Below are 57126 nucleotides of genomic sequence, written 5' to 3'. Positions count from 1 at the left end.
ACGAGCACACCGGGCCTGAGCACCGGCTCGACTGGCGTTTCCTCGACGTGCGCAAGCGGGAGACCGCACAGCTGGTCTTCGCCGTGCAGACGACCCTGGAGCAGGGGCTGCGCGAGTACGCCATGGAGCACGGCTGCACCGAGATGCACACCCCGAAGCTGATGGGGACAGCCTCGGAGTCCGGGGCGGAGGTGTTCAAGCTCGGGTACTTCGACCGGTCGGCGTACCTGGCGCAGTCGCCGCAGTTCTACAAGCAGATGGCGGTGGCGGCCGGCATCGACCGGGTCTTCGAGATCGGGCCGGTCTTCCGGGCCGAGCCGTCGTTCGCCTCCCGGCACGCGACCGAGTTCACCGGTGTGGACGTGGAGCTGTCGTGGATCGACGACGTCGAGGACGTGATGGCCTTCGAGGAGCAGATGCTCGCCCACGCCATCGCCAAGGTCGCTGAGATCCACGGTGAGCGGATCCGCGAGGTCTTCGAGGTCGAGGTCGCGGTGCCGGAGTCCCCGTTCCCGCGGATCACGATGGCCAAGGCGCAGGAGGTCCTGCGGGCCGGCGGCTGGGACCCAGAGGGGGTGAAGGAGGACCTGGACCCGGACGGTGAGCGTCGGATCGCCGCGCACATGAAGGAGCAGACCGGGCACGAGTTCGCGCTCATCACGTACTACCCGGCGAGCATCCGGCCCTTCTACCACATGCGCCCTGCGGACCGGCCGGACCTGACCCTCAGCTTCGACCTGCTGTGGAAGGGCCTGGAGGTCACCACCGGCGCCCAGCGCGAGCACCGCTCCGACGTCCTGCTGAAGCAGGCCGAGGAGAAGGGCATGAGCACCGAGCCGATGCAGGACTACATGAACATCTTCCGCTTCGGCTGCCCGCCCCACGGCGGCCTCGGCGCCGGCCTCGGACGGATCCTCATGGTCATGCTCGGCCTGGACTCCATCCGCGAGGCGTCCTTCCTCTTCCGCGGACCAAACCGTCTCACTCCCTGACCGCGCCGTGCGCACTGCTGCCCTCACTGCGGCTCTTGGCGGTGAGGTTCCAGACGAGGGTCGAGCAGGAACAGGTGTGCGCGGATCCCCACAGGGTCCCTTCGCTGGACTCACACCTCTCTGGATCGGTCTGATTCGGTCAGATCCGCGCACGACTTCAACGAGCCATCTCCGCAAGACATAGGATGATGCGTCTGGGAGATCTTCGTCCCAGCCAATGGCTGTGGGACGCTGAGGCAGCTCGTGGCTGACCCTCGGTGCAAGGGAACGGAGCGGCTGAGAACGGTGCACATGCACAGCTTCACCGTGTGTGGATTCCGATCCCTAGAGGATGTACGCGACATCCCCGTGAGCACACCGACCATCCTCGCCGGGCAGAACGACGGCGGTAAGAGTGCCGTGCTCGCCGCTCTCGCATTCCTTGTGGGGAACGAACAGCTGGCCGAGGACGACCGCACGTACGCGCTTACTCCTTCTGCCGATGCGGAGGACGTGGCATCCCTGTCACGATGCTCGACTACCTGGGTGGAAGGGCTGTTCACTCTCGACGCATGGGAGCAAGAAGAGTTCGGCCTTCCCACGGAGCTGCGTGTACGGAGGCGTTCTGCTGCTGACGAGGCCCCCGTCCTGGAATGCTGGGCGCCGCTGGCGGACGATGATCGACTGCGCGACACCTCCAAGCTGTCCCTCGCCGAGGTCAGGACGCTGGCCAAGGAGGTCCTACCCGAGCTGACTTCAATCAAGCGCGGCGACATCGAGCCGGCGTTGCGCAAGTACGGCATGGCGCACGCCTCGACGGCGGCGTGGGTGCCCGCTCCGAAGGGTATGGACCGCAGGCTTCCCCGGCTTATGCCATTCGATGGGAAGACGGCTGATCCTGATGGTGCCGTCAAAACGGCACTGATGGGGCGCTTTCAGGCCCACATGGCCGACCCCACGCTGCAGGGAAGTCTGCAGACGATTGAAGACGGCATCAAGGATCGACTCCAGAACGACGCCAAGTCCCTGTGCGAGCACATTCAGAGCCGCTGTGATGACTTGGCTGAGGTGTACGTCGAGCCCGAGGTCTCCTTCACCCATAGCCTCCGGGGCACTCCGTTGCGCATCGCGCGCACCAAGGGTGAAGCCGTCGGCCTCAACCGCTCTGGTCTAGGTAGCGGTCGCCGCATCTCTCTTGCGATCTGGGAGTGGAACAGCCGGCTACTCGCGCAAGAGGAGCTCGGCGACCTGAACCACACGGCCGAGCCGGACTCTGCCGAGGATGCCCCACCGCCGGTGCAAACGATCGTGATCTACGACGAGCCGGACACACACCTCGACTACGGCCACCAGCGCAAGATCATGCAACTGATCAGGGACCAGAGTGCCCTGCCTCACGTCAACGTCATCGTGGCCACCCACTCTATGAATCTGATCGACGGCGTCGACATCGCCGATGTCGTCCACCTGCGGTTGGAGGACGGGCGAACCCGGATAGAGCGGCTGGGGACTGACGCCCACGACGAGATTGACGGCCACCTGGGGCGTATCGCAGCAGCCGTGGGCTTGCGCAACTCCGTACTCCTGCATGAGCGCTGCTTCTTGGCCGTCGAAGGCGAGACCGAGCAACGGGTGATCCCCATGTTGTTCGGGCTGTCCGAGGGCCAGTCACTGCAGTCGGCTGGCATCGCTCTATGGGCGTGTTTCAACAACGAGGGGGCACTCCATCTGGCCCGCTATCTGGTCGAGCACGAGCGCTCCGTGATGCTCATGGTGGATGCCGACAGCCGCAACTTGCCGAAGGGACTCTTCAAGGCGGCTCGTCTCCAACAGTTCTTCGGCAACGCCGTTGACGATGTGGTCCGCTTCGTCGGTGAACCGGAGTCGTTCAACGAGTTGGAGGAACTGTTCTCGGACGACGTGTGGGCCACAGCCGCGAACGATCTCTGGCCGAAGGACGAGCCCTGGACAGCGAGCGACTTCGCAGCTCAACGCCCCGGTCAGAAGTTCAGCAAAGAGGTGCTGAACATGCTTCGCCAGGGAAGCCTCAATGGGCCCAGCGGAAAGCCCGACATGATGTTCGAGCTGGTGACTACGCTGACCAGCCCTGATCAGGTCCCTACACAGCTGCGAGAGATCTTTAGCGAGGTCAGAAAGCTGGCCGCAGGCTAAAGGCGCGTAACGCCGCCCTAGCCTCGCCAGTCTTCCGCTTCCGCCGCGCGAGCATGCGCTCCTTCCGCTGCTCCAACGTCGGAGGCTCCCACTTGTGCCACCCCACCGGCGGCTTCCATCGCTGTGCATGCTCCCGCGCCTCTATCCCGCACCAGCGGCAGCCACCCGGAGCAGGAATGCGCTGGTCAGAGGCATTTCGCTCGTCAGTCATCAGTCTCCCTCCCCGCAAGAGATTCTTCCCTATGGCACTGACATCACCCCTGCTTCCAGGCGGGCCATTTCACCCTAAATCGAATGAAATGCGCTAGCCACTCACGGGCTCTGGGCGTGGCCCCATGTGCGCTGCATCATTGCGGCCTGAGTCCCGCACGAGGGGTCTGTTGCACGTACCGCGTCGGCCTTGTCGCAGTGCGCCATCGTCTAGCGCTCAGGAGCGGGGTCGTCTCCTACCGGCCGCTGCGCTGATCACCGAGGGGCTCCGTGAGTGCGATGGGGCGCTGCCAACAGCCGTGAAAGGACACTCGCGCTGTGCACTAAAAACCCTCCCGAACGCTGGGAAGCACGGCCTCCGGGACCGATGCCCCGGCCGGGTTTGACCGCGCCATCGGGCTGCACAAAGCTGCCGCTCTCTTGGTGGGCGGCAAGAGTCTCCGGAGCGCGAATGCGGTCAGGAGCGTGCTTCTGGCGGCTCCCCGTGCTGCAGGTAGACAGTCAGGCCGTTCACTCGGGCCTCGTTGCCTGCCGCGATTCGGCGTGTAAGCCGGGGGATGGTGAGTTCCGGCACCCGGTCGGCGTCGTGGAAGTCGAAGCCGCGAATCTCGTCCGCATGCAGGGCGATCTGCCGGCGGTTGCCTGCGCTCAGGCGACCGCCGTCGTAGCGGTAGAGGACGTTGTCTCCCTCTCCAGGGTTCGGCGCCCAGTCCACGACGAGGAGGCGGCCGATGTGCGGTGCGATGCCAAGTTCCTCCTGGACCTCACGCACACATGCTTGCCGGGACGACTCCCCCTCCTCGACGTAGCCCCCGGGGATGTCGCGGTAGTCCTTGTAGGACGGCTCGACAAGGAGGACTCGATCGGCTTCGTCGAAAAAGAGAGCGCCGGCCGCCATGCGGGGGTGGGCCATCCTCGCTTCGTGCTCGTTCTCGCTCACGGATCGGACTCTAACTGTCCGCGGGGATACTCAGCCTGCGGGCCAGATCAGCCACGGCATTCGATTGCAGGTGTTGGCTGGCTTCAGTCGTTGAGGCCGAGGATCTCCAGGTGGCCCGCGAAGCTGTCGGCCAAGCTGGCCAGTACGGCCTTGCCTTTGTGCGCGGTCGCGTGGGACGGGAAGCCGATGACACCGGTTTCGGTGTACGCACTCATGCCCTGGACCAGCAGGAAGGGACGGCTGCCGCCATCGTGGTCGGCATCGGCGAACCCGTCCCGCACCAGCTCGGGCGCCGCGTGAAGAAGGACGGACGTCTCGATCTCGCCGGCGTGCATGTCGGCGTGGCGGTCGGAGACGAGGCCGGCGTTGTCGCGGGCTCGATCCCAGTCGGTTCCGAGGGGGAAGAGGGAGACCGCGGGCCCGTCGACGTTGGCCTCTTGGACGACGTTGGACAGGACGTAGTTCCCACCGTGGCCGTTGACGATCACCAGCTTGTGGATACCGGAGCGGGCGAGGGAAGCGCGGATGTCGTCGATCACGGCGTAGAGGGTCTTCGCGCTGATGCTGACCGTGCCGGGGAAGGCGGCGTGCTCGTGGCTGCACGACATGGTGATGGGCGGCAGGAGATGCACTGGGTAGGTGCTGGCGATCTCCTGGCTGATGATGCAGGCGATCGCTGTGTCGGTGATCAGAGGAAGGTAGCAGCCGTGCTGCTCGAAAGAGCCGATGGGTAGGACAGCCACGCGCGGTTGCTGTTCCTGGACGTCGGTGCTCGTGGCGGTCGGCAGCAGAGTCACGACACTCCCTCTGATCGGTTTACAGGGCGGCGCTCCTCATTGTGTCCAGCTCCCTGTTGAACTCCGAAACTTCCACCAGCTTCTGCCACCTTGCAAGACGGGGTTGCAGGCGGAATAGCTCGTTCAGGATGCGTGCCGAGCCTGTCCGTTGGGCGATGGCCATTGCTTCCTCGCCAGCCTGATAGGCCCCTTCCACATCCTCGAGAAGGGCGTTGGCCGTGGCGAGGCGAGCGAGGCAAAGGCCGCGGTCCCGTTCCTGCACGGTCGGCCAGTGGCTGAGGCTCTCCCGGTAGATCTCCGCAGCCTCGCCCGGGCGTTCCAGGAGCACGTTGCAGTTCCGCCGCTGCGAGGGCCTGGCCGATCGCGCGGTCGGTCTCGATGTCCTCGCCGAGCCCGGCCTTGCTGTTGGCCAGCTGGCGGAGCACGACCGCGTGGACTCTCGGTGAGAGCTGTGCGGCGTAGCGCAGGGCGGCGCTGGCGAGGCCGGCTCCGTGGCCTGCGTGCCCTGCTTCGGTGTCGATGTTGCTGCGTCGCTGGAACAGGTAGGCGATCAGTGTCGGGTCGCCGAGCTCCTGGGCGTACTCCATCGCCGTGCTGGTCCAGCGCATGGCTTCGTCCGCGTGCCCGGTGTCCTGGTGTAGCCATCCGAGGAACTCTGCGTACCGAGCGCTGATACGCAGGACGTCTCCGCGTAAGGGCCCGTAGGCGTCTCGGCACATCTGCTCGATCAAGGGCATCTGGCTCTGGACGGGTGCCACCAGGAACTGCGGGCCGACGAGAGGCTCGGCTTGGGCGTGCTGATCGAGGAGGGAGGTCAGGTACCCGAGCATCTCCGGGCTGATCGGGATGGGGATTTTGGTCCGGAGTGACGGCGCCGACGGGCGAGGGGCTCGGACGTCCAACAGGATTCCCAGCTCCGGGAAGCCGAGTTCCTCGTTCGTTGCCTGGTACGCCTCACGGAACAGCGGTTGGTGATCCGCGCTCACCGGTCGGCGACCGTTCTCGTACATGGAGATGAGCGTCTTCCAGCTCGCGGGGGAGGGCGCTTCGACACGGAGGCGCTGGGCAGCGGCGACGAGGGCGTCGATCAGGTCGCCCTGCTTCCATCCGCGGCTGAGCCGCGCTTCCTGGAGCCTGCTCTTGGCCTTCATCGCTCCCCCGAACACGTCGTGGCCCGCCACCCCACTATGCGCCCAAGGCGGCGTCTGACGTGGGGAGTTAACAGTTAACGGGCGGCCTTGTTAACCCCGTCCACTGCTGGATGGCGAGGAGTCGGGCTTACTTGGCGCAAGCACGGCGGCCAGGCGAACAACCTCACTGAGGTCCCGCGCATGTGGAGTCGAAAGGCTGGGGTGGAATGGTGCTCAGCACTGAGATGGCGGAGGCCGAGTTCGAACTCGGTCCGTTCGGGCCGGAGGCTGTCAAGCCGTACTCCAGGACTTGGCACGCGCTGGACGGCTCTGCGCTGCTGAAGGTCTACGTCGGGGTCGATCCGGAAGGCCGGCGGCGGCGCGAGGCTGAGACGGTCGAGCAAGCCGTCCGTCGAGGTCTCTCCACCCCGGCGGTTCTTGCCACGGGTAGGTGTGTGGCTGGGTCTTGGACCGCTTTCCGCATGTTATCTGGGATGCCCTGCTCGATCGGATCGCACCAGGCGATCGAGGACTACGTCGGCCACATCCTCGATGTGACTGGCAGGCTGCATCAGCCTGCCATTGGCCTCGGCCCCGGATCAGGCTGGGATGGGAGGCAAGCCGACCCTGACTCCCAGCACCTGTTCTTGCTGGATCAGCTGTCGCCCCGCTGTCGGCTGCGGCCGTGGTGGAAGGTGCTGGGACGGGCCCTCCAGTCACTCGACGCGGAGCCGGTCGTCCGCCTGCACGGTGACCTCAAGCCCGAACACCTCCTCGTCGACGGCGCTGACCTGCACGTCGTGGACTGGGAAGCCAGCGCCCGAGGTCCCACCGCCGTCGATTACACCGACGTCGTCTTCCACCTCGTGCGTGACTTGCTGTACGAGGACGTGCCGCCCGGGCGCATCCCGGTCGATCTCCTGACCACGATGCCCTTCAGCGGCCCGGTCCTGGCCTGGCGGCTCCTTCTCTGGCTCGATCGCCGACGGCCTCGCGACATCGACCTGGTCGGCACGCACAACGTCCGTCGGCTCGCCGGCGAAGAGCACGCGGCAGCCGCGTACCGATCACTGGCCCGGTTCGTCGCCCTTCTTCGTGCCGCTGGCGTCCCACGCTGACTTCCTGCTTCATCGCTCGTCCAGGCGTGCTGACGCCGCCTGCGCTCATTCCCTTCTGCCCACCCTGAACGGGAGTTCGTGATGCCTCGTACGAGCACGACCATCGGCAACAGCCACCTCGTCATCGAGACCGGCAGGGCCACGCCGGACGCGACGACCATCGTCGAACGCAAGGGCCTCGGCCACCCGGACACCCTGGCCGACCACCTTGCCGAGCGGCTGTCGCGCACCTACAGCGAATACACCGTGAGCCGCTTCGGTGCCGTCCTGCACCACAACTTCGACAAGCTCGCCCTGCTCGGCGGTGCCAGCGAGGTCCGCTACGCCGACGGCCGGATGACGTCCCCCGTGCGGGTCCTGGTCAACGGGCGAGCCGCGCCGGCCTGCGGGGGCGAGACCATCCCCGTCGCCGAGATCGTCGAGGCCGAGGTTCGGGCCTTCTTCGCGGAGCGGCTCCCCGAGGTCTCGGACCACCTCGACATCGTCTTCAACATCACCAGCAACTCCAGCCCGGGCGCCGTTCTCACCGGGGAGGAGGTGCCGGACCGTACCCGCTGGTTCAACCCGCGGTCCGTCGACGACCTCCGCGAGCGGCGGGTGAGGCTCTCGAACGACACCTCCCTCGGCACCGGCTGGGCGCCGGAGAACTCCTTCGAGTCCTTCGTGCGCGAGCTGGTCAACCACTTCTCCGGCGAGAGCGACTTCACCCTCGCCCACGCCTGGTGCGGCTCGGACGTGAAGCTCATGGGCTACTGGGACGGCGAGCGGGCGGATGTGGTGCTGTGCGTGCCCCAGAAGTCCCGCCACGTCGGCAGCCGCGCGGAGTACGTCCGCAACACGGAGACGGTGCTGGCCGAGTGCCACCGCCTGGCCGGCCTCCGCCTGCCCGGCGCCGAGGCCCGGTTCCGGCTGAACGCCCGCGACGTCCCCGACAAGGACGAGCTGTACCTCACCTACACCGGCAGCTCCATCGAGTCCGGCGACGAAGGCGTCGTCGGCCGAGGCAACCGCGTCAACGGCCTGATCACGCCGCTGCGGCCGATGAACCTGGAAGGGGCGAACGGCAAGAACCCCGTCTACCACATCGGCAAGCTCTACAACATCGCCGCGCAGCGGCTGGCCACCCGGCTGCACGAGGCGACCGACGGCCACGCCGAGGTCCACCTGGTCAGCACCACCGGCCAACGCCTCGACGAGCCCTGGCGGATCCTCGTCCGGCTCTCCGCCCCCGACGCCGAGGTCGACAAGGTCCAGGCGCTGGTCGCGGAGACCCTCACGGAATTCCCGGCCCTGACGGACGAACTCGTCTCCGACGGGATCGTGCTGAGCTGATGGCCAAGCGGACGCTCGGAGAGACCCCCGCGGGCTGTCGACAGCGGCTGCTCGGGCACAGCGACACCCGGATCACGCGCGACATCTACCAGAGCGTGCTCCCCCACGTCGGCAAGAGCGCCGCCGAGGCCACGGCCAAGCTGGTCCCCCTCCAACGGAAGGCCGAGCAGGAGGAGCGGGCCCGCAAGGCCGCAAAGCAGGCCAAGGAAACCGAGAAGGCGAAGGCCAAGCAGACGAAGAAGAGCAAGGCTAAGAAGGCCGCTAAGAAGGGCTGACGGCCCCTCCGCTCACGCATCGCTCACGCAGGCAAAGTCACGGCACCTCAGCCGTGTGACGCGCCATGCCCCGAGCGACAGAAAACCCCAGGCCACGGGCAATGTGACCTGGGGTTTCTCTGAGCCGCCTTCGGGATTCGAACCCGAGACCTACGCATTACGAGTGCGTTGCTCTGGCCAACTGAGCTAAGGCGGCAAGCCGTGCGGTCCCATGGTGGGTGCAGCAGCGTCGCCAAGTCTACACAGTTTCCGGGGGTGCTCCGACCACCCCCGGACGGGGTCCGTCCGACCCCTATGAGCAGCGCTTTCCGTCCTTCGGGGCGGTGCCCTCCAGGAGGTAGGCGTTGATCGCCGTGTCGATGCAGTCGCTGCCCCGGCCGTACGCCGTGTGGCCGTCGCCCTCGTAGGTGAGGAGGGTGCCCGAGGAGAGCTGGCCGGCCAGGGACCGGGCCCACTTGTAGGGGGTGGCCGGATCGCGGGTGGTGCCGACGACGACGATCGGGGGCGCGCCCTCGGCGGTGATGCGGTGCGGGCGGCCGGTGGCGTGGGCGGGCCAGTAGGTGCAGTTCAGGGCGGCCCAGGCGAGACCCCGGCCGAAGACCGGGGAGGCCTTCTCGAAGGACGGCACCGCCTTCTCGACGTCCGCGGGGCCGGTGAACGCGGGCGGCAGGTCCAGGCAGTTCACTGCCGCGTTAGCGGACATGAGGTTCGCGTACGTGCCGTCCGCCTCCCGCTCGTAGTAGCTGTCGGACAGCGCGAGCAGCCCCGAGCCCTCGCCGCCCATCGCCCGGGTGAGCGCCTCCCGCAGCTGGGGCCAGGCGGCCTCGTCGTACATCGCGGCGATCACCCCGGTGGTGGCCAGCGACTCGGTCAGCGGCCGGCCCTCCTCCGTCGGCACCGGCTCCGCGTCGGCCGCGCGGAAGAAGCGCTGCAGGGCCGCGGTCGCCGCCGGCACCGACCCCGTACCGAGCGGGCAGTCGGCCTTCTTCACGCAGTCCGCGGCGAAGGCCTTGAACGCGGTCTCGAAGCCGCCGGTCTGGTCGCGGTTGAGCTCGAGCGCCGACAGCGACGGGTCCATCGCCCCGTCGAGGACCAGCCGGCCCGCCTTGTCGGGGAAGAGCTCCGCGTACGTGGCGCCGAGGAAGGTGCCGTACGAGGCCCCCACGTACGTCAGCTTCCGGTCGCCCAGCACCTCCCGCACGATGTCCATGTCACGGGCGGCCTCCACCGTGGAGACGTGCGGCAGGACCCGGCCCGAGCGCTGCTCGCACGCACCCGCGAACTCCTTCAGGGACGCCGCGACCGCACCGGTCTCGGCGGCGTCGTCCGGGGTCTGGTCGACCCTCGTGTACGCGTCCATCCGCGGTCCCGTCAGGCACTCGACCGGCTCGCTGCGGGCCACCCCGCGCGGGTCGACGCCCACGATGTCGTAGCGGGCCCGGACGGGGGCCGGGTAGCCGATGCCCGCGTAGCCCTGGAGGTAGCCGACCGCCGAACCGCCCGGTCCGCCCGGGTTGACCAGGAGCGAGCCGAGCCGCTTGCCGGGGCCGCTCGCCTTGACGCGCGAGAGGGCCAGCTTGATGTCGCCCGCCCCGGGCTTCGCGTAGTCGAGCGGTACGAGCACGGTGCCGCACTGGAAGTCCGTCACGCCGCAGTCCCGCCAGGTCACCCGCTGCCCGTAGTACCTCTTCAGGTCCGCCGCGCCGGGGGCGGCGGCCGGACTCTTCGCGGGAGCGGCTGCGTCGCTGCTCCCGCCCGTACAGCCGGAGAGGATCAGACCGGCGGCCGCGAGGGCCGTGGCGGAGGTACGGAGCAGGCGCCTGGAGTCCATGCCCGGAGCGTATCGGGCCGGGTGCGGAGCGTGTCCAATCGCCCGGGGTGGCGGCGGGACGGAGGTCGAAGGGGGGTTCGAGGGGGTTCGAGGGGGTTCGAGGGGGTTCGAGGGGGCCTCGACGGGGCGTTCGAAGGGGTCGAAAGCGGGCCTCAGTCCCGCAGCGCCATCGTCATCGCCTCCACCGCGAGCAGCGGCGCCACGTTCTTGTCGAGGGCCTCGCGGCAGGCGAGCACGGCCTCGATCCGGCGCAGGGTGCGCTCCGGGGTGGTGTCGCGGGCGATCGTCTCCAGGGAGTCGCGCACGTCCTCGTTGGCCAGGGCCGCCGCCGCGCGCATCTGCAGGGCGAGTACATCGCGGTAGAAGCCGGTCAGGTCGGTGAGCGCGAGGTCCAGGCTGTCGCGCTGCGTCCGCGTCCGGCGCCGCTTCTGCCGCTCCTCCAGCTCCTTCATCGCCCCGGCCGTGCCCCGCGGCATCCGGCCGCCCTGGGCCGCGCCGAGCGCCGCCTTCAGCTCCTCGGTCTCCTTGACGTCGATCTCCTCGGCGACCTGCTTGGCGTCCTCCGCCGCCGCGTCGATCAGCTCCTGGGCCGCGCGCAGCCCGCCGCCGACGTCCCCCACCCGCATCGGCAGCTTCAGCACCACGGAACGGCGGGCGCGGGCCCGCTCGTCGGTGGCGAGCCGCCGGGCCCGGTCGATGTGCCCCTGGGTCGCCCGGGCCGCGGCCTGCGCCACCTCGGGCTCGATGCCGTCACGACGGATCAGGACGTCGGCGACCGCCGCCACCGACGGGGTGCTCAGCGTCAGGTGCCGGCAGCGGGAGCGGATCGTGGGCAGCACGTCCTCCAGGGACGGCGCGCACAGCAGCCACACCGTGCGCGGCGCGGGCTCCTCCACCGCCTTCAGGAGCACATTGGCCGCGCCCTCGGTCAGCCGGTCGGCGTCCTCCAGGACGATCACCTGCCAGCGCCCGACGGCGGGCGACAGCTGGGCGCGCCGGACCAGGTCGCGGGTCTCCTTGACGCCGATGGACAGCAGGTCCGTGCGGACCACCTCGACATCGGCGTGGGTGCCGATCAGCGCCGTATGGCAGCCGTCGCAGAAGCCGCAGCCCGGTGCCCCGCCGAGCGCCCGGTCCGGGCTCACGCACTGCAGCGCCGCGGCGAACGCCCGGGCGGCGGTGTCCCGCCCCGAACCCGGGGGGCCGGTGAACAGCCAGGCGTGCGTCATCTTGGACGCCTCGGGGGCGGGCTCGCCGGCGGCCTGGGCGGTCACGAGCGTGTCGGCGTCGCGCGCGGCGGCCGCGAGCTGCTCCTCCACCCGCGTCTGTCCCACCAGGTCGTCCCATACGGCCATGTCTGCTGCCCCTCCTCAGGTACGGATTCCATTGTGGGGCACCGCACCGACAGCGGGACCGGAGGCGGGGACGGACGCGGGGACTGACGCGGGACGGACAGGATGCGGGCGGGATCCGGAGGGGATTCGGGCAGGACCGACGCGGCCGGGGGTTCCGTACGCGGGAGCCGGATCGGTCAGCTGCGGCGGCCGCGCCCCGCCCCGTGGTCGTCGTCATCGTCGTACGAACCGAGCAGCTCGTCCGCCAGCGTCGGCAGGTCGTCCAGCGGGGTCTCCTCCGCCCAGTCCGAGCGGCGCCGCGGCCGGCCCTGCTCGTCGACCTGGGGCAGCTCGCGAGTGCGGTCGTTCGCACCGGCATCGTCCGCGGACGCCTCGCGGAAGAAGTCCTGCGGCACCCGGTCGGCCGGATCCGCGTCCCGTACCGGCCGCGGCACGGACGTCTCGTCCACGTCCCGTACCGGCCGCAGCACGGCCGTCTCGTCCACGTCCCGGATCTGCGGCAGCACGGCCGTCTCGTCGTTCGGCTGGACGACGGGGGTCGCGACCGTGACCTCGTTCGGGGACACGGTGGGCGGCACCTCGTCCGGCTTCACGACGGGCGTCGCGACCGTGATCTCGTTCGCCGACTCCTCCACGGCCCGAGCGGCGGCGGCCCTCTCGGCAGCCGCCTTCGCCGCGGCGGCCTTCTCGGTGGCGGCCTTACGGGCGACCTGCTGCGCGGCCGCCTTCTCCGCGGCATCCTTCTCCGCGGCGGCCCGCTCGGCAGCGGCCTTCTCAGCAGCCGCCCTCTCCACAGCGGCCTGCGCCGCCGCGGCCTTCTCGGCGGCGGCCTTACGGGCAGCCTCCTCAGCCGCCTTGAGAGCGGCCTCCTCCGCGGCCTTGCGCGCCGCCTCCTCGGCGGCCTTCGCCGCAGCGGCCTCCGCCAGCCGACGGGCCTCCTCCGCGCGGACCAGCGCCTCCTCGGCCTTGCGCTGCTTCTCGCGGCGGCGCTCCTCGGCCTCGGCCCGCAGCCGGGCCTCCTCCTCGGCCTGCTTGCGGAGCCGTTCCTCCTCCTCGCGGCGGGCCTTCTCCTCGGCCTCGCGCCGCCTGCGCTCCTCCTCGGCCGCGATCCGGGCCTCCTCGGCGCGCTTCCGGGCCTCCGCCGCCTGCCGCTCGGCCTCCAGACGGCGGGCTTCCTCCTCCTCGGCCTTGCGGCGGGCCTCCTCCTCGGCGCGGAGCCTGGCGAGCTGCTCCTGGCGCTCGCGCTCCAGGCGCTCCTCCTCCGCCTTGCGGGCGGCCTCCTCCTCGGCGCGGCGCCGGGCGTCCTCCTCGGCCTTGCGGCGGGCCTCTTCCTGGGCCTTCACCTCGGCCTCGGAGAGCGGCAGCATGCGGTCGAGCCGGTGGCGTACGACGGTGGTGACGGCCTCCGGCTCCTGACCGGCGTCGACCACGAGGTAGCGGCCGGGGTCGCCCGCCGCGAGGGCCAGGAATCCGGCCCGTACCCGCGCGTGGAACTCCGGCGGCTCCGACTCGAGGCGGTCCGGAGCCTCGGTGAAGCGCTCGCGGGCGGTCTCCGGGGAGACGTCGAGGAGCACGGTCAGGTGCGGGACGAGCCCGCCGGTCGCCCAGCGGTTGATGCGGGCGATCTCGGTCGGGGACAGGTCGCGGCCGGCGCCCTGGTAGGCGACGGACGAGTCGATGTACCGGTCGGAGATCACCACCGCGCCCCGCTCCAGGGCGGGCCTGACCAGCGAGTCGATGTGCTCGGCGCGGTCCGCCGCGTACAGCAGGGCCTCGGCGCGGTTGGACAGGCCCGTGCTGGAGACGTCGAGCAGGATCGAGCGGAGCCGCTTGCCGATCGGTGTGGCACCGGGCTCGCGGGTGACGACCACCTCGTGGCCCTTGGCCCTGATCCACTCGGCGAGCGCCTCGACCTGGGTGGACTTGCCGGCGCCGTCGCCGCCCTCCAGGGCGATGAAGAAGCCGGTCGCCGCCGGTGCCTGGGCCGGGTCGGCGCCGCGCAGCGCGTCGCTCAGGTCGCGGCGCAGCGGGACGCCAGCGCGGTCGTCGGTCCTGGCGAGGACGAGCGCGGCGACCGGCAGCAGCAGCGCGCCGACCAGCATCAGGGTGAACGCGGCACCGCCGTGGGCGAAGACGAAGCTGCCGGAGGCGAGCCGGTGCGGGCCGATCCCGGCGGCGAGCAGCGGGGCGGCGAGGGCGCCCACGCCGATGCCGACCCGGGCGACGGCCTGCAGGTGCTCGGTGACCCTGGGCCTGCGGGCGGCCTCGGTCTCCTGGTCGACGAGGCTGTGCCCGGTCCGGGCGGCGACCCCGGCTGCGTAACCCGCGAGGGCGGCGAGCGCGAGCACGCTCGCGGTGTCGGGCACGAGGCCCATCGCGAGCAGGGCGATGCCGGTGACAGCGACGGCGAGGGCGAGCAGCCGGCGCCGGGAGAGCACGGTGAGGACGGATCCGGCGGTACGGATGCCGAGGGCGGTGGCGCCGCTGAGCGCGAGGATCAGCAGGGCGTACGTGACGGGCCCGCCGCCGAGGTCGTACGCGTGGAGCACGGCGACGGCCGCCGCGGCCGCGATGGCGCCGGCGACGGTGGCGCAGGCCAGGACGAAGACCGGCAGCGCTCCCGTACGGCCCTTCTCGGGGCCCTGCCCGTCGGAGCCGGTCGGCCGGCGCAGGCCCTCCAGGGGCGAGCGCGGCCGCGGGGTGTGGTCGCCGGGCAGCTCGACGAAGTACAGGACGGAGACGGAGGCGGCGAAGAGACCGGCGGCGACGTACGCGCCGAGGGCGGCCTGGTGCAGCGAGAACCAGTCGATGCCGCTGCCGAGCAGGTTGCCCAGCAGCGTCGCGAGCAGCAGCACGCCGGCCGCCGCGGGCACGGACAGGAACCCGGTCCGCAGACTGAGCGTGCGCAGCGCGCCCAGGTGGTCCGGCAGCGGCCGCACGGCGGCGCCCTCGATCGGCGGGTCGGGCAGCAGCGCGGGAGCCGCGCCCTCCTTGGCGATGGTCCACAGGCGCTCGGCGGCGCCGCACACGAAGACGGTGCCGAGCAGATAGGCGAGCGCCGTGTCGGGCGTCCAGTCGATCCACAGCGGGGCGATGACGAGCAGCGCGAGCCGTACCGCGTCGGCACCGATCATGGTCCAGCGGCGGTCGAGCGGCCCGCCGGGCGCGGTCAGCGCGGTGAGCGGGCCGAGCAGGACGGCGCCGAAGAGCACGGCGGCGAGCATCCGGGCGCCGATCACCGCGGCCACGGCGAAGGCCGCGCCCCGGTATCCGCCGCCGAGGGCGCCGGAGGCGACGGCCGCCTGAAGGCCGAGCAGGACGAGCACGAGGAAGGCGAGGGCGTCGCCCGTGCCGCCGACCAGTTGGGCGCTCCACAGCCTCCGCAGGGGCTGATGGCGCAACAGGGCCCGTACGGCACGCTCCCGGGAATCGGCGACGAGTGCGGCGTCGGTGTCTGGCTGCTCTGCTCGCGTCATCCGTCCACCCTATCCGGACGCCCTTGCTCCCCGTGGCCTTCACCCGAACAAAGAAGCGGGGAGGGCAGGGGCCACGGCCCCTGCCCTCCCCGCTACGAGAGCAGCGTCACTCCGGCTTGGCGGCCGCCGTCTTCTTCGCGGCGGTCGTCTTCTTGGCCGTCGTGGTCTTCTTCGCGGCGGTGGTCTTGGCCGCCGTCTTCTTGGCGGCGGTCTTCTTCGCCGTCGTGGCCTTCTTGGCGGTGGTCGCCTTCTTGGCCGGCGCCTTCTTGGCCGCCTTCTTCGCGGGGCCCTTGGCCCGCTTCTCGGCCAGCAGCTCGTAGCCGCGCTCCGGCGTGATCGTCTCGACGCTGTCGCCGGTGCGCAGGGTCGCGTTGGTCTCGCCGTCCGTCACGTACGGGCCGAAGCGGCCGTCCTTGACGACCACGGGCTTCTCGCTGACGGGGTCGGTGCCGAGCTCCTTCAGCGGCGGCTTGGCGGCCGCCCGGCCACGCTGCTTGGGCTGGGCGTAGATCGCCAGCGCCTCCTCCAGCGTGATGGTGAAGAGCTGCTCCTCGTCCGTCAGCGACCGCGAGTCCGTGCCCTTCTTCAGGTACGGGCCGTAGCGGCCGTTCTGCGCCGTGATCTCGACGCCCTCGGCGTCGGCGCCGACGACGCGCGGCAGCGACATCAGCTTGAGCGCCTCCTCGAGGGTCACCGTGTCGATCGACATCGACTTGAAGAGCGAGGCCGTACGCGGCTTGACCGCGTTCTTGCCGGTCTTCGGGGTGTCCTCGGGAAGGATCTCGGTGACGTACGGGCCGTAGCGGCCGTCCTTGGCGACGATCTGGTTGCCGCTGACGGGGTCCGCGCCCAGCGCGAAGTCGCCGCTCGGCTTGGCGAACAGCTCCTCGGCGTACGCGACGGTCAGCTCGTCGGGCGCCAGGTCCTCGGGGACGTCGGCGCGCTGGTGGCCCTCCGCGTCCTTCTCGCCGCGCTCGACGTACGGGCCGTAGCGGCCGACGCGCAGCACGATGCCCTCGCCGACGGGGAAGGAGGAGATCTCCCGGGCGTCGATGGCGCCGAGGTCGGTGACCAGCTCCTTCAGGCCGCCGAGGTGGTCGCCGTCGCCGTTCCCGGCGTCCGCCGCACCGCCCTCGCCGGCGCCGCCGCCCTCACCGAAGTAGAAACGCTTCAGCCACGGCACCGCCTGGGCCTCGCCGCGCGCGATGCGGTCGAGGTCGTCCTCCATCCGGGCGGTGAAGTCGTAGTCGACGAGCCGCCCGAAGTGCTTCTCCAGGAGGTTGACGACGGCGAAGGAGAGGAACGACGGCACGAGCGCCGTCCCCTTCTTGAAGACGTAGCCGCGGTCGAGGATGGTGCCGATGATCGAGGCGTACGTCGACGGGCGGCCGATCTCGCGCTCTTCCAGCTCCTTGACCAGGCTGGCCTCGGTGTAGCGGGCCGGCGGCTTGGTCGCGTGGCCGTCGGCGGTGATCTCCTCGGCGCCGAGCGCGTCGCCCTCGGCGACCTGCGGCAGGCGCCGCTCGCGGTCGTCGAGCTCCGCGTTCGGGTCGTCGGCGCCTTCCACGTACGCCTTCATGAAGCCGTGGAAGGTGATCGTCTTTCCGGAGGCCGAGAACTCGGCGTCGCGGCCGTCGGCGGCCGTGCCGCCGATCTTCACGGTGACCGAGTTGCCGGTCGCGTCCTTCATCTGGGAGGCGACGGTCCGCTTCCAGATCAGCTCGTAGAGCCGGAACTGGTCGCCGGTCAGACCGGTCTCCGCCGGGGTGCGGAAACGATCACCCGAAGGGCGAATCGCCTCGTGCGCCTCCTGGGCGTTCTTGACCTTGCCCGCGTAGACGCGCGGCTTCTCCGGCAGGTAGTCGGCGCCGTAGAGCTGGGTGACCTGCGCACGGGCCGCGGACACGGCCGTGTCGGACAGGATCGTGGAGTCCGTACGCATGTAGGTGATGAAGCCGTTCTCGTACAGCTTCTGCGCCACCTGCATGGTCGCCTTCGCACCGAAGCCCAGCTTGCGGCTCGCCTCCTGCTGGAGGGTGGTGGTGCGGAAGGGGGCGTACGGCGAGCGGCGGTACGGCTTCGACTCCACCGAGCGGACGGCGAAGCGGGTGCCGGCGAGGGAGGCGGCGAGCGCGCGGGCCTTCTCCTCGTCGAGGTGGAGCACGTTCTCGCTCTTCAGGCGGCCGTCGGCGCCGAAGTCACGGCCCTGCGCGACGCGCTTTCCGTCGACCGTGTTCAGGCGGGCGACCAGCGAGGACGGGTCGGACGGGTCACCGGCGCGGCCGGTGGAGAAGGTGCCGGTCAGGTCCCAGTACTCGGCGGAGCGGAAGGCGATGCGCTCGCGCTCGCGCTCGACGACGAGCCGGGTGGCGACGGACTGGACGCGGCCGGCGGACAGGCCGCGCATGACCTTCTTCCACAGGACCGGCGAGACCTCGTAGCCGTAGAGCCGGTCGAGGATGCGGCGGGTCTCCTGGGCGTCGACCATCCGCTTGTTCAGCTCGCGCGGGTTGGCGACGGCCTGCTGGATCGCGTCCTTGGTGATCTCGTGGAAGACCATCCGGTGGACCGGGACCTTGGGCTTCAGGACCTCCTGGAGGTGCCACGCGATGGCTTCGCCCTCGCGGTCCTCATCGGTGGCGAGGAAGAGCTCGTCGGACTCGGCCAGCAGCTCCTTGAGCTTCCTGACCTGCGCCTTCTTGTCGGCGTTGACGACGTAGATGGGCTGGAAGTCATGATCGACGTCCACGCCGAGCCGGCGCACCTCGCCGGTGTACTTCTCCGGCACCTCCGCGGCACCGCTGGGGAGGTCGCGGATGTGCCCGACGCTCGCCTCGACGACATAGCCGGGGCCGAGGTAGCCCTTGATCGTCTTCGCCTTGGCAGGCGACTCGACGATGACGAGTCGGCGGCCGCCCTGTGCGGTCTCGCTGGTCGGGGACAACTTCGCTCTTCTCTCCGGTCGACGCTCTCTGGCACGTACGGCGCTGGCACGCACGGCAGCGGCACGTACGGTGACACTGTCGTCGCTGCGGAGTGTGACGGTACAACCCGCCCCCGTGTCAAACGGCGAAAGCCCGCAACGGCCACTCGAACGGTAACCCGACTTCCGCCCTTCCTGCCGCCCGGACTCCCGGTCGGGCCCCGGCGTCGCTCGAGAGCGACCCGCGTCACAGCCGTCCGAAGCACCAGATCCCGAGAACGAGGAAGAGCGCGCCGACGAGGGTGGTGAGGACGGCGGCGGGACGCGGCTCGACGCCGAGCGCGACGGGCTCGCCCTGCCGCACCCGCACCCCCGCCCACAGCAGCAGCGCGGCCCCGAACAGCGTGAACGCCCCTCCCGCGAAGATCGCCGGCCCGCTCTCCATGCCCGTACCCCGTTCCCTCGCCTTGGCCTCGCCGCGGTGGCCGGCCGACTCCCGGAGCCGAGGCTGGCACCTCCCGGCATCAGTGGAGCGAATTCCCGGTGAACGGCACGGACGGCCGCGAACGGTTTCACGAGGATGGCCGGTACTCCCCCTTCCTCCTCTCTTCTTCGTCAGATCGCCTTTCCACGTCGCATCGCTCTTCACCTTCGCCGCGGGACGCCGGGGCGTCACACGACGGGGTCCCGGGCAGGGTGTCCCGCGGCACGGCGGCGCCTGTCAGGAGGAGCAGCGCCGAACTCGCCGCCTGCGGCACCAGGAACACGTCGCGGAAGCGAAGCCCGAGCGCCCCGAGCACGAGCCCGGAGGCCGAGCAGGCGACAGCGGCGACCAGCAGCACCAGACCGATCCCGGGCGGCGCGCCCGCCGGTACGGGCAGGCCGAGCACGGTCACGGCGACGGTGAGCACGAAGGCGCCGACGAGCAGTCCGTTGAGCACGTACGGCAGGGCCCGCCCGGCCCACAGCGGCAGGCGGTGGCGGGGCGAGAGCAGCACGGCCCCCGAGGGTGCCTTACCGGCGCTCGTGCGCGACGGCCATCGTGCCGCCGTACACGCAGGAGGCGGAAGCTGCGAGCACGGCGTGGCCGACAAGAGGGAAACGGTCGTCGGCGACGCCGAGTTCCCGCCCGAGGAAGACGAGGAAGAAGACCGAAAGGGCCGGGCCCACCAGCAGAGTTCCGATGAACATCGACGGGGTCGTCCAGTTGGGGAGGGCGCGGTACGAGATCGCCCCGCCGCCCACGAGCTGCCGGCCGGAAGCACGGAAGCGGAACATCTCGATGAGACCTTTCAGGCGAGCCGTCAGGTGAGAGCGAGGGTCGCGGCGGCACGGGCCCGGCGTTCCACCCGGCCGAGGACGAGGACGGCGGCCAGGGCGTAACCGGAACCGAGCGCCACGGCGCCGGGCAACGCGGTCAGCACGCCCCTGCCGGAGGTCGCCGCGTGCACCGCGCCCCAGGTGGTGGGCAGCGCCCAGGAAGCGGGTGCGTCAGGTCGCGGGCGGCGACCGGGTCGACGCCGATGGACGGCTCGTCGAGGAAGAGGGCGTCGGGTGGTGCGGCAGCCCGCGGGCGATGTGCAGCTGACACCACCGGCCAGTACGGGGCGATGCCCTCGTCCCACCAGGCGGCGTACGCGTCGGCGAGCGCCGCGCAGGCGGCCTGCGGGTCCGTCAGATAGGGCCGCAGGAACGGCTCGTCGGCCGCCCCCGGACAGCAGACGGTGGCCTGGGCGCGCACGCACGCGGGGTCCGTGGCCCGCGGCAGGTCCAGCTCCCCGTACACGTCGGGGTGGCCGACGGGCCGGGGCAGCAGGAAGTCGGAGACCTGCTGCCGCCCCTCGGCGAACAGGTCCCACAGCGGCCGCGCCCGCTCGTCCCCGCGCCACACCGCGCGGGCGTGCCCCACCCAATCCCGGTACGGCCAGGAGGGGCGACGGGCGGGCACAGCTCGATCCGTATCAAGCGGCGCCCCCTTCCCGGCCCTCCTCGCCGACGGGCAGCAGGAAGCCCTCCTCCACCAGGAGCCGGATCGCCTGCGGGGTGCGGTCCCGCAGCATGACCGGGTCCTCGCCGGTGAGCTGCCCGATGGCGTCCAGGATCCGCCCCGCGCTCAGCGAGCCGTCGCACACGCCCGCGAACCCGGCCGCCACGTGATCGACCCGGGTGGCCCGGCGCATGCCCCGGTTCTGGCGCAGCACGACGTGCTCGGGGTCCTCGGCCCCGGGCAGGCCGACCTGTTCCTGCACGACCTCGGGCGCGAGGGCGAACCGGTCGGCGAGCAGCGCCGCGTCGTCGTGACCGCGCAGATAGTCCTGGCGCGCGAAGTGGGCCCGTACGGTGTCGCCGAGCGGCTGCTCGACGGGGTGCGGCCACTCCTCGACGACGATCGAGGGCTCGAGCGCGCCGGAGGCGACGGCGGGATTCTTGCGCAGGGTGATCCAGCCGAAGCCGATCGCCTTGGTCTTGTGCGCCTCGAACTCGTCGAGCCACCGCCCGTACGCGAGGCGGTACTCGTCCGGGTCGCCTCGGTGGTCGCCGCTGTCGCGCAGCCACAGCTCGGTGTACTGCGTGACGTCCTGGACCTCGCGCTGCACGATCCAGGCGTCGCAGCCACGCGGCACCCAGGAGCGCAGCCGCTCCTGCCACTCCTCGCCCTCGACGTGCTGCCAGTTGGCGAGGAACTGGGCGTATCCGCCGTCGTTGAGCCGCTCCCCCGCCTCCTGTACGAGCGTGCGGCACAGGTCGTCGCCGCCCATGCCGCCGTCGCGGTAGGTGAGCCCGGCGCCGGGGGAGATCACGAAGGGCGGGTTGGAGACGATCAGGTCGTACGTGTCGCCGTCGACCGGCTCGAAGAGCGAGCCCTGCAGCAGTTCGGCGCCGCGGGCCCCGGAGAGCGCGAGGGTGAGCCGGGTGAAGTCGAGAGCGCGCGGGTTGAGGTCGGTGGCGGTGACCAGGGTGGCGTGCTGGGCCGCGTGCAGCGCCTGGATGCCGGAGCCGGTGCCGAGGTCGAGGGCGGTGGCGACGGGGGTGCGGACGGTGAGGCCGGCGAGGGTCGTGGACGCCCCGCCGACGCCGAGGACCACGCCTTCGTCCCGCTTGCCGATGCCGCCGGCCCCGCCGACGGCGCAGCCGAGGTCGGAGACGATGAACCAGTCCTCGCCGTCCGGGCCGCCGTAGGGCCGGACGTCGACGGTGGCGAGCACGGTGTCGTCCTCGCGGACCACCCACCCGTCGGCGAGCGCCTCGGCCAGGGGCAGGGCCGCGGCGGCCCGCTCCCGCTCGACGCCCCGCTGGAGCAGGAAGAGCCGGACGAGGGTCTCCAGCGGGGAGTCCCCGCGGGTGGCCCGCAGCGCGGGCACGGTCTCGCTGCGGGCGAGCGCGGCGTAGGCCTGGGCGCCGAGCAGGTCGAGCAGACCGTCGGCGGTGAAGTCGGCGGCGAGCAGCGCCTCACGCAGGCGGGCGGCGTGCGTGGGCACCGGGAGGCTGGGGGTCGTGCTGGTCGTACTCACGTGCCCCATTGTGACGGCCGCCACCGACATCGGGCGGGCCGACCCGGCGGGCGACCGTCATCGCGTGCCGGAGAGGCCGGCTACTCCTCGCTCTTGCCCGTGGAGGCGGACGGCTTGGCCGGCGTCTTCGGCGCGGTGGCCGGGGCCGTCGGTTTGCCGGACGGGGTGGAGCCCGGCTGCGGGGAGGTGTCGGCGGAGGGCGGGAGGGACGCCTTCGGGGTCTGGCAGCCCGGCTGCTTGGCCATGGCCTGGCCGAGGTCGCCGGCCTGGAGCTTGGCCACGGCGTCCTGGTCCATGTTCTGGATCTTCGCCAGGTTGTCGGAGACGACCTTCAGGCCGTCCGCGAACTTCTGCTGGTTCGACGTGTCGAGCGCGTCGACCTGCTTCTTCAGCCCGTCGTACGCCACGGCCGTCGCGTTGAGCTCCTTGATGGCGTCCTGCTGGATCTTCTCGCCGTTGTCGACGGGCGGCGCCCCGGCGGCCTCGACGGCCTTGGCCAGGGCGCGGTCCGCGTCGGCGATGTCCTGGAAGGCCTTCGAGTCGGCGGCCTTGATCGTGACGGGCTTGCTGTCGGCCGCCGTGGAGATGATCAGCTGGTTGGCGTTGGCCCGCTTCTGGATCTGTGGCTGGGCCTGGTCGCAGAACGTCTTGGCCCAGTCGTTGACCTTGTCGCCCTCGTCGTCGCTGCAACCCGACAGCGCGAGCACCAGTACCGCGCCGCCGGACAGTGCGGCCGCAAGCTTCTTGTTCACCGGATCGGTCCCTTCCAAGGCTCTCGGCCCCGGAACATACACGCCGTGCGGACGGCTTCCACCGATCGTGCGACCGATTCATCCGATATTGCAGCCTTTTGCACTACGAAGACAGGGGCGGACGTCACGTCAGAACACGCCGCCCGCCCCTGCCTTGACGATCCGTTACGCCGATCGCCACACCCTTCGACACACCCTTCGCTACGGCGTCACCGCAGCGTCCGGCGACGTGCCGTTCCGCTCCGCGGAACCACCCCCCGACTCCTCCTCCGGCTCCTCCTCCACGGTCACCGAACGCCGCTTGGAGACCCGTACGGCGGCCACGATGACGACGATCGCGACGACGGCGACCAGCGCCCGCATCCCGGCACTGGCGTCGTCCCCGAAACTGAACTGCACGACGGCCGGCGCGATCAGCAGCGCGACCAGGTTCATCACCTTCAGGAGCGGGTTGATCGCCGGGCCGGCGGTGTCCTTGAACGGGTCGCCGACGGTGTCGCCGATGACGGTCGCCGCGTGGGCCTCGCTGCCCTTGCCGCCGTGGTGGCCGTCCTCGACCAGCTTCTTGGCGTTGTCCCAGGCGCCCCCGGAGTTGGCGAGGAAGACGGCCATCAGCGAGCCGGTGGCGATCGCCCCCGCGAGGTACGAGCCGAGCGCCCCGACGCCGAGCGTGAAGCCGACCGCGATCGGCGCCATCACGGCGAGCAGCCCGGGCGTGGCGAGTTCGCGCAGGGCGTCCTTGGTGCAGATGTCGACGACCCGTCCGTACTCCGGCTGTTCGGTGTGGTCCATGATCCCGGGGTGTTCGCGGAACTGCCGCCGCACCTCGTAGACCACCGCTCCGGCCGACCGGGACACGGCGTTGATGGCGAGCCCCGAGAAGAGGAACACGACGGCGGCGCCCAGCACCATCCCGAAGAGGTTGTTGGGCTGGGAGATGTCCATGGACAGGTTCACCTCGCTCGCCTTGGCCCCCACCTCGGCGACGGAGGTCGCGATGGCGTCCCGGTACGAGCCGAACAGCGCGGCCGCGGCGAGAACGGCGGTGGCGATGGCGATGCCCTTGGTGATCGCCTTGGTGGTGTTGCCGACGGCGTCGAGGTCGGTGAGGACCTGCGCACCGGCGCCCTCGACGTCGCCCGACATCTCGGCGATGCCCTGGGCGTTGTCGGAGACCGGGCCGAAGGTGTCCATGGCGACGATCACGCCGACCGTGGTGAGCAGCCCGGTGCCCGCGAGGGCGATCGCGAACAGCGCCAGCATGATGGACGCGCCGCCGAGCAGGAACGCCCCGTAGACGGCGAGGCCGATCAGCAGGGCGGTGTAGACGGCGGACTCCAGTCCGATGGAGATGCCGGCCAGGATGACGGTCGCGGGGCCGGTCAGCGAGGACTTGCCGATGTCCCGGACCGGACGCCTGCTCGTCTCGGTGAAGTAGCCGGTGAGCTGCTGGATCAGCGCGGCGAGCACGATGCCGATGGCGACCGCGACCAGGGCGAGGATCCGCGGGTCACCGCCGTGGGTGGGGATGCCCGGCTCGGTGACGCCCTTGAGGTCGGCGTAGGAGGACGGCAGGTAGGCGAAGACGGCGACGGCGACCAGGGCGAGCGAGATCAGCGCGGAGATGAAGAAGCCCCGGTTGATCGCGGACATCCCGCTGCGGTCGGTGGCCCGCGGGGCGACCGCGAAGATGCCGATCATCGCGGTGACCACGCCGATCGCCGGCACCATCAGCGGAAACGCCAGGCCGAGGTCGCCGAAGGCGGCCTTGCCCAGGATGAGCGCGGCGACGAGCGTCACCGCGTACGACTCGAAGAGGTCGGCGGCCATGCCGGCACAGTCGCCGACGTTGTCGCCCACGTTGTCGGCGATGGTGGCGGCGTTGCGCGGGTCGTCCTCCGGGATGCCCTGCTCGACCTTGCCGACGAGGTCGGCTCCGACGTCGGCGGCCTTGGTGAAGATGCCGCCGCCCACCCTCATGAACATCGCGATGAGCGCCGCGCCGAGGCCGAAGCCCTCCAGGACCTTCGGCGCGTCGGCGGCGTACACCAGCACGACGCAGGAGGCGCCGAGCAGGCCGAGGCCGACGGTGAACATGCCGACCACACCACCGGTACGGAACGCGATCTTCATCGCCTTGTGCGCGACGGAGGTCAGGTCCTTCTCCGGCTCACCCGGGCCCGGCGTGGCCTCCCGGGCCGCCGCGGCGACCCGCACGTTCGCGCGTACGGCCAGTCGCATGCCGACGTATCCGGTGACCGCCGAGAAAAGCGCACCCACCAGGAAGAACAGAGATCGTCCGGCCCGCTGCGACCAGTCGTCCGCGGGCAGCAGCATCAGCAGAAAGAACACGACGACGGCGAAGACGCCGAGGGTGCGCAGCTGCCGGGCGAGATAGGCGTTCGCGCCCTCCTGGACGGCGGCTGCGATCTTCTTCATGGAATCGGTGCCCTCACCGGCCGCCAGTACCTGGCGGACGAGGACCTGGGCCACGACCAGCGCCGCGAGCGCGACGGCCGCGACGACGACCACGATCACGCGGTTCTCCTGTGTGAGTACCGCGGCTGCAAGACCCGCCATTCGTCCTCCTTGACGTTGCGAGGTCAAGATAGGGCGGATTGTAAGGAGAGAAACCTGATCAAAACAGGCCGCCGCAATCGCAATTCCCGAATACCTCACAAGTACCGCCGAATGCGGTAATGCTCCTAAAGCATTCGCGGTCGATCGGCGCCATGGGGGAATGAAAAGAGGCCCTGCAGGGCAGGGCCTCTTTTCACGCTCAACTGGGCGGCCGGGGGCTTCCCCGGCCGGTCGGCCGGCGGCTGGCGTCCGGCTCGCGTCCGGCTCACGTCCGGTCAGCCGTCGGCGGCGTCCGGGTTGGCGGGCCAGCTCATCCGGATGGTGCCGCCGTCCTCTCCGGCGCTCACCTCGACGTCGTCGACGAGTCCGCGGATGACCGCGAGACCCATCTCGTCCTCGCCATCAGCGTCGTCGAAGTCCTCGGCCGGGGCCGCGTCCCGCGCACCGGGCACGCCGGCGGCGTCGGCCGCCGCCACGCCCGCACCCGGCACCTCGTCGCCGACCTCGATGGAGAAGGTCTTCTCCTCCTCGGTCAGCACGACCCGTACGGGGGTGGTGACCCCGTTGCTGCGGTGCAGCCCGACCGCGCGGGAGCACGCCTCACCGACGGCGAGTCTGACCTCGTCGAGGACCGCCTCGTCGACCCCGGCCCGGCGCGCGACCGCGGCCGCCACCAGGCGGGCCGTGCGGACGTGCTCGGGCTGGGCGCTGAAGAGGAGTTCAACGGTGGCCATGGCGATCCCCCTGCGGTTTCTGGACGCGGCCTCAGTCGGCGGCGTTGACGGCCTCGTCGACCGTGCCGTGAATGGGGAACACCTTGGTGAGACCGGTGATCCGGAAGATCTTCAGAATGCGCTCCTGGTTGCAGACGAGACGCAGCGATCCCTCATGCGCGCGCACGCGCTTCAGACCGCCCACCAGCACGCCGAGGCCGGTCGAGTCGAGGAAGTCCACGCCTTCCATGTCGACAACCAGGTGGTAGCTGCCGTCGTTCACCAACTCGACCAACTGCTCGCGCAGCTTGGGCGCGGTATACACATCAATCTCGCCACCGACCTCGACGACCGTACGGTCGCCGTTCGGGCCGGGCACAGTGCGAGTCGACAGAGACAGGTCCACGGGGTCCTCCAGCACCTAGCTATCGAGCGGCCGTCCCTCAGGTCTCCCGGGCGGAGCCACGGGACGGTTCGCCGGCCGCGATGGCATTCAATCACTTACCGGCAGCCATGCACGACGCCTTGGGAGCATTGTCCCGCACGCCGGTGACACACTCGGTGCCGATGGCCAGGAATCACCGCCCCAGCAGACCCACCGGAGACACGGGCAACCGCCCCTCTCCCGGTCAGGTCCTCGACCGGCTCTCCGCAGGCGAGAGCCGGGCCGCGCGCATCACTCATACGGAGCATCTGCCCGCCCGGGAGGGCCGTCATGCCGTCTGGCCGCACCGCATCCGCCCGGAAGTGATCAACGCCATCCAACAGGCCGGGATCGAGCATCCCTGGGCCCACCAGGCAGAGGCCGCCGAGCACGCCCTGGACGGCACCTCCGTCGTGATCGCCACCGGAACCGCCTCGGGCAAGTCCCTCGCCTACCTCGCCCCGGTCCTTTCCACCCTCCTGGACGGCGCCGAGGCCGCCAACGGCCGCGGCACCACCGCGCTCTACCTGGCCCCCACCAAGGCCCTCGCCGCCGACCAGCGGCGCTCCGTGCGCGAACTGGCCGCCCCGCTCGGCAAAAGGATCCGGCCCGCCGTATACGACGGCGACACCCCGGTCGAGGAACGCGAGTGGGTCCGCCAGTACGCGAACTACGTGCTCACCAACCCCGACATGCTGCACCGGGGCATACTCCCCTCCCACCCCAGGTGGGCCACCTTCCTGCGCTCCCTGCGCTATGTCGTCGTCGACGAGTGCCATACCTACCGGGGCGTCTTCGGCTCCCACGTCGCCCAGGTGCTGCGCCGGCTGCGCCGCGTCTGCGCCCGGTACGGCGCCGATCCCGTCTTCCTCCTCGCCTCGGCCACCTCCGCCGACCCCGCCCAGGCAGCCGGGCGCCTCACCGGCCTGCCCGTCACGGAGGTCTCCGACGACGCCTCCCCACACGGCGAGCTGGTGTTCGCCCTGTGGGAGCCGCCGCTCACCGAGCTCCACGGCGAACAGGGCGCCCCGGTCCGCCGCACCGCCACCGCCGAGACCGCCGACCTGCTGACCGACCTGACCGTGCAGGGCGTCCGCTCGGTCGCCTTCGTCCGCTCCCGGCGCGGCGCCGAACTGATCTCGGTGATCGCCCAGGAACGCCTCGCCGAGGTCGACCGCTCCCTGGCCCGCCGGGTCGCCGCCTACCGGGGCGGCTACCTGCCCGAGGAGCGCCGCGCCCTCGAGCGGGCCCTGCACTCCGGCGAGCTCCTCGGCCTGGCCGCCACGACCGCCCTGGAACTGGGCATCGACGTGTCGGGTCTGGACGCCGTCGTGATCGCCGGCTACCCGGGCACCCGCGCCTCCCTGTGGCAGCAGGCGGGCCGCGCCGGCCGCTCGGGCGAGGGCGCCCTGGCGATCCTGGTCGCCCGCGACGACCCGCTGGACACCTTCCTGGTCCACCACCCCGAGGCGATCTTCCAGCGGCCGGTGGAATCGACCGTCCTGGACCCCGACAACCCCTACGTCCTCGCCCCCCATCTGTGCGCCGCCGCCGCGGAGCTCCCGCTCACCGACGCCGACCTAGCCCTCTTCGGCCCGGCCGTGCCCGAACTGCTGCCCCAGCTGGAGTCCGCCGGGCTGCTGCGCCGCCGCTCCACCGGCTGGTACTGGACCCGCAGGGAGCGGGCCGCCGACCTCACCGACATCCGGGGCGGCGGAGGCAGCCCCGTGCGGATCGTCGAGGCCGGCACCGGGCGCCTGCTCGGCACGGTCGACGAGGCCGCCTCCCACGCCTCCGTCCACGAGGGCGCCGTCCACCTCCACCAGGGCCGCACCTATCTGGTCCGCGAGCTCGACCTCAAGGACTCCGTCGCCCTCGTCGAGGAGGCGAGCCCGCCCTACTCGACCACCGCCCGCGACACCACCTCCATCTCCGTCCTGTCCACCGACACCGAGATCCCCTGGGGAGCCGGCCGCCTCTGCTTCGGCTCCGTCGAGGTCACCAACCAGGTCGTCTCCTTCCTCCGCCGCCGGCTGATCACCGGCGAGGTGCTCGGCGAGACCAAGCTCGACCTGCCGCCCCGCACCCTGCGCACCCGGGCCGTGTGGTGGACGGTCACCGAGGACCAGCTCGACGCGGCCCGGATCAACCCGGAGATCCTCGGCGGCGCCCTGCACGCCGCCGAACACGCCTCCATCGGCATGCTGCCGCTCTTCGCCACCTGCGACCGCTGGGACATCGGCGGGGTCTCCGTCCCGCTCCACCCCGACACCCTGCTGCCGACCGTCTTCGTCTACGACGGCCACCCGGGCGGCGCCGGCTTCGCCGAGCGGGCCTTCCACACGGCCGCTGCCTGGCTGACCGCGACCCGCGAGGCCATCGCCTCCTGCGAATGCGAGGCCGGCTGCCCCTCCTGCATCCAGTCCCCCAAGTGCGGCAACGGCAACGACCCCCTCCACAAACGAGGCGCCATCCGCCTCCTCACGGAACTCCTACGAGAGGCCCCGGCTGAGGAGGCCCCGGGCCGGGAGGCCCCGGGCCGGGAGGCGCAGGAGGCCCAGGAGGCCCCAGCGGCTCCGGAGGCCCCGCCGAGGGCCCAGGCGCCGGGCCGGGAAGGCCCGGGAGGGCCTCAGGGCCCGCACGGCCCGCCCGGGACCTGATCTCCGCCGCGTACGGGCCGACGGAGACCCTCGCGGTGACGTCCGCGATGTCCTCACGAACCCGGCACCGGACCACGGCGGCGCCCTGCGCCTCCGCCACGCGGGCCGCCGCGGCGCAGGCGTCGGTCTCGCCCCACAGGGCGCTGTCGGCCGCCGCGAGCGCCGCCAGGTCGGCCGCGCCGCCCGCTCGGTGCCGGGCGGAGACCGCCTGGCCGAGGGCGAGCACGGCGCCGAACACCACGCACAGGGCACAGGCCGCGAACGCCGTCCACACGGTCGCCGCTCCCCGGTCGGCCTCCCTCACGGCGCCGTCACCCCCACTGTGTCCTCGGCGAGCGCCGCCGCGTCGGCCCGCAAGGTGAGCCCCAGGCCGCCGGGACCGGGTGCCGAGGCCTCCACCGTCACCTGCCACAGCTCGCCGGACCGCGCGACGGTCACCTCCGCGCCCTCCGGGGCGGCGGCCCGCGCGGCCGCCTCCGCCGCCGGCACGGGCTCGGAGCGGGCCACGAGCCGCGCCCCGGCCCGGGCCGCGTCCACGCACTGGATCTGCGCGGCCGACGCGGCCAGCCCCCACAGCAGGGCCGTCGTGAACAGCACCAGGGCGGGCAGCGCGACCGCGGTCTCCACGGTCACCGACCCCCGGTCAGAACGGCGCATCGAGGGCCTTCCCGATCACCGACTCCAGGGCCTTGGAGACCGCCCCGCTGGTGAGGACCTTGTAGAGCACGGCCGCGAAAGCCGCCGCCGCGATCGTGCCCATCGCGTACTCCGTGGTGCTCATGCCGGCGTCGCGCCGCGCCGCTACCCGCCGGTCGGACCACCAACGGCGCACGGCCGCACCAACCTTCATGACCTGCATCGTCTTCATCACATCTCCCTCGTGTCGTCCACATGTCAGCCGTCTCATCGGGCGCCCAGCAGACCGCTCGCCAGGCCGATCACCACCGGGGCCACCCCCACCGCCAGGAAGGCGGGCAGGAAGCAGAGCCCCACCGGCGCGGTGATCAGCACCTGCGCCCGCTGTGCCCGGGCGGCCGCCGCCCGGGCGCCGGCCGCCCGCAGTCCCTCGGCGTGCCGCGCCACGGCCTCCGCCGCCGGCGCCCCGGAGGAGGCGGCCCGCTCCAGACAGCGGGCCAGCCCCTCCGCGCCCGGTATCGCGCCGAACCTCCGCCACACCTCGGCCGGTTCACCGCCGAGCCGCAGCTCGGCCGCCGTCCGCAGCAGCCGCTTCCCGACGGGTCCGCCCAACGGCCGGCCCACCGCCTCGGCCGACTCCCCCGGCGCCGCCCCGGCCGAGGCACAGGCCGCCAACAGATCGGCGGCGAGCGTCAGCTGACGTTCCGTCTCGGCATCCGACTGGACCGCCCCCGGCGGCCGCCCGGCCCGCCACCATCGCAGCCCCCAGGCCGCACCGATCCCGGCCACCGGGCCGAGCACCCCGCCGATCAGCAGGTAACCGACGAGGCCCGCCACGCAGGGCACGGCCCAGGCCCGCAACCGCGGCGGAAGGGCCGTCCAGCCCCGAGGCCGTCCCGCCCCTGCCTCTGCCTCTTCCTGTGCCGCCAGCAACACCGCGATCCGCCGGCGGGCCCGCCGGTCCCGGCGCCGCCCGGCCACCGCCCCGGCCGCCCACACCAGGGCGCACAGCACCACAAGAACCACCCCGAACCGGTGCAGAAGCTCTCCCGTCACGACTCCTCCCCTCCCCGCACGATCCGGGCCGCCCACCACAGCCCCAGCGCCTCCAGGACCCCGCCGACGACCAGGCATCCCAGTCCCGCGGGGGTGTGCAGCAGCACGGTCAGCGGCCGGGCACCGAGCACCGCCCCCAGCCCGAGACCCGCAACCGGCAGCACCGCGAGGACGGCCACCGTCGCCCAGGCCCCCGCCAGTTGGGCCCGCAGCCGCTCCCGTTGGTCGCGCTGGGCCCGCAGGGCCGCGTCCAGCCGGTCGAGCCCGGCGGCCAGGCCCGCGCCGCCGTCCACCGCCACCTGCCAGCAGGCCGCCATCCCGGCGAGCCCGTCGGCGCCGTCCTGCCGCGCCGCCCGCCTCAGCGCCTCCGGCACGTCGCCACCGAACCGGGCCGCGGCCAGGACCGCCGCCTCCTGCCCGCCGAGCGCCCCCGTCGTCCGCGCCGCGAACGCGAGCGCCTGCGCGGGCTGCCACCCGGCTCTCAACTCCCCCGCGACCGCCCCGCACAGGGCCACCACCCCGTCGGCGCGCGCCTCCCGCTCCCGCCGCGCCCGGGCCGCCCGCAGCCTGCGCCCCACCAGCGGCACCGCCGCCGCCCCCGCGAGCAGGGGCAGGACCGAGGCGCCGACGAGCGCGAGCACCGCCGCCAAGGGCAGGCACAGCCACTCCCGCCGCCTGCGCACCGCGTCCCGCCAGGACCCGAGGGCCGCGGGCCGGACCGTGCTCCAACCGCCTGGCAGTGCCAGGACCGTTCGCGCCCTGCGGACGGCGCGCTCCCGCTCTGCCGTCCACCACAGCGCCGCCCCCGCGCACAGCACGGCCGCGCCCTGTGCCGGAAGTCCGCCCGTGATCACCGTCATCGCTCCGTCCCTTCGCCGTTCGCGCCGATCAGCGACCGCAGCCGCTCCCAGCCCCGCTCCCGATCGAACCCGGCCGCTCCCCAGCGCAGGGCGGGCACCGTCACCACCAGCCCGTCCCGGTCCCGTTCGAGGACGTGCACCTCGGCGATCCGCCGCAGCCCCGACCGGTCCCGCACCAGGTGCAGCACCGCCGAGAGGCCGGCGCCCAACTGGCTGTGGAGGGCCGCCCGGTCGAGCCCAGCGGCCGTACCCAGGGCCTCCAGACGGGCCGGCACGTCGGCTGCCGTGTTGGCGTGGACGGTTCCGCAGCCGCCCTCGTGGCCCGTGTTCAGGGCGGCAAGCAGATCGACGGCCTCTGAACCTCTGACCTCACCGACCACGAGCCGGTCCGGCCGCATCCGCAGCGCCTGCCGCACGAGATCCCGCAGGGTCACGAGCCCGGCGCCCTCCTGGTTGGGCGGCCGCGCCTCAAGGCGCACCACGTGCGGGTGGTCGGGGCGCAGTTCGGCCGAGTCCTCGGCGATGACGATCCTTTCCCGCTCGCCCACCAGACCCAGGAGGGTGGACAGCAGGGTCGTCTTGCCCGACCCCGTGCCACCGCTGACGAGGAACGAGACCCGGGCCTCGACCAGGGCGCGCAGCACCGGCTCGCCGCCCGGCGGAACCGTGCCCGCCGCGGCCAGCTCCCCCACGGAGAAGGCCCTCGGCCGCACCACCCGCAGCGACAGGCAGGTCGAGCCGACCGCGACCGGCGGAAGGACGGCGTGCATCCGGGTGCCGTCCGGCAGCCGCGCGTCCACCCAGGGCCGGGCGTCGTCGAGCCGCCGGCCGGCCACGGCGGCGAGCCGTTGCGCGAGGCGCCGTACGGCTGCCGCGTCCGGGAACGTCACCCCGGTCGGCTCGAGGCCCGCGCCGCGGTCCACCCACACCCGGTCGGGTGCCGAGACCAGCACGTCCGTGACCCGCGGGTCGGCGAGCAGCGGCTCAAGCGGTCCGGTGCCGATCAGCTCGCTGCGCAACTCCTCCGCGGCACCCAGCACCTCGGTGTCGCCGAGCAGTCGTCCCTGGGCCCGCAGCGCCGCCGCGACCCGGGCCGGGGTGGGCTCGGCCCCGCTCTCGGCGAGCCGCTGCCGCACCGCGTCGAGCAGCCCCGCCCCGCTCATGCCGCACGCTCCGGGACGAGGACACGCTCCCAGAAGGCGGCGCAGAACCGGCCGAGCCCACCGCGGACGTCCGCCCCGGGCGGCGGCCCGCCCTCCCGCGCCGTCGACAGTCCCGGCTCGTAGGGGAGTTCACCGGCCAGCGGCAACCTCAGCGCGTCGGCGATCCACCGGTCGTCGAGCCCCGGTGCGTAGGGCCCCCGCACGACCACCCGTAGGTCCCGCAGCACCATCCCGACCGTCAGGGCAACCCGGTGGGCTGCGGCGACGGCCCGGAGCTCGCCGGGGACGACCAGGAGTCCGAGGTCGAGCTGGGCGAGTGCCTCGGCCACCGCCCCGTCGACCCGGCGGGGCAGATCGACCACGACGACCCCGCCGCGTCTGCGAGCCGCGGCCAGGACCGAGCGCATGGCCTCGGGCGGCACGACCACCGAGTCGCCCCGGTCCCAGCTGAGCACCCGCAACCCCCGCACCGAGGGCAGCGACTCCTCCAGGGCCCCACCCGCCACGCGCCCCTTCGAGGCCGCGAAGTCGGGCCACCGCCGGCCTTCGGCCCGCTCCCCGCCAAGCAGCACGTCGAGTCCACCGCCGAGCGGGTCGCCGTCGACGAGCAGGGTGCGGCGCCCGGCCCGCGCGGCACCGAGGGCGAGGGCGCAGGCGAGGGTCGAGGCCCCCGCTCCGCCGCGGCCGCCGATGACGCCCACGGTCAGCGCCTGCCTGCCGGCCCCTTCGACGGCGTCGGCGATCCGGTCGACGAGCCAGCTCTCGGCGCCGGGGAGGGTCAGCACGCCGTCGGCGCCGATCTCGACGCCGCGCCGCCACACGTCGGGGTCGTCGGCATCCCTGCCGACGAGGAGCACGCCCGGCCTGCGGGTGGCTCCGCGGCAGCGGCCGCTGCGTCGTCGCCGACCAGGACGAGCGGCGGGTCCGTCCAGCCCGTGCCGCGCTCGGGCACGGTGTGGTGCACCTCCGGCTCGGCGCCGGCCGCGGCGCAGAGCCGCAGCAGGTCGTCGAGGAGGGCGAGGTCCTCGGTCACGATCAGGGGCCGGGCCCGCCGCACCTCTTCCGCCCCCGCGCCCGCGCCCGGGCTCATGCCTGCGCTCCCGCCCGCGCCCGCCCGGTCGACCCACCCTGCCCAGTCGACCCGCCCCGCCCGGTCGGCCCGCCCTGCCCGGCCGACCCGGCCGACTCGCACCGGCGTTCCCGAAGTCTTCGATCCCTCCACGGCACACACCCCTCACGTGATTCCTGCGGTCCGCGAACTTCGCGGCCGGAATCACCGTGCAGCCGTCTCGGAAATCAAGTGGATCTTGCTGAAAAACTGTGGATAACCCACTGCTTGTGAATAACTTCGCCACCCAAACCGGTACTGCCCGGAGAGCAGTCCGACGACTACGCTGAGTGACGAAATGAGAGGTCGCGCGCCCGCTCGGCCGATGCCGCAGCGCGGGCCGGAAGGAGGGGCAGAGATGGTGCAACGTCGGACGAAAACGGGTCCGGACATGCGACGACCCCCGCCGGGGGGGAGAGCGGGGGTCGTCTCTCCGGCCGACTCGGGGGGGGAGGAGCCGGACCGGGTTAGCACGGTCGCGAACGATCCGTGACTTCCATGGTGTACCCGAGAGCCTTCTCAGGCAAACCCACGCGCCCCAGCGTACGCCGAATGGCGGGCACCTATGCTCGGGCTCGTGGAAAACCACTCGACGCCACGCGCAGCCGCGTTCTTTGACCTGGACAAGACGGTCATTGCGAAGTCCTCGACGCTGACCTTCAGCAAGTCCTTCTACCGGGGCGGACTGATCAGTCGCCGAGCCGCGTTGCGGACGGCGTACATCCAGTTCGTGTTCCTGGTGGGCGGAGCCGATCACGACCAGATGGAGCGGATGCGCGAATATCTTTCCGCGCTCTGCAAAGGCTGGAACGTCGCGCAGGTGAAGGAGCTCGTCGCCGAGACCCTGCACGATCTGATCGACCCGATCATCTACGACGAGGCGGCCTCGCTCATCGAGGATCACCACGCCGCCGGCCGGGACGTCGTGATCGTCTCGACCTCCGGTGCGGAGGTGGTCGAGCCGATCGGCGAGATGCTGGGCGCCGACCGGGTCGTCGCCACGCGGATGGTGGTCGGCGAGGACGGCTGCTTCACCGGCGAGGTGGAGTACTACGCCTACGGCCCGACCAAGGCCGAGGCGGTCCGGGAGCTGGCGGAGTCGGAGGGGTACGACCTCTCGCGCTGCTTCGCCTACAGCGACTCGGCGACCGACCTGCCGATGCTGGAGGCCGTGGGCCACCCGTACGCGGTCAACCCCGACCGGGCCCTGCGCCGTGAGGCGACCGCGCGGGACTGGCCGGTGCTCGCCTTCGACAAGCCGGTCCGGCTCAAGCAGCGGCTGCCCGAGTTCAGGATGCCGCCGCGACCGGCGCTCGTCGCCGCGGCGGCCGTGGGAGCGGCCGCGGCCACCGCGGGCATCGTCTGGTACGCGAGCCGCCGCAGACAGGCCGCCCTCGCCCGCGCCACCGCCTAGCCCCCCAGCCGACCCCTGGGCCGCGCCCGACCAACGCCCAGCCACGCCCGGGACACCCCCCCGATCTCGCGCGCTCGCCGACCCCATTTGCCGATCGCTTTGCCCGGATTTGAGGAGATGGCAAAGGAAGCGGAGTCAGGACTTTCGCTTCCACCTGGACAGGAGTAGAAAGGAATCAGGCCCGCGAGACCTAGGACATCCGAGAGGATCACCTGTTGAGCAAGATGGCCCCACGGACCTGAGCACAGAAACCTGGCACCCACGCGACGTCGACCCTTCGATTAAGGGCCAGCCGCACCAGGCGATGGGCAAAGTTCCCCGCTTGATGGGCACATATCGAGGACGCTTGGTAACTGGGTAGACGTGCCAGCGGCGGTACCGCGTTCTGGTACCGCCGCAACCCATGCAGGGGCAGCTCAGGCCGCGCCGCGCTGCAGCGCCTCACAGACGGCCGTCGACTCCCGGACCCCCAGCTCCACCGCGCGCCCGCAGTGCGCGATCCAGGCCACCATGCCCTCCGGGGTCCCGGACAGATACCCCTCGAACGCGGCGACATAAGCCGCCCGACCCAGCTCCGCGTGGCCCACCTCGGCCGGACAGATCGCCTTGGGGTCGAGCCCGCTGCCGATCAGCACGATCCGCTCGGCGGCCCGCGCGATCAGTCCGTTGTGCGAGGTGAAGGGACGCAGGGCGAGCAGTTCGCCGTGCACCACGGCGGCCGTGACCAGGGCCGGAGCCTCGCCGCCCGCGATGATCAGCTCCGCGAGTCCGTCGAGCCGGCCCGAGACCTCCGCCGGATCGGGCAGCGGCGCCTCGATCAGCGGCTCGTCGACCGGCTCGCCGGCCTGGCGCGGCCGGCCCGTCGAGGCGAGCGGTTCGCCCTCGGCGACCAGGTGCAGCCGGGCGAGCACCCGCAGCGGCGACTGGCGCCAGATGGACAGCAGCTGGCCGCACTCGGCGCCGAGCCGCAGGGCGGCGCCGACCGTCCGGGCCTCCGCGTCCGCGCTGAAGTCGGTACGCCGGCGGACCTCCTCAAGGGCCCAGTCGGCGCCGGAGAGGGCGGCCGAACCGCGGGCCCCTCGCAGCGCCGCCTCGGAGGTGATCTCGTTGCTGCGGCGGCGCATCACACGGTGGCCGTAGACCCGGTCGACGGCCTTGCGTACGGAGTCCACCGAATCGGCGACGCCAGGCAGGGAGCCGAGGGCGGCCAAGGGGTCAGAGGCGTGCGTACTCATAAGTAGGGAGGCTACGCGCCCCGGGCCTCCGCCCCACCTTGGAGTGGTCTTCTTCACGCACTTCGACCACCGGGTGCGATGATTCCACTACCCTAGGTGAACATGAAGATCGCTTTCGTGGGGAAGGGCGGCAGTGGGAAGACCACGCTGTCCTCGCTTTTCATCCGACACCTCGCCGCCGCCGGGGCCCCGGTCGTCGCGGTGGACGCCGACATCAACCAGCACCTCGGGGCGGCGCTCGGCCTCTCCGACGCGGAGGCGGCCGCGCTGCCCGCGATGGGCGCGCACCTGCCGCTGATCAAGGAGTACCTGCGGGGCGCCAACCCGCGGATCGCCTCCGCGGACACGATGATCAAGACGACCCCGCCCGGGGAGGGTTCGCGTCTGCTGCGGGTCCGCGAGGACAACCCCGTCTACGAGGCGTGCGCCCGGCCCGTGCCGCTCGACGACAACCTGATCCGGCTGATGGCGACCGGTCCTTTCATGGAGTCGGACCTCGGGGTGGCCTGCTACCACTCGAAGGTCGGCGCGGTGGAGCTGTGCCTGAACCACCTGGTGGACGGGCCCGACGAGTACGTCGTCGTCGACATGACCGCCGGCTCGGACTCCTTCGCCTCGGGCATGTTCACCCGCTTCGACATGACCTTCCTGGTGGCGGAGCCGACCCGCAAGGGCGTCTCCGTCTACCGCCAGTACAAGGAGTACGCGCGGGACTTCGGCGTCGCGCTGAAGGTGGTCGGCAACAAGGTGCAGGGCGCGGACGACGTGGAGTTCCTGCGCGGCGAGGTCGGCGACGACCTGCTCGTGACGGTCGGCCACTCCGACTGGGTCCGCTCCATGGAGAAGGGCCACCCGCCGCGCTTCGAACTCCTGGAGGCCACCAACCGCATGGCCCTGCAGTCCCTCCAGAACGCCGCGGACGACTCGTACGCCCACCGCGACTGGGAGCGCTACACCCGCCAGATGGTGCACTTCCACCTGAAGAACGCCGAGAGCTGGGGCAACGCCAAGACCGGGGTCGACCTGGCAGCGCAGGTCGACCCCGGTTTCGTGCTGTCCGAAGGGCTCAGTGCTGTGCAGCCGGCTTGACCTTCGGAGCCGGGGCGCCCGCCGGGGCGGCAGGCTGGGGGGCCAGGAAGGTCTTCCAGCCGGCCGGCGGGGCCTCGCCCACCTTCAGGGTGCGGAGCCTGGCGATGACGTCCGGGTCCTGGGCGTCGAGCCAGTCGGCGAGCTGGCGGAAGGAGACGCACTTGACGTCCTTCTGCACGCAGACCGTGGCGATCGTCTCCTCGATCGCCCGCATGTAGGTGCCGCCGTTCCAGGACTCGAAGTGGTTGCCGATGATCAGCGGCGCCCGGTTGCCCCGGTACGAGCGCTCAAAGGCCTGCACGAGGCCGTCGCGCATCTGGTCGCCCCAGTACTCGTGCTGGGACGGGTCCCCCTGCGTCGTCGTACCGGACTGGTTGACCATGAAGTTGTAGTCCATGGACAGCGTCTGGAAGGCGCGGCCCGGGACCGGGACGAGCTGCATCGACAGGTCCCACAGGCCCAGGTCCTTCTTGGGCCAGATCTGGTCGTTGACGCCGCTGGTGTCGTAGCGGAAGCCGAGCTGCGCCGCCGCCTTGACGAAGTTCTTGCGGCCCTCCAGGCACGGCGTACGGGCGCCGACCAGCTCCTTGTCGTAGTCGAACGGGAGCGGCTTCTCGCCCTTCAGACCGGCGTTCGACCGCCAGTTCTTGACGAAGGACTTGGCCTGCGCGATCTCGCTCTTCCACTCCTCGACCGACCAGTTGCCCACGCCGCCTTCGGCGCCGCAGAAGTGGCCGTTGAAGTGGGTGCCGACCTCGCTGCCCTCCTCCCAGGCCCCACGCAGTTCGCGCACGGTGTCGCGGATGCCCTGGACGTCGTTGAAGCCGATGTCCGAGCGGCCCGCGGAGTGCTGCGGCGGGTCGTACATCTCGCGCTTGTCCTCGGGCAGCAGGTACACGCCGCTGAGGAAGTACGTCATCGCCGCGCCGTACTGCTTGCCCACCTTGCGGAAGTGGGAGAAGAGCTTCTGACTGTCCTCGCCGGCGCCGTCCCAGGAGAACACCACGAACTGCGGCGGCTGCTGACCCGGCTTCAGTTTCTGCCAGACCGGCTGGTGGGGCTGGGGTCCGGTGAAGGCGGTGGAGCCGTCACCGATCAGCCGCACCGCGCTCTGCGGGGCCGCGGCCGCCCCCTTCTTGGCCGCCGCGCCTGGCGCGCCCTTGGGGGCCTGATCTCCGGAGCCCGAGCAGCCGGCGAGACCGGCGGTCAGGGCGAGGGCGAGGACGCCGACGGCGAGCGTCCTCTTGTGGACCGTGGTCGTTCTCCCGGCGGCTGGCATCCGCACACCTCTCCTCAGATCCTCTGATTTCCGTACAAGCGGCGCCAACCTCGCACCACGACGGCCGGGGAGCGGCAACGACAAGCGGCAGGGCCACGTTCTGTCACCGGAACCGGTGAATCATTGCCCCATTTGCCCTGAAAATAATGCCGGAGTCTTTACCCTGCATTACTGTTCATTTACCGAGCGTTGCCGAACGTCGCTCAGCCCGCTCGATGTACCCGCCGCTGCACCCCGCACGAGCCGCGACCGCGCTGCCCCGGAGGAGACGGGAACATGACCCTCTGCACCCCTACCCGCACGACCACCCGGCCCCATCTCCAGCGGCCCCACGGCCCGCCGGAGCGTCCACCCCGCCGTTTCCGTATCGCAGGCGCCGACGTGTCCGCCTCGATCCCGGTCTTCCTGATCGCCCTGCCGCTCTCGCTCGGCATCGCCCTCGCCACCGGCGCCCCGCTCCAGGCGGGTCTGGTGGCCGCCGCCGTCGGCGGCATCGTGGCCGGCCGCCTCGGCGGCTCACCGCTCCAGGTCAGCGGCCCCGCCGCCGGCCTCACCGTGGTCACCGCCGAACTGATCCAGCGCTACGGCTGGCGCGCCACCTGCGCCATCACGGTCCTCGCCGGACTCACCCAACTCGGCCTGGCCGCCCTCAGAGTGGCCCGTTCCGCACTCGCCGTCTCCCCCGCCATCGTGCACGGGATGCTTGCCGGCATCGGCGTCACCATCGCCCTCGCACAGCTCCACATCGTGCTCGGCGGCAACCCCCAGAGCTCCCCCGTAGCCAACGTCCTCGGCCTGCCCGCCCAGCTGGCGGACACGTCGGTCGCGGCGATCACCGTCAGCGCCCTCACCATCACGCTGCTGCTGCTCTGGCCGCGGCTGCCCGGCCGTACGGGACGGCTGCTGCGCAAGGTCCCCGCGGCGCTCGTGGCGGTGGCCGCCGCCACCGCGGTGGCCGCGTTCGCCGGGCTCGCGGTGCCGCGGGTCGACCTGCCGTCCTGGAGCAGCCACGCCCTGCCCGGCCTGCCGGACGGGCCGGTCCTCGGGATCGCCGCCGGCGTGCTCACCATCACGCTGGTCACCAGCGTGCAGTCGCTGCTGTCCGCCGTCGCCGTCGACAAGCTGGTGGCGAAGCGGGACAGCGGCAGGCCCGCGGGAGGCGGGGGCGTGCCCCGCTCCCGGCTCGACCGCGAACTCGCGGGTCAGGGCGCGGCGAACGTGGTCTCCGGCGCGCTCGGCGGACTGCCGGTCGCCGGGGTCGCCGTACGCAGCGTCGCGAACGTGTCGGCGGGGGCGGTCAGCCGCAACTCCTCGATACTGCACGGCTTCTGGATCGTGCTGGCCGCGCTCCTCCTCGTCCCCGTCCTCGATCTCATCCCGCTGCCCGCGCTCGCCGCGCTCGTCATGGTCGTCGGCGTCCAGATGGTCAGCATCACCCACATCCGCACGGTCACCCGTCATCGTGAAGTCCTGGTGTACGCGGTGACGGTGGCGGGTGTGGTGTCCGTCGGCATCCTGGAGGGCGTGGCCCTCGGGATCGCCGTGGCGGTCGCCGTCGCCATGCACCGGCTCGCCCGTACGCGGATCACGCGCGAGGAGCGGGACGGGCGCCAGGTGGTCCACATCAGGGGCCAGTTGACCTTTCTCGCCGTGCCGCGGCTGAGCCGCGCCCTGCACCAGATCCCGAGGGGAGCCGATGCCGTGGTGGAGCTGGACGGTTCGTTCATGGACCACGCCGCCTACGAGACACTGCACGACTGGCAGAGCGCCCATCTCGCCCACGGCGGCACGGTGGAGACGACCGGTCCCGCCGGCGACCGGATCGCCGAGCCGACCGCGGGCGCACGGACCACCGTCGCGCCGCACTCCGGCGGGCTCACGGGCTCGCACTCCTGCTGCCGCCCCTGGACGCCCTGGCGCAACCACCAGTGCGGCGAGCAGCAGCCCCGCCACCGCACCCACGCCGACGAGGCGAGGTCCGCCACGGGGCACCGACTGGCCAGTGGCATCGGCGCGTTCCAGCGGAACACCGCCCCGCTGGTCCGCGACGAGCTGGCCCGACTGGCCCGCGAGGGCCAGCGCCCCTCGCAGCTCTTCCTGACCTGCGCCGACTCCCGGCTGGTCACCAGCATGATCACCTCCAGCGGCCCGGGCGACCTGTTCACCGTGCGCAACGTGGGCAATCTGGTGCCGCTGCCGGGCGAGGAGAGCGGGGACGACTCGGTGGCCGCGGCGATCGAGTACGCGGTGGAGGTGCTGCGGGTCGAGTCGATCACGGTCTGCGGCCACTCCGGCTGCGGCGCGATGCAGGCCCTGCTGAACAGCGGCCCCGACGACCCGGCGACGCCGCCGACCCCGCTGCGCCGCTGGCTGCGGCACGGGCGACCCAGCCTGGAGCGGATGGCGAGCCGCCGGCACGTCTGGGCGCGGATCTCGGGACGGCTGCCGGCCGACGCGACCGAGCAGCTGTGCCTGACCAACGTGGTCCAGCAGCTGGAGCATCTGCGGGCGTACGAGTCGGTGGCGCGGCGGCTCGCCGAGGGCACCCTGACGCTGCACGGGATGTACTTCCACGTGGGCGAGGCCCAGGCGTATCTGCTGGCCGGCACGGACGAGGTGCACAGCTACGACGACGTGTTCGACCAGGTGCCGCCGAGCGCCGTGCCGGACGCCCGGCCGGGCGTCGAGCCCCTGGAGGCCGCCCGCGCGTCCTGAACCTTCCTCTTCGTCCGTCCGTGCAAGTGTGTGGCCCCCGCTCCCCTCCGCTCGGGGAGAGGGGGCCACCTTCCGCATGGCGCCTCACAGGTCTAAACCAATTCCCCGGAGGCTCTTGTCACCCGGGCATCCGCCTGATGAGCTATGACGCGGGACACACAGGTACATACGGACGCCCTGGGAAAGGGAGATGTCGTGAGCAACGAATCCTTGGCCAATCTGCTGCGCGAGGAGCGGCGGTTCGCGCCGCCCGCCGAGCTGGCGGCGCACGCCAACGTGACGGCGGATGCGTACGAGCAGGCCAAGGCGGACAGGCTGGGCTTCTGGGCCGAGCAGGCCAAGCGGCTCAGCTGGGCCACCGAACCGACCGAGACCCTCGACTGGTCGAACCCGCCGTTCGCCAAGTGGTTCGCCGACGGCGAGCTCAACGTGGCGTACAACTGCGTCGACCGCCACGTCGAGGCCGGCAACGGCGACCGGGTCGCCATCCACTTCGAGGGCGAGCCCGGCGACAGCCGCGCGATCACGTACGCCGAGCTCAAGGACGAGGTCTCCAAGGCCGCCAACGCCCTGACCGAGCTCGGCGTCGGCAAGGGCGACCGGGTCGCGGTCTACCTGCCGATGATCCCCGAGGCCGCCATCACCATGCTGGCCTGCGCCCGCATCGGCGCCGCCCACTCGGTCGTCTTCGGCGGTTTCTCGGCCGACGCCGTCGCCTCCCGGATCCAGGACGCCGACGCCAAGCTGGTCGTCACCGCCGACGGCGGCTACCGCCGCGGCAAGCCCTCCGCGCTCAAGCCGGCGATCGACGAGGCCGTCTCCCGCTGCCCGCAGGTCGAGCACGTCCTCGTGGTCCGCCGCACCGGCCAGGACACCGCCTTCACCGAGGGCCGGGACGTCTGGTGGGACGACATCGTCGCCCGCCAGTCCGCCGAGCACACCCCGGAGGCCTTCGAGGCCGAGCACCCGCTGTTCATCCTCTACACCTCCGGCACGACCGGTAAGCCCAAGGGCATCCTCCACACCTCCGGCGGCTACCTCACCCAGGCCGCGTACACCCACCACGCCGTCTTCGACCTCAAGCCGGAGACCGACGTCTACTGGTGCACCGCCGACATCGGCTGGGTCACCGGCCACTCGTACATCGTTTACGGGCCGCTGGCCAACGGCGCGACCCAGGTCATGTACGAGGGCACCCCGGACACCCCGCACCAGGGCCGGTTCTGGGAGATCGTGCAGAAGTACGGCGTCACGATCCTCTACACGGCGCCGACAGCGATCCGCACGTTCATGAAGTGGGGCGACGACATCCCCGCCAAGTTCGACCTGTCGTCGCTGCGCGTCCTCGGCTCGGTGGGCGAGCCCATCAACCCCGAGGCCTGGATCTGGTACCGCGAGCACATCGGCGCCAACAAGTGCCCGATCGTGGACACCTGGTGGCAGACCGAGACCGGCGCGATGATGATCTCGCCGCTGCCCGGTGTCACCGAGACCAAGCCCGGTTCCGCTCAGCGCGCGCTGCCCGGCATCTCCGCCACCGTCGTCGACGACGAGGCCAACGAGGTGCCGAACGGGGGCGGCGGCTACCTGGTCCTCACCGAGCCGTGGCCGTCGATGCTCCGCACCATCTGGGGCGACGACCAGCGCTTCATCGACACCTACTGGTCCCGCTTCGAGGGCAAGTACTTCGCCGGCGACGGCGCGAAGAAGGACGACGACGGCGACATCTGGCTGCTCGGCCGGGTCGACGACGTCATGCTCGTCTCGGGCCACAACATCTCCACCACCGAGGTCGAGTCCGCGCTCGTCTCCCACCCGTCCGTCGCCGAGGCCGCCGTGGTCGGCGCCGCCGACGAGACGACCGGCCAGGCGATCGTCGCCTTCGTGATCCTGCGCGGTACGGCGAGCGAGGACGACAGCCTCGTCGCCGAGCTGCGCAACCACGTCGGCGCGACCCTGGGCCCGATCGCCAAGCCGAAGCGGATCCTGCCGGTGGCCGAGCTGCCCAAGACCCGCTCGGGCAAGATCATGCGCCGACTGCTGCGGGACGTCGCCGAGAACCGCGAGCTGGGCGATGTCACCACGCTGACGGACTCGTCGGTCATGGACCTCATCCAGACCAAGCTGCCGGCCGCCTCCAGCGAGGACTGAGCCCCCGACAGATCCCGACAGCACGGTCAGGCGCCCGTCCCGGAAGAAGCTCCGGGGCGGGCGCCTCCGTGTGCCCCGGACGACATCCCCGGACGAGGCGCCCGAACAGTTGTCCACAGGCGTTGTCCACAGCACGTGCCCGCGTCCCGGTATGCCCCTAAAGTGAAGATCACCGGACACACCGAGCATCTTTAGGTAAGGTAAGGACCGCGTCAACGACGCGACAAGAACACCTAGGTGCGCCGGGAAGTCTGGTCGGCATGTGCTCAGCGCTGCCCACCGACCGGAGGTTCTCACCGTGCCCGCGCCCGCGCCCACCCCCACCGACCGCAAGTTCCTCGGTCGTCTCTCGCTCCCCGAGCGCCGGTTCGTGGCCGACGCGCTGCGCACCGAGACCGTCGGCGGCGTGCTGCTCCTGGTGGCCGCCATCGTCGCACTCGTCTGGGCCAACACCCCCGCCAAGGAGAGCTACGCGTCGATACGCGACTTCCACCTGGGGCCGGCCGCCCTCGGACTCGACCTGTCCATCCAGCACTGGGCCGCCGACGGACTGCTCGCGATCTTCTTCTTCGTCGCCGGCATCGAGCTCAAGCGCGAGCTCGTCGCGGGCGAGCTGCGCGATCCCAAGGCCGCCGCCCTCCCCGTCATCGCCGCGATATGCGGCATGGCCGTGCCCGCCCTCGTCTACACGCTGGTCAACACGATCGGCGACGGCAGCCTCGACGGCTGGGCCGTACCCACCGCCACCGACATCGCCTTCGCGCTCGCCGTCCTCGCCGTGATCGGCACCTCGCTGCCCTCGGCGCTGCGTGCCTTCCTGCTCACCCTCGCCGTCGTCGACGACCTTTTCGCCATCCTGATCATCGCGGTCTTCTTCACCGGCGACCTGAACTTCGCCGCCCTCGGCGGCGCCGTCGCCGGCCTCGTCGTCTTCTGGCTGCTGCAGCGCAAGGGCGTCCACGGCTGGTACGTCTACGTACCGCTCGCCCTGGTCATCTGGGGACTGATGTACAACAGCGGCGTCCACGCCACCATCGCGGGCGTCGCCATGGGCCTGATGCTGCGCTGCACCACCCGTGAGGGCGAGGAGCACTCCCCCGGCGAGCACATCGAGCATCTGGTCCGCCCGCTCTCCGCCGGTCTGGCCGTGCCGCTGTTCGCACTGTTCTCGGCCGGGGTCACGGTCTCCGGGAAGGCCATCAGCGACGTCTTCACCCAGCCCGTCACCCTCGGCGTGGTCCTCGGCCTCGTGGTCGGCAAGGCCGTCGGCATCTTCGGCGGCACCTGGCTCGCCGCCCGCTTCACCAGGGCGGAGCTCAACCCCGAGCTGGCCTGGCCCGACGTCTTCGCCGTCGCCTCACTCGCCGGTATCGGCTTCACCGTCTCGCTGCTCATCGGCGAGCTGGCCTTCGCCGGCGACGCCGCGCTCACCGACGAGGTGAAGGCGGCCGTCCTCATGGGCTCGCTGATAGCCGCCGTGCTCGCCTCGGTTCTCCTGAAGCTGCGGGTCCGCAGATACCAGGCGCTGGTCGTGGAGGAGGAGCGCGACGAGGACCACGACGGCATCCCCGACATGTACGAGGAGAACAACCCCGCCTACCACCTGAGGATGGCGGAGATCTACGAGAAGAAGGCCGCCGAGCATCGAGAGCGCGCCCAACTGGCGGGGGCATCGCGCGACGAGGCCGACCGTCCGGCATGATCTGAGGTCGGACCGTACAGAAGAAAAGGGAGCAGCGATGAGCGACCCGTTCGACGGAGCCGAGCGCAGCCTCGGCCAGCTGGTCGCCTCGGCGACCGCCGAGATGTCCGCGCTGGTGCACGATGAGATCGCCCTGGCCAAGGCCGAGATCCGCCAGGACGTCAAGCGCGGTGCGATGGGCAGCGCGGCCGGCCTGGTGGCGGTCGTGGTGCTGCTGTTCTCGCTGCCGATGCTGAGCTTCGCGCTCGCCTACGGCATCCAGGCCTGGAGCCATTGGCACATCTCGGTCTGCTTCCTGCTCTCCTTCGCGGCGAACGTGCTGCTCGCCGTGCTGCTCGGCCTGATCGCGTACGCGAAGTTCCGCAAGGTCAAGCCGCCGACGAAGTCCATCGCCTCCGCCAAGCAGACCGCGGCGATCATGCAGAACGTCAAGCCGCATCCGCGCCCGGCGTCGGCCCCGGCCCTGGACAAGGCCCCGACTGTGGCACGCTCGTCTGCATGACCGTCCCTGAGAGCAGCAACGCCAACGGCGGAAGCCCCGTACGGATCGACGGGCCGTGGACCCACCGAGACGTGGCGGCCAACGGCGCGCGCTTCCACATCGCCGAGATGGGCGACGGCCCGCTGGTGCTGCTGCTGCACGGCTTCCCGCAGTTCTGGTGGACCTGGCGCCACCAGTTGCCCGCCCTCGCCGAGGCCGGGTTCCGGGCCGTGGCGATGGACCTGCGGGGCGTGGGCGGCAGCGACCGCACACCGCGGGGTTACGACCCTGCCAACCTGGCCCTCGACATCACGGGTGTGATCCGCTCGCTCGGCGAACCGGACGCGGCGCTCGTCGGCCACGACCTGGGCGGCTACCTCGCCTGGACCGCGGCCGTCATGCGCCCCAAGCTGGTGCGCCGGCTCGTGGTCTCCTCGATGCCGCACCCGCGCCGCTGGCGCTCGGCGATGCTCTCCGACTTCGGCCAGTCGCGGGCCGGTTCGCACGTGTGGGGCTTCCAGCGGCCGTGGCTGCCGGAGCGTCAGCTCGTCGCGGACGAGGCCGCGCTGGTGGGGAAGCTGATTCACGACTGGTCCGGGCCGCACCCCCGGACGGACGCCGACGAGGAGGCGGTCGAGGTCTACCGCCGGGCGATGTGCATCCCGTCGACCGCGCACTGCTCGATCGAGCCGTACCGCTGGATGGTGCGCTCCCTGGCCCGGCCGGACGGCATCCAGTTCAACCGGCGCATGAAGCGGCCGGTGCGGGTGCCCACGCTCCACCTGCACGGCTCGCTCGACCCGGTGATGCGGACCCGCAGCGCGGCCGGCTCCGGGCAGTACGTGGAGGCGCCGTACCGCTGGCGGCTCTTCGACGGTCTGGGGCACTTCCCCCATGAGGAGGACCCGGTCGCGTTCTCCACGGAGCTCGTCAACTGGCTGAAGGACCCCGAGCCGGACCGCTGACGCACAGGCGTCCCTCGAACTGCCATGTGCCCGGCGCATACGCCAATTGGCGGGCCCCTGGGCGGTTACCGACCTTGGGCCCCGGGCAGACGTCCGGGTATGGGCTGGACGCACGACTACGGTGACACAGCACGCGACCGCCGCTCGATCGGCGGACCCGATGCCCCGGAGAGGGCCGACACGCAGGACCCGGGCCACGCGCATCCCGCGCGGGACGTGGGGATCTCGCGCATCCTGCGCCGCAGGGCCCGCTGGGTCTCGGCCCGGCTGCGCCACACCCGTACGTAGAAACCCCGCAAGCCCCCGTACGGGGTCCCCTGACACGCCTTAGAGGGCGCATCCCTGGGTGTCGACCTGCTGGTTGGCGGTGCGGCCCTGGGCGATGTCGTCCTGGATCTCGTCGACCGTCAGTGCGTAGCCGGTGTTGGCGTCGTCGAGGGAGCGGGCGAAGATCACGCCGTAGACCTTGCCGTCCTCGGTGAGCAGCGGGCCGCCGGAGTTGCCCTGACGGACCGTCGCGTACAGCGAGTACACGTCCCTGCGCACCTCGCCGCGGTGGTAGATGTCGGGGCCGCTGGCGCTGATGCGGCCGCGGACGCGGGCCGAGCGGACGTCGTACGAGCCGTTCTCCGGGAAGCCGGCCACGATGGCGTTGTCGCCGCTACGGGCATCGTCCTCGGTGAACTGGAGCGGCTTCACGTCCAGATCCGGCACGTCGAGCACGGCGATGTCGCGCTTCCAGTCGTAGAGCACGACCTTGGCGTCGTAGAGCTTGCCCTCGCCGCCTATCTGCACGGTCGGCTCGTCGACCCCGCCGACGACGTGGGCGTTGGTCATGACCCGGCGGTCGGCGAAGACGAAGCCGGTCCCTTCGAGGACCTTGCCGCAGCTCGGGGCGGTGCCGACGACCTTGACGATGGAGCGCTGGGCGCGGTCGGCGACCGGGCTGCCGGCGAGCGCCGGGTCCGGCGGGCGGACCTCGGTGATGGGCTCGTTGGCGAAGGGGCTGAAGACCTGCGGGAAGCCGTTCTGGGCGAGCGTCGAGGTGAAGTTCGTGAACCAGCTGGACGCCTGATCGGGCATCACCTGCTCGACCCCGAGCAGCACCTTGGAATTGCGCACCTCCTTGCCCAGCGAGGGCATCGAGGTCCTCGCGAGCGCGGAGCCGAGGAGCCACGCCACGAGCAGCATCGCCACCACGTTGACCAGGGCGCCGCCGGTGGCGTCCAGGGCGCGGGCGGGTGACCAGGTGATGTGCCGGCGCAGCTTGTTGCCGAGGTGGGTGGTGAAGGCCTGGCCGACCGAGGCGCAGACGATGACCACGATCACGAAGACGACGGTGGCCGTCGTGGTGACCTGGCTGTGGTCGGTCAGCCAGTTCCAGATGACCGGCAGCAGCAGGACGGCGACGAGGCCGCCGCCGAGAAAGCCGATCACCGAGAGGATGCCGACCACGAAGCCCTGGCGGTAGCCGATGATCGCGAACCACACGGCGGCGAGCAGCAAGAGGATGTCCAGCACGTTCACCGTCAATAGCCTCGCAGATTCGTCTTCGGTCGCCGGGGGTCAGCCTGTCATGACCGCCAGTCGAGCGGGACCTGCTTGGACCGGTCCCACGGGCGTTCCCAGCCCGAGTAGTGCAGGATCCGGTCGATCACTCCGGCCGTGAAACCCCAGACCAGAGCCGATTCCACGAGGAATGCGGGGCCTTGGTGGCCGCTGGGGTGGACGGTGGTCGCGCGATTGGTGGGATCCGTGAGATCCGCCACGGGGACGGTGAAGACCCGGGCGGTCTCGGCGGGGTCCACGACCCCGACCGGGGTGGGGGTGCGCCACCAGCCGAGCACGGGGGTGACCACGAAGCCGCTCACCGGGATGTAGAGCCGGGGCAGCACGCCGAAGAGCTGGACGCCGGAGGGGTCGAGTCCGGTCTCCTCCCGGGCTTCGCGCAGGGCGGCCCGCAGCAGCCCGCCCTCGGCCGGGTCGCCGTCCTCGGGGTCGAGGGCGCCGCCCGGGAAGGAGGGCTGGCCCGCGTGCGAGCGGAGGCTGCCGGAGCGCTCCATGAGCAGCAGCTCGGGGCCGCGCTCGCCCTCGCCGAAGAGGATCAGCACGGCGGACTGCCGCCCCGCGCCGTTCGCGGGCGGCAGGAACCTGCTCAGCTGCTCGGGCGCGACCGTGCGGGCGGCCCGCTCGACCGGACCGAGCCAGCCGGGCAGGCCCTCGCTGCTGATCAGGGCGTCCGTTCCGCGGATCTCTTCGCCGTGGATCTTCTCGCCGTGGATCTCTTCACCAGTGCGTGTCATAGGCACCCCCGTGGTTCACAACGCGGTCGGAGCGTTCTTTCGTTCCCCCCGCGGGCCCCTCACGAGCTCGCGCCCAGCGGGGGCGCCGGGCGGCCGGGGTAGTCCGGGGGCGGGTTGAGCCGCTGGCCGGGGAAGCCGCCCATCTCGTACTTGAGCAGCTTCTTCGCCTTCTCCGGGTCGGTCTCGCCCTCCCCGTACGAGGGGCAGAGGTGGGTGATCGGGCAGGCGCCGCAGGCCGGCTTGCGGGCGTGGCAGATGCGGCGACCGTGGAAGATCACCCGGTGCGAGAGCATCGTCCACTCGCTCCTGGGGAAGATCTCGGCGATCTCCGCCTCGATCTTCACCGGGTCCTCCTGCTCGGTCCACTTCCAGCGGCGGACGAGCCGCTGGAAATGCGTGTCGACGGTGATCCCGGGCACGCCATAGGCGTTGCCGAGGACGACGAAGGCGGTCTTGCGGCCGACGCCGGGCAGCTTGACCAGGTCCTCCAGGCGGTCGGGGACCTCGCCCCCGAAGTCGTCCCTGATGGCCGCGGCGAGACCCATGATCGACTTGGTCTTGGCGCGGAAGAACCCGGTCGGCCGGATCAGCTCCTCGACCTCCTCGGGAGCGGCGGCGGCCAGGTCCTCGGGGGTCGGGTACTTCGCGAAGAGCCCCGGGGTGGTCTGGTTGACCCGCAGGTCGGTGGTCTGGGCGGAGAGGACCGTGGCGACCAGGAGCTCGAAGGGGTTGCGGAAGTCGAGCTCGGGATGGGCGTACGGAAAGACCTCGGCCAGCTCCCGGTTGATCTTCCGGGCGCGCCGCACCATGGCGAGCCGCGACTCGGGCTTGCCCGGCTTGGCGGCGGCGACCTTCGCGACGGCGGGCTTGGCGGCGCCGCGCTTGCCGGCTTCGAGCCTGCCGGCTTCGAGCCTGCCGGCTTCGGGCTTGCCGGCTTCGGGCTTGCCGGCCTCGGGCTTGCCGGCCTCGGGCCTGGCCGCCGCATTGGCCTCCGTGGCCTTCTTCGGGGCCGTGGCCTTCCTTGCCGCCGCGGCCGCCTTCCTCGGGGCGGCCTTCGTCGCCCCCGCACCCGTCACCGGTGCGCCTTTTGTCGCTTTCGTCTGTTTCGCCATGCCGTGTTCGCCCACAGCGGAATTACCGTCGTCCCGCACTCTTCCAGCCCCCTTGGCCTGTGCTCTCACCGGCGAGTTGGACACCCGGCCAGCCTAGGCTCCACCACCGACATCCGCCCCGCGCACACTGGATCACGACCCAATCGGGCCCCTGACGTACGGAAAGGCCGCCCGGTGAGTCAAACTTGTTGTGATTGATCGCACTGAGATCGACATAGGAGAGAACTCGTGGACGACGTTCTGCGACGTGCCCCGCTGTTCGCGGCGCTCGACGACGAGCAGGCCGCTGAGCTGCGCGCCTCGATGAGTGAGGCGACGCTTGCCCGTGGCGACGCGCTGTTCCACGAGGGCGACCCGGGTGACCGGCTCTACGTGGTCACCGAGGGCAAGGTGAAGCTGCACCGCACCTCGCCCGACGGCCGCGAGAACATGCTGGCGGTCCTCGGCCCCGGCGAGCTCATCGGCGAGCTGTCCCTCTTCGACCCGGGCCCGCGCACCGCCACCGCGACCGCGCTCACCGAGGTCAAGCTGCTCGGCCTCGGCCACGGCGACCTCCAGCCCTGGCTGAACGCGCGCCCCGAGGTGGCCAGCGCCCTGCTGCGCGCGGTCGCCCGCCGGCTGCGCAAGACCAACGACCAGATGTCCGACCTGGTCTTCTCCGACGTCCCGGGCCGGGTCGCCCGCGCGCTCCTCGACCTGTCGCGCCGCTTCGGCGTGCAGTCGGAGGAGGGCATCCACGTCGTCCACGACCTCACCCAGGAGGAGCTGGCCCAGCTCGTCGGCGCCTCCCGCGAGACCGTCAACAAGGCGCTCGCCGACTTCGCCCAGCGCGGCTGGCTGCGCCTCGAGGCCCGCGCCGTGATCCTGCTCGACGTGGAGCGCCTCGCGAAGCGCTCGCGGTAGGCGCCCGTCCGCCCGAGTCGTACGAGAAGGGGGCCGCCCGGTCGAACCGGGCGGCCCCCTTCCGTATCGGCAGACGCCGGGAACGGGGCCTGTCCGGCCCTGGTCCTCCGGGGCGCGCCCCAGGGGTGTCTCGCTAGCGCTTCGTACCGTCCACGATCAGCGGGTTCGAGCCGCCGCTGCCGCACGGCACCGCGTACACCGGGTTCTTCGCCGCGGCCTCCTTGTACGCGTCGATGCACTGGTTCATCAGGACCTTGTCGGTCAGGGAGTCGTTCAGGATCCGGTTGGCGCGGGCGATGCCCTCGGCCTCGATCCGGCGACGGTCGGACTCCGCCTTCGCCGTACGGGCGGCCTCGAGGGCCCGCTCGGTGGCCTGCTGCTGCTGGATCTTGCGGTCGATCTGGCCCTGGAGGGCGTCCGAGGGCTTCACGTTGCGCAGGTTGACGGTGGTGACGTCTATGCCGCGCGGGGCGAGACGGTCCTTGATGAGGGTGCCGATCTCGGCGTTGATCTTCTCGCGGTCCGAGGCGTACCCCTGCTCGCTGGTGTAGCGGGCGAAGACGTTGCGGACGATCTCACGGCTGTCCGGGTAGACGAGCCGCTGCTGGATGGCGTCCTCGGTGCCGGCCAGCTTGTAGAGCTCCACGGCCTTGGACGGGTGCACCGCCCACTTGACCGTGACCTCGGCGTACATCACACCGCCCTGCGAGGAGCGGACCTCGACGACGTCCTTGTCGGAGAGGTTGAGGTCCACCGGACGCGTGGAGAAGGTGGTGACGTCGGTGAAGGGCGACTTCAGGTGCATGCCGGAGGACATCGGCGAGCCGACCTTGCCGAAGGCGACCGGGACGCCGACCTCGTACGCGCTGATGATGTACGTCGTGCTCACGATCAGCGAGAACAGGCCGGCCAGCAGGGCACCGAGGGCGCCGAGCTTGAGGCCGCGGGTGTCGTTGGCGCGGCCGATGAAGAAGAGCACCACTGCGGTGATGACCAGCAGGATGGCGAGGACGAACACGGGCTTTCCCCCCGAGAGCTACGGCCAGATGTAAGCGGAGCGTAAGACACGCCCTGAGGCCGGAAGGTTCCGGGGTTGCGCACAGAGGTCCGCGCGCTCGGAACGGGAAGATCCTCGCCGTCAGACCGGGAGGATCCGCGCCCTCAGATCAGGCCGTGCTCCTTCAGGTAGTCCAGCTGCGCCCGTACCGAGAGCTCGGCGGCCGGCCACAGGGAGCGGTCGACGTCCGCGTACACATGGGCGACGACGTCGGGAGCGGTCGCGTAGCCGCTCTCGACGGCCGTCTCCACCTGCGCGAGCCGGTTGGCCCGGTGCGCCAGGTAGAACTCCACGGCCCCCTGAGCGTCCTCCAGGACCGGCCCGTGGCCCGGCAGCACCGTGTGCACCCCGTCGTCGAGGGTGAGCGAGCGCAGCCGCCGCAGCGAGTCCAGGTAGTCGCCGAGCCGCCCGTCCGGATGGGCCACTATCGTCGTGCCCCGCCCCAGGATCGTGTCGCCGGTCAGCACCGCCCGGTCCGCCGGAAGGTGGAACGACAGCGAGTCGGAGGTGTGCCCGGGCGTCGGTACGACCCGAAGCTCGAGGCCACCGGTCGTGATCACGTCCCCCGCGGCGAGCCCCTCGTCGCCGAGCCGCAGCGCCGGGTCGAGCGCCCGCACCTTGGTGCGGGTCAGCTCGGCGAAACGTACGGCACCCTCCGCGTGGTCCGGGTGGCCGTGGGTGAGCAGGGTGAGCCCGACGCGCTTGCCCAGCTTCTCGGCGGTCTCCACGACCCGCCGCAGATGCCCCTCGTCGAGCGGGCCCGGGTCGATGACGACGGCCAGGTCGGAGTCCGGCTCGGCGACGATCCAGGTGTTGGTGCCGTCCAGGGTCATCGCGGAGGGGTTCGGCGCGAGCACGTTGACGGCGCGGGCGGTCGCGGGACCGGAGACCACGGCCCCGCGCGGCTGCCCGGGGAGTGCGGCGGCGTCGCTCACATCGTCCCTCCTTCCCGTTCGGCGGTGGGGATGTGCTTCGTGAACTCATCGTGCCCCGGCCAGCTCAGGATGAGCTCGTCCCCTTCGAGGCGCGCCTGTGCGAGGACCGGCGTCAGGTCCTGCCCGGCGGCAGCCGCCAGGGCCTCGGTCGCCGTACCGAAGCGCTCCAGGCCCCGCAGGGTGGAGATGGTCGGCGGCATCATCGTCAGCTCGCCCCGGTCGTAGCCGGCCGCGGCGTCCGCCGGGCGGATCCACACGGTGCGGTCGGCCTCGGTGGAGGCGTTCCGGGTGCGCTGGCCGGCCGGGAGGGCCGCCACGAAGAACCAGGTGTCGTAGCGCCGCGGCTCGAACTCGGGCGTGATCCAGCGGGCCCACGCGCCGAGCAGGTCGGAGCGCAGCACGAGGCCGCGCCGGTCGAGGAAGTCGGCGAAGGACAGCTCGCGGGCGACCAGCGCCGCACGGTCCTTCTCCCAGTCGTCGCCGGTCGTGTCGCCGACCACGGAGTCGGCCGTCTCCCCGGCGAGCAGCACGCCCGCCTCCTCGTACGTCTCGCGCACGGCGGCGCAGACGACGGCCTGGGCCTGCGCGGGGTCGGTGAGGCCGAGACGGGTCGCCCACTCCTCCCGGGAGGGCCCGGCCCAGCGCACGGGGTGCTCGTCGCGCGGGTCGACCCCGCCTCCGGGGTAGGCGTACGCGCCGCCCGCGAAGGCCATGGAGGCGCGCCGACGCAGCATGTGGACGTGCGGCCCCTGCGCACTGTCCTTCAGGAGGAGCACGGTGGCGGCCCGCTTGGGTGGTGCGGGGACGAGCTCACCGGTGGCGAGGGCACGGATGCGGTCGGGCCATTCCGGTGGGTACCACTGACCATTCGACTGACCATTCGACATGGCCGGATGCTATGCGCAAGCATCGAAATACACGAGAGCCGCTTCCCCAGCCTGTGGAGAAACGGCTCTGCGAGCTCCTGCGAGCAGGGGGCATCAGCCCTCGGGACCGGTCAGCCCTCGACGAGCTCCACCTGGACCTCGACCTCGACCGGCGCGTCCAGCGGCAGCACGGCGACGCCGACGGCGCTGCGGGCGTGCACGCCCTTGTCGCCGAGGACCGCGCCGAGCAGCTCGCTGGCGCCGTTGATGACGCCCGGCTGTCCGGTGAAGTCGCTGGCGGAGGCGACGAAGCCGACGACCTTCACGACGCGCTTGATGCGGTCCAGGTCACCGGCGACCGACTTCACGGCCGCGAGCGCGTTCAGCGCGCAGGTGGCCGCGAGCTCCTTGGCCTCCTCGGCGGTCACCTCGGCGCCGACCTTGCCGGTCACGGGCAGCTTGCCCGCCACCATCGGGAGCTGGCCCGAGGTGTACACGTACGCGCCCGACCGCACGGCCGGCTGGTAGGCGGCCAGCGGCGGCACGACCTCCGGCAGGGTCAGTCCCAGCTCGGCGAGCTTCGCCTCGACGGCCCCGCTCACTTGGACCTCTCCCGCTTCAGGTAGGCCACGAGCTGCTCGGGGTTGTTCGGCCCGGGCACGACCTGGACGAGCTCCCAGCCGTCCTCGCCCCAGGTGTCCAGAATCTGCTTCGTCGCGTGCACCAGCAGCGGCACAGTCGCGTACTCCCACTTGGTCATGAGCCGACTGTAGCCGCTGCCGCGGGGCGCTCCTTCGAGGCGGGCCCCCGGGGACGGGCCCCCGGGGTCCGCGTGCCGGTCGGGCCGGAGGTCGCGTGCGGGTCGGGGGTGGGGGTCGGGGGTGGGGTCGGGGTGGGGGTCGGGTAGGGGGTGGGGGTCGGGGGTGGGGGTCGGGTAGGGGTCGGGTAGGGGTCTTCTCCGGGGCGGCCCTCTGATTGGGCCGGGCGGCCAGTGGTTAGGCTCGAAGACGTGAGCAGGCTCCAGGTCGTCAGCGGCAAGGGTGGTACCGGTAAGACGACGGTGGCCGCCGCACTCGCGCTCGCCCTCGCGACCGAGGGCAAGCGGACCCTCCTCGTGGAGGTCGAGGGCAGGCAGGGCATCGCGCAGCTCTTCGAGACGGAGGCGTTGCCTTACGAGGAGCGAAAGATCGCCGTCGCGCCGGGCGGCGGGGAGGTCTTCGCCCTGGCCATCGACGCCGAGCGCGCCCTCCTCGACTACCTCCAGATGTTCTACAAGCTCGGCACCGCGGGCCGGGCCCTGAAGAAGCTCGGCGCGATCGACTTCGCGACGACGATAGCCCCGGGCGTGCGGGACGTGCTGCTGACCGGCAAGGCGTGCGAGGCGGTCCGCCGGCGCGAGAAGCAGGGCGGCTTCACGTACGACTACGTGGTGATGGACGCGCCTCCGACCGGCCGCATCACCCGCTTCCTCAACGTCAACGACGAGGTGGCGGGCCTGGCGAGGATCGGCCCGATACACAATCAGGCCCAGGCCGTCATGCGCTTCCTGAAGTCCCCGGACACGGCGGTGCACCTGGTGACGCTCCTGGAGGAGATGCCCGTGCAGGAGACCGCGGACGGCATCGCCGAGCTGCGCGCGGCCGAACTGCCGGTGGGCCGCGCCATCGTGAACATGGTCCGCCCGCACGTCCTGGACGGCGCGGCGGTACGAGCCGCCTCGGGCGACCACCGGGAGGCCATCGCCGGGACGCTGGCAGCGGTCGGCATCAGGGGCGGCACGAAGCTGGTCGAGCCGCTGCTCGAACAGGCCTCGGAGCACGCCCAGCGGGTGGAGCTCGAGCGGGCCCAGCGCGAGGCCCTGGACGGCATCGGCGTGCCGACGTACGAACTCCCCTTCCTGGGGGACGGGGCGGACATCGCCGGTCTGTACCGGCTGGCGAAGGAACTGCGGAGGCAAGGGGTGGGGGCGTGACGGACGGAGCCGTGACGAACGCCGGACCGACGGAGGACGGGTCGCAGCGGGCCGCGGGCGGGCCCGGTCTCGACGCCGTCCCGGTCCTGGAGCTCGACCCCCTGATCGACGATCCGGACACCCGCATCATCGTGTGCTGCGGCGCGGGCGGGGTCGGCAAGACGACGACCGCGGCAGCGCTCGGCGTGCGGGCGGCGGAGCGCGGCCGGCGGGTGGTGGTGCTGACCATCGACCCGGCGCGCCGGCTCGCCCAGTCGATGGGCATCGACTCGCTCGACAACGTGCCGCGCAAGGTGGAGGGCATCAAGGGTTCCGACGGCGGCGAGCTGCACGCGATGATGCTCGACATGAAGCGGACCTTCGACGAGATCGTCGAGGCGCACGCGGACGCCGACCGGGCCAGGGCGATCCTGGAGAACCCCTTCTACCAGTCCCTGTCGGCCGGTTTCGCCGGTACGCAGGAGTACATGGCGATGGAGAAGCTGGGCCAGCTGCGGGCCAGGGACGAGTGGGACCTGATCGTGGTCGACACGCCGCCGTCGCGGTCGGCGCTCGACTTCCTGGACGCACCGAAGCGGCTCGGGTCCTTCCTGGACGGGAAGTTCATCAAGCTGCTCATGGCGCCGGCGAAGGTGGGCGGCCGGGCGGGGATGAAGTTCCTCAACGTCGGCATGTCGATGATGACGGGGACGCTCGGGAAGCTGCTGGGGGGTCAGTTCCTGAAGGACGTGCAGACCTTCGTGGCCGCGATGGACACGATGTTCGGCGGCTTCCGGACCCGCGCGGACGCCACGTACAAGCTCCTCCAGGCGCCGGGCACCGCCTTCCTCGTGGTCGCCACGCCGGAGCGGGACGCGCTGCGCGAGGCGGCGTACTTCGTGGAACGGCTGGCCGCGGAGGAGATGCCGCTGGCCGGTCTCGTCATCAACCGTGTCCATGGCAGCGGCGCCGCC

The 57126-nt window shown here is 71.6% G+C and carries 48 protein-coding genes, 1 tRNA gene and 2 pseudogenes (2 of these 51 cut by a window edge); 17 read left to right on the top strand and 34 right to left on the bottom strand.

Annotation, left to right across the window (positions count from 1 at the left end):
• Window positions 1-992, top strand: the 3' portion of a protein-coding gene (gene aspS / locus ACIGEZ_RS08195) for an aspartate--tRNA(Asn) ligase (RefSeq protein ID WP_399827286.1). It extends 325 nt beyond the left edge of the window; 992 of the gene's 1317 nt are visible here — the last part of the coding sequence; its start codon lies beyond the left edge, outside the window; it ends in the stop codon at window positions 990-992.
• Between the two features lie 348 nt (window positions 993-1340).
• Window positions 1341-3143: an ATP-dependent nuclease gene (locus ACIGEZ_RS08190; protein ID WP_399827284.1), complete on the top strand. Its 1803-nt coding sequence runs from the start codon at window positions 1341-1343 to the stop codon at window positions 3141-3143.
• Between the two features lie 667 nt (window positions 3144-3810).
• Here the strand turns inward: ACIGEZ_RS08190 and ACIGEZ_RS08185 are convergent.
• From ACIGEZ_RS08185 to ACIGEZ_RS08175, 3 genes are all read right to left on the bottom strand, one after another.
• On the bottom strand, window positions 3811-4293 hold the full coding sequence (locus tag ACIGEZ_RS08185; protein ID WP_399827281.1) for an NUDIX domain-containing protein: 483 nt from the start codon (window positions 4291-4293) through the stop codon (window positions 3811-3813).
• 83 nt (window positions 4294-4376) lie between these two features.
• Window positions 4377-5090, bottom strand: coding sequence for a creatininase family protein (locus tag ACIGEZ_RS08180; RefSeq protein ID WP_399827279.1), 714 nt, complete (start codon window positions 5088-5090; stop codon window positions 4377-4379).
• A 19-nt stretch (window positions 5091-5109) separates the two neighbouring features.
• Window positions 5110-5418, bottom strand: a complete 309-nt coding sequence (locus ACIGEZ_RS08175; protein WP_399827276.1) for a hypothetical protein — start codon at window positions 5416-5418, stop codon at window positions 5110-5112.
• Between the two features lie 1029 nt (window positions 5419-6447).
• Between ACIGEZ_RS08175 and ACIGEZ_RS08170 the strand changes: the two genes are divergently transcribed.
• From ACIGEZ_RS08170 to ACIGEZ_RS08160, 3 genes are all read left to right on the top strand, one after another.
• A complete protein-coding gene (locus ACIGEZ_RS08170) occupies window positions 6448-7338 on the top strand; it encodes an aminoglycoside phosphotransferase family protein (RefSeq protein ID WP_399827273.1) in 891 nt (296 codons plus the stop codon).
• Window positions 7339-7419: 81 nt separating this feature from the next.
• Window positions 7420-8670, top strand: a complete 1251-nt coding sequence (locus ACIGEZ_RS08165; protein ID WP_399827270.1) for a methionine adenosyltransferase — start codon at window positions 7420-7422, stop codon at window positions 8668-8670.
• Entirely contained in the window at window positions 8670-8945 is a 276-nt protein-coding gene (locus tag ACIGEZ_RS08160) for a hypothetical protein (RefSeq protein WP_399827267.1), read from the top strand. Before ACIGEZ_RS08165 ends, ACIGEZ_RS08160 begins: the two co-directional genes overlap by 1 nt.
• A gap of 122 nt (window positions 8946-9067) precedes the next feature.
• On the opposite strand, the gene ACIGEZ_RS08155 is transcribed toward ACIGEZ_RS08160, so the two are convergent.
• From ACIGEZ_RS08155 to ACIGEZ_RS08090, 14 genes are all read right to left on the bottom strand, one after another.
• A tRNA-Thr gene (locus ACIGEZ_RS08155) sits at window positions 9068-9141 on the bottom strand.
• Window positions 9142-9237: 96 nt separating this feature from the next.
• Window positions 9238-10776 carry an alpha/beta hydrolase gene (locus tag ACIGEZ_RS08150; RefSeq protein WP_399827264.1) on the bottom strand — a complete coding sequence of 513 codons (1539 nt, stop codon included), beginning with the start codon at window positions 10774-10776 and terminating at the stop codon, window positions 9238-9240.
• 152 nt (window positions 10777-10928) lie between these two features.
• A complete protein-coding gene (locus ACIGEZ_RS08145; protein WP_399827262.1) occupies window positions 10929-12131 on the bottom strand; it encodes a DNA polymerase III subunit delta' in 1203 nt (400 codons plus the stop codon).
• A gap of 176 nt (window positions 12132-12307) precedes the next feature.
• Window positions 12308-15607: a dTMP kinase gene (gene tmk / locus ACIGEZ_RS08140; protein WP_399827260.1), complete on the bottom strand. Its 3300-nt coding sequence runs from the start codon at window positions 15605-15607 to the stop codon at window positions 12308-12310.
• 106 nt (window positions 15608-15713) lie between these two features.
• The gene (gene topA, locus ACIGEZ_RS08135) at window positions 15714-18551 is read right to left on the bottom strand and encodes a type I DNA topoisomerase (protein ID WP_399827257.1); all 2838 of its coding nucleotides are present in this window, start codon (window positions 18549-18551) and stop codon (window positions 15714-15716) included.
• A gap of 226 nt (window positions 18552-18777) precedes the next feature.
• Entirely contained in the window at window positions 18778-18975 is a 198-nt protein-coding gene (locus tag ACIGEZ_RS08130; RefSeq protein WP_399827255.1) for a hypothetical protein, read from the bottom strand.
• 127 nt (window positions 18976-19102) lie between these two features.
• Window positions 19103-19528, bottom strand: a complete 426-nt coding sequence (locus ACIGEZ_RS08125) for an ABC transporter permease (RefSeq protein ID WP_399827252.1) — start codon at window positions 19526-19528, stop codon at window positions 19103-19105.
• Between the two features lie 16 nt (window positions 19529-19544).
• Entirely contained in the window at window positions 19545-19808 is a 264-nt protein-coding gene (locus tag ACIGEZ_RS08120) for a hypothetical protein (protein ID WP_399827249.1), read from the bottom strand.
• 139 nt (window positions 19809-19947) lie between these two features.
• On the bottom strand, window positions 19948-20439 hold the full coding sequence (locus ACIGEZ_RS08115; protein ID WP_399827247.1) for a hypothetical protein: 492 nt from the start codon (window positions 20437-20439) through the stop codon (window positions 19948-19950).
• A 52-nt stretch (window positions 20440-20491) separates the two neighbouring features.
• Window positions 20492-22051, bottom strand: a complete 1560-nt coding sequence (locus ACIGEZ_RS08110) for a methyltransferase (RefSeq protein WP_399827244.1) — start codon at window positions 22049-22051, stop codon at window positions 20492-20494.
• Between the two features lie 71 nt (window positions 22052-22122).
• A complete protein-coding gene (locus tag ACIGEZ_RS08105) occupies window positions 22123-22794 on the bottom strand; it encodes a small secreted protein (RefSeq protein WP_399827242.1) in 672 nt (223 codons plus the stop codon).
• Window positions 22795-22995: 201 nt separating this feature from the next.
• A complete protein-coding gene (locus tag ACIGEZ_RS08100; protein WP_399827239.1) occupies window positions 22996-25374 on the bottom strand; it encodes a sodium-translocating pyrophosphatase in 2379 nt (792 codons plus the stop codon).
• 275 nt (window positions 25375-25649) lie between these two features.
• Window positions 25650-26108, bottom strand: coding sequence for an ATP-binding protein (locus ACIGEZ_RS08095; protein WP_399827236.1), 459 nt, complete (start codon window positions 26106-26108; stop codon window positions 25650-25652).
• Between the two features lie 31 nt (window positions 26109-26139).
• Entirely contained in the window at window positions 26140-26493 is a 354-nt protein-coding gene (locus ACIGEZ_RS08090; RefSeq protein WP_399827234.1) for an STAS domain-containing protein, read from the bottom strand.
• A gap of 80 nt (window positions 26494-26573) precedes the next feature.
• On the opposite strand from ACIGEZ_RS08090, the gene ACIGEZ_RS08085 reads away from it, so the two are divergent.
• Window positions 26574-29171, top strand: coding sequence for a DEAD/DEAH box helicase (locus ACIGEZ_RS08085; protein WP_399827232.1), 2598 nt, complete (start codon window positions 26574-26576; stop codon window positions 29169-29171).
• Window positions 29172-29202: 31 nt separating this feature from the next.
• On the opposite strand, the pseudogene ACIGEZ_RS08080 reads toward ACIGEZ_RS08085, so the two are convergent.
• From ACIGEZ_RS08080 to ssd, 7 genes and pseudogenes are all read right to left on the bottom strand, one after another.
• Window positions 29203-29445: pseudogene (locus ACIGEZ_RS08080) on the bottom strand (Rv3654c family TadE-like protein); the annotation flags it as partial.
• A 26-nt stretch (window positions 29446-29471) separates the two neighbouring features.
• Complete coding sequence (locus ACIGEZ_RS08075) at window positions 29472-29828, bottom strand: TadE family type IV pilus minor pilin (RefSeq protein WP_399827230.1); 357 nt, start codon at window positions 29826-29828, stop codon at window positions 29472-29474.
• A complete protein-coding gene (locus tag ACIGEZ_RS08070) occupies window positions 29815-30030 on the bottom strand; it encodes a DUF4244 domain-containing protein (RefSeq protein ID WP_399827604.1) in 216 nt (71 codons plus the stop codon). The genes ACIGEZ_RS08075 and ACIGEZ_RS08070 overlap by 14 nt, the downstream gene beginning before the upstream one ends.
• 44 nt (window positions 30031-30074) lie before the next feature.
• Complete coding sequence (locus ACIGEZ_RS08065) at window positions 30075-30863, bottom strand: type II secretion system F family protein (protein ID WP_399827227.1); 789 nt, start codon at window positions 30861-30863, stop codon at window positions 30075-30077.
• On the bottom strand, window positions 30860-31723 hold the full coding sequence (locus ACIGEZ_RS08060) for a type II secretion system F family protein (protein WP_399827225.1): 864 nt from the start codon (window positions 31721-31723) through the stop codon (window positions 30860-30862). Before ACIGEZ_RS08060 ends, ACIGEZ_RS08065 begins: the two co-directional genes overlap by 4 nt.
• Window positions 31720-32886 (bottom strand): TadA family conjugal transfer-associated ATPase, encoded by a 1167-nt coding sequence (locus ACIGEZ_RS08055; RefSeq protein ID WP_399827222.1) that lies wholly within the window; start codon window positions 32884-32886, stop codon window positions 31720-31722. The genes ACIGEZ_RS08060 and ACIGEZ_RS08055 overlap by 4 nt, the downstream gene beginning before the upstream one ends.
• Window positions 32883-33976, bottom strand: a pseudogene (gene ssd / locus ACIGEZ_RS08050) (septum site-determining protein Ssd). Before ssd ends, ACIGEZ_RS08055 begins: the two are co-directional and overlap by 4 nt.
• A gap of 583 nt (window positions 33977-34559) precedes the next feature.
• Here ssd and ACIGEZ_RS08045 point away from each other — a divergent pair.
• Window positions 34560-35408: an HAD family hydrolase gene (locus tag ACIGEZ_RS08045; protein WP_399827219.1), complete on the top strand. Its 849-nt coding sequence runs from the start codon at window positions 34560-34562 to the stop codon at window positions 35406-35408.
• A 416-nt stretch (window positions 35409-35824) separates the two neighbouring features.
• Here the strand turns inward: ACIGEZ_RS08045 and ACIGEZ_RS08040 are convergent, their stop codons facing one another.
• The gene (locus tag ACIGEZ_RS08040) at window positions 35825-36643 is read right to left on the bottom strand and encodes an oxidoreductase (RefSeq protein ID WP_399827216.1); all 819 of its coding nucleotides are present in this window, start codon (window positions 36641-36643) and stop codon (window positions 35825-35827) included.
• A gap of 102 nt (window positions 36644-36745) precedes the next feature.
• Between ACIGEZ_RS08040 and ACIGEZ_RS08035 the strand changes: the two genes are divergently transcribed.
• Window positions 36746-37732, top strand: coding sequence for an ATP-binding protein (locus tag ACIGEZ_RS08035; RefSeq protein WP_399827214.1), 987 nt, complete (start codon window positions 36746-36748; stop codon window positions 37730-37732).
• On the opposite strand, the gene ACIGEZ_RS08030 is transcribed toward ACIGEZ_RS08035, so the two are convergent.
• A complete protein-coding gene (locus ACIGEZ_RS08030; protein ID WP_399827212.1) occupies window positions 37710-39011 on the bottom strand; it encodes a hypothetical protein in 1302 nt (433 codons plus the stop codon). The two genes, ACIGEZ_RS08035 and ACIGEZ_RS08030, sit on opposite strands and share 23 nt — an antisense overlap.
• Before the next feature lie 276 nt (window positions 39012-39287).
• On the opposite strand from ACIGEZ_RS08030, the gene ACIGEZ_RS08025 reads away from it, so the two are divergent.
• From ACIGEZ_RS08025 to ACIGEZ_RS08000, 6 genes are all read left to right on the top strand, one after another.
• The gene (locus ACIGEZ_RS08025) at window positions 39288-41726 is read left to right on the top strand and encodes a bifunctional SulP family inorganic anion transporter/carbonic anhydrase (protein ID WP_399827210.1); all 2439 of its coding nucleotides are present in this window, start codon (window positions 39288-39290) and stop codon (window positions 41724-41726) included.
• A 144-nt stretch (window positions 41727-41870) separates the two neighbouring features.
• Window positions 41871-43877, top strand: a complete 2007-nt coding sequence (gene acs / locus ACIGEZ_RS08020) for an acetate--CoA ligase (protein WP_399827208.1) — start codon at window positions 41871-41873, stop codon at window positions 43875-43877.
• A 298-nt stretch (window positions 43878-44175) separates the two neighbouring features.
• Window positions 44176-45579, top strand: a complete 1404-nt coding sequence (gene nhaA / locus ACIGEZ_RS08015; RefSeq protein ID WP_399827205.1) for a Na+/H+ antiporter NhaA — start codon at window positions 44176-44178, stop codon at window positions 45577-45579.
• 37 nt (window positions 45580-45616) lie between these two features.
• Window positions 45617-46081, top strand: a complete 465-nt coding sequence (locus ACIGEZ_RS08010) for a phage holin family protein (protein ID WP_399827204.1) — start codon at window positions 45617-45619, stop codon at window positions 46079-46081.
• A complete protein-coding gene (locus tag ACIGEZ_RS08005; protein ID WP_399827201.1) occupies window positions 46078-47025 on the top strand; it encodes an alpha/beta fold hydrolase in 948 nt (315 codons plus the stop codon). The genes ACIGEZ_RS08010 and ACIGEZ_RS08005 overlap by 4 nt, the downstream gene beginning before the upstream one ends.
• Window positions 47026-47124: 99 nt before the next feature.
• Window positions 47125-47313, top strand: coding sequence for a hypothetical protein (locus ACIGEZ_RS08000; protein ID WP_399827199.1), 189 nt, complete (start codon window positions 47125-47127; stop codon window positions 47311-47313).
• A 39-nt stretch (window positions 47314-47352) separates the two neighbouring features.
• Here the strand turns inward: ACIGEZ_RS08000 and ACIGEZ_RS07995 are convergent, their stop codons facing one another.
• Genes ACIGEZ_RS07995 through nth form a run of 3 tightly spaced genes read right to left on the bottom strand, consistent with a single transcriptional unit; the run spans window position 47353 to window position 50440 of the window.
• Window positions 47353-48552, bottom strand: coding sequence for a MarP family serine protease (locus ACIGEZ_RS07995; RefSeq protein WP_399827196.1), 1200 nt, complete (start codon window positions 48550-48552; stop codon window positions 47353-47355).
• 47 nt (window positions 48553-48599) lie between these two features.
• Window positions 48600-49328, bottom strand: a complete 729-nt coding sequence (locus ACIGEZ_RS07990) for an NUDIX hydrolase (RefSeq protein WP_399827193.1) — start codon at window positions 49326-49328, stop codon at window positions 48600-48602.
• 59 nt (window positions 49329-49387) lie between these two features.
• Complete coding sequence (nth, locus tag ACIGEZ_RS07985; protein ID WP_399827191.1) at window positions 49388-50440, bottom strand: endonuclease III; 1053 nt, start codon at window positions 50438-50440, stop codon at window positions 49388-49390.
• A 228-nt stretch (window positions 50441-50668) separates the two neighbouring features.
• Here nth and ACIGEZ_RS07980 point away from each other — a divergent pair, with 228 nt between their 5' ends.
• On the top strand, window positions 50669-51343 hold the full coding sequence (locus ACIGEZ_RS07980; protein WP_046910193.1) for a Crp/Fnr family transcriptional regulator: 675 nt from the start codon (window positions 50669-50671) through the stop codon (window positions 51341-51343).
• Between the two features lie 133 nt (window positions 51344-51476).
• Here ACIGEZ_RS07980 and ACIGEZ_RS07975 read toward each other — a convergent pair whose 3' ends face one another.
• The 5 genes from ACIGEZ_RS07975 to ACIGEZ_RS07955 all read right to left on the bottom strand — a co-directional run bounded on the left by ACIGEZ_RS07975 (window position 51477) and on the right by ACIGEZ_RS07955 (window position 54961).
• Complete coding sequence (locus ACIGEZ_RS07975) at window positions 51477-52361, bottom strand: prohibitin family protein (protein ID WP_399827188.1); 885 nt, start codon at window positions 52359-52361, stop codon at window positions 51477-51479.
• A gap of 143 nt (window positions 52362-52504) precedes the next feature.
• On the bottom strand, window positions 52505-53335 hold the full coding sequence (locus ACIGEZ_RS07970) for an MBL fold metallo-hydrolase (protein ID WP_399827186.1): 831 nt from the start codon (window positions 53333-53335) through the stop codon (window positions 52505-52507).
• Window positions 53332-54222, bottom strand: a complete 891-nt coding sequence (locus ACIGEZ_RS07965) for an NUDIX hydrolase (RefSeq protein WP_399827183.1) — start codon at window positions 54220-54222, stop codon at window positions 53332-53334. The genes ACIGEZ_RS07970 and ACIGEZ_RS07965 overlap by 4 nt, the downstream gene beginning before the upstream one ends.
• 110 nt (window positions 54223-54332) lie before the next feature.
• On the bottom strand, window positions 54333-54803 hold the full coding sequence (locus ACIGEZ_RS07960; RefSeq protein ID WP_399827182.1) for a RidA family protein: 471 nt from the start codon (window positions 54801-54803) through the stop codon (window positions 54333-54335).
• Window positions 54800-54961 (bottom strand): DUF4177 domain-containing protein, encoded by a 162-nt coding sequence (locus ACIGEZ_RS07955; RefSeq protein WP_399827179.1) that lies wholly within the window; start codon window positions 54959-54961, stop codon window positions 54800-54802. Before ACIGEZ_RS07955 ends, ACIGEZ_RS07960 begins: the two co-directional genes overlap by 4 nt.
• A gap of 249 nt (window positions 54962-55210) precedes the next feature.
• On the opposite strand from ACIGEZ_RS07955, the gene ACIGEZ_RS07950 reads away from it, so the two are divergent.
• Complete coding sequence (locus tag ACIGEZ_RS07950; RefSeq protein ID WP_399827177.1) at window positions 55211-56173, top strand: ArsA family ATPase; 963 nt, start codon at window positions 55211-55213, stop codon at window positions 56171-56173.
• On the top strand, window positions 56170-57126 hold the 5' portion of the coding sequence (locus ACIGEZ_RS07945) for an ArsA family ATPase (protein ID WP_399827174.1). 420 nt of this gene lie beyond the right edge of the window; the window shows 957 of its 1377 coding nt (coding positions 1-957); the start codon lies at window positions 56170-56172; its stop codon lies beyond the right edge, outside the window. Before ACIGEZ_RS07950 ends, ACIGEZ_RS07945 begins: the two co-directional genes overlap by 4 nt.

It is taken from the genome of Streptomyces sp. NPDC085481, assembly GCF_044541845.1.
In the GTDB taxonomy this organism is placed as follows: domain Bacteria; phylum Actinomycetota; class Actinomycetes; order Streptomycetales; family Streptomycetaceae; genus Streptomyces.
The sequence above is the reverse complement of the archived record's forward strand: the minus strand, read 5'-3'. Positions and strand labels throughout refer to the sequence as shown.

Bases quoted from the DNA above. Each gene is read 5' to 3' on its own strand.
- ACIGEZ_RS08145 (WP_399827262.1), bottom strand. From the start codon at position 12,131: ATGGCCGTATGGGACGACCTGGTGGGACAGACGCGGGTGGAGGAGCAG.
- ACIGEZ_RS07965 (WP_399827183.1), bottom strand. From the start codon at position 54,222: ATGTCGAATGGTCAGTCGAATGGTCAGTGGTACCCACCGGAATGGCCC.
- ACIGEZ_RS08005 (WP_399827201.1), top strand. From the start codon at position 46,078: ATGACCGTCCCTGAGAGCAGCAACGCCAACGGCGGAAGCCCCGTACGG.
- ACIGEZ_RS08070 (WP_399827604.1), bottom strand. From the start codon at position 30,030: ATGCAGGTCATGAAGGTTGGTGCGGCCGTGCGCCGTTGGTGGTCCGAC.
- ACIGEZ_RS08055 (WP_399827222.1), bottom strand. From the start codon at position 32,886: ATGAGCGGGGCGGGGCTGCTCGACGCGGTGCGGCAGCGGCTCGCCGAG.
- ACIGEZ_RS08110 (WP_399827244.1), bottom strand. From the start codon at position 22,051: ATGGGGCACGTGAGTACGACCAGCACGACCCCCAGCCTCCCGGTGCCC.
- ACIGEZ_RS08120 (WP_399827249.1), bottom strand. From the start codon at position 19,808: ATGTTCCGCTTCCGTGCTTCCGGCCGGCAGCTCGTGGGCGGCGGGGCG.
- ACIGEZ_RS07990 (WP_399827193.1), bottom strand. From the start codon at position 49,328: ATGACACGCACTGGTGAAGAGATCCACGGCGAGAAGATCCACGGCGAA.
- ACIGEZ_RS08075 (WP_399827230.1), bottom strand. From the start codon at position 29,828: ATGCGCCGTTCTGACCGGGGGTCGGTGACCGTGGAGACCGCGGTCGCG.
- ACIGEZ_RS08030 (WP_399827212.1), bottom strand. From the start codon at position 39,011: ATGCCAGCCGCCGGGAGAACGACCACGGTCCACAAGAGGACGCTCGCC.
- tmk (WP_399827260.1), bottom strand. From the start codon at position 15,607: ATGACGCGAGCAGAGCAGCCAGACACCGACGCCGCACTCGTCGCCGAT.
- ACIGEZ_RS08095 (WP_399827236.1), bottom strand. From the start codon at position 26,108: ATGGCCACCGTTGAACTCCTCTTCAGCGCCCAGCCCGAGCACGTCCGC.
- ACIGEZ_RS07955 (WP_399827179.1), bottom strand. From the start codon at position 54,961: ATGACCAAGTGGGAGTACGCGACTGTGCCGCTGCTGGTGCACGCGACG.
- ACIGEZ_RS08035 (WP_399827214.1), top strand. From the start codon at position 36,746: ATGAAGATCGCTTTCGTGGGGAAGGGCGGCAGTGGGAAGACCACGCTG.
- ACIGEZ_RS08040 (WP_399827216.1), bottom strand. From the start codon at position 36,643: ATGAGTACGCACGCCTCTGACCCCTTGGCCGCCCTCGGCTCCCTGCCT.
- ACIGEZ_RS08025 (WP_399827210.1), top strand. From the start codon at position 39,288: ATGACCCTCTGCACCCCTACCCGCACGACCACCCGGCCCCATCTCCAG.
- ACIGEZ_RS08060 (WP_399827225.1), bottom strand. From the start codon at position 31,723: ATGACGGTGATCACGGGCGGACTTCCGGCACAGGGCGCGGCCGTGCTG.
- ACIGEZ_RS08045 (WP_399827219.1), top strand. From the start codon at position 34,560: ATGCTCGGGCTCGTGGAAAACCACTCGACGCCACGCGCAGCCGCGTTC.
- ACIGEZ_RS08130 (WP_399827255.1), bottom strand. From the start codon at position 18,975: ATGGAGAGCGGGCCGGCGATCTTCGCGGGAGGGGCGTTCACGCTGTTC.
- nth (WP_399827191.1), bottom strand. From the start codon at position 50,440: ATGGCGAAACAGACGAAAGCGACAAAAGGCGCACCGGTGACGGGTGCG.
- ACIGEZ_RS08150 (WP_399827264.1), bottom strand. From the start codon at position 10,776: ATGGACTCCAGGCGCCTGCTCCGTACCTCCGCCACGGCCCTCGCGGCC.
- ACIGEZ_RS08000 (WP_399827199.1), top strand. From the start codon at position 47,125: ATGGGCTGGACGCACGACTACGGTGACACAGCACGCGACCGCCGCTCG.
- ACIGEZ_RS08010 (WP_399827204.1), top strand. From the start codon at position 45,617: ATGAGCGACCCGTTCGACGGAGCCGAGCGCAGCCTCGGCCAGCTGGTC.
- ACIGEZ_RS08165 (WP_399827270.1), top strand. From the start codon at position 7,420: ATGCCTCGTACGAGCACGACCATCGGCAACAGCCACCTCGTCATCGAG.
- ACIGEZ_RS08085 (WP_399827232.1), top strand. From the start codon at position 26,574: ATGGCATTCAATCACTTACCGGCAGCCATGCACGACGCCTTGGGAGCA.
- acs (WP_399827208.1), top strand. From the start codon at position 41,871: ATGACGCGGGACACACAGGTACATACGGACGCCCTGGGAAAGGGAGAT.
- ACIGEZ_RS08170 (WP_399827273.1), top strand. From the start codon at position 6,448: ATGGTGCTCAGCACTGAGATGGCGGAGGCCGAGTTCGAACTCGGTCCG.
- ACIGEZ_RS08100 (WP_399827239.1), bottom strand. From the start codon at position 25,374: ATGGCGGGTCTTGCAGCCGCGGTACTCACACAGGAGAACCGCGTGATC.
- ACIGEZ_RS08160 (WP_399827267.1), top strand. From the start codon at position 8,670: ATGGCCAAGCGGACGCTCGGAGAGACCCCCGCGGGCTGTCGACAGCGG.